At 70.8% G+C, this 53622-nt stretch carries 56 protein-coding genes and 1 pseudogene (2 of these 57 running past the window's edge); 30 read left to right on the top strand and 27 right to left on the bottom strand.

Annotated features, from left to right (window positions below; all coding sequences use genetic code 11):
• Nucleotides 1–684 carry the 5' portion of a sterol desaturase family protein gene (locus T8T98_RS16145; RefSeq protein WP_251104459.1) on the bottom strand. It extends 165 nt beyond the left edge of the window, so 684 of the gene's 849 nt are visible here — the first part of the coding sequence; it begins with the start codon at nucleotides 682–684; its stop codon lies beyond the left edge, outside the window.
• A 49-nt stretch (nucleotides 685–733) separates the two neighbouring features.
• Between T8T98_RS16145 and T8T98_RS16140 the strand changes: the two genes are divergently transcribed.
• Nucleotides 734–1417: a Crp/Fnr family transcriptional regulator gene (locus T8T98_RS16140; RefSeq protein WP_251104460.1), complete on the top strand. Its 684-nt coding sequence runs from the start codon at nucleotides 734–736 to the stop codon at nucleotides 1415–1417.
• Here T8T98_RS16140 and T8T98_RS16135 read toward each other — a convergent pair.
• On the bottom strand, nucleotides 1394–2053 hold the full coding sequence (locus tag T8T98_RS16135) for a YqaA family protein (RefSeq protein ID WP_251104461.1): 660 nt from the start codon (nucleotides 2051–2053) through the stop codon (nucleotides 1394–1396). The genes T8T98_RS16140 and T8T98_RS16135 overlap by 24 nt on opposite strands.
• A 228-nt stretch (nucleotides 2054–2281) precedes the next feature.
• Between T8T98_RS16135 and T8T98_RS16130 the strand changes: the two genes are divergently transcribed.
• The 21 genes from T8T98_RS16130 (at nucleotide 2282) to T8T98_RS16030 (ending at nucleotide 20231) form a co-directional block, all read left to right on the top strand.
• The gene (locus T8T98_RS16130; protein WP_251104462.1) at nucleotides 2282–2854 is read left to right on the top strand and encodes a hypothetical protein; all 573 of its coding nucleotides are present in this window, start codon (nucleotides 2282–2284) and stop codon (nucleotides 2852–2854) included.
• Nucleotides 2855–2948: 94 nt separating this feature from the next.
• Nucleotides 2949–4253: a DNA-packaging protein gene (locus T8T98_RS16125; protein WP_251106019.1), complete on the top strand. Its 1305-nt coding sequence runs from the start codon at nucleotides 2949–2951 to the stop codon at nucleotides 4251–4253.
• Between the two features lie 67 nt (nucleotides 4254–4320).
• A complete protein-coding gene (locus T8T98_RS16120; protein WP_251104463.1) occupies nucleotides 4321–4848 on the top strand; it encodes a hypothetical protein in 528 nt (175 codons plus the stop codon).
• Nucleotides 4849–4945: 97 nt separating this feature from the next.
• Nucleotides 4946–6082, top strand: a complete 1137-nt coding sequence (locus T8T98_RS16115) for a phage portal protein (RefSeq protein ID WP_251104464.1) — start codon at nucleotides 4946–4948, stop codon at nucleotides 6080–6082.
• 174 nt (nucleotides 6083–6256) lie between these two features.
• Complete coding sequence (locus T8T98_RS16110; RefSeq protein ID WP_251104465.1) at nucleotides 6257–6565, top strand: DUF6127 family protein; 309 nt, start codon at nucleotides 6257–6259, stop codon at nucleotides 6563–6565.
• Nucleotides 6562–6966, top strand: a complete 405-nt coding sequence (locus tag T8T98_RS16105) for an HK97 family phage prohead protease (protein ID WP_251104466.1) — start codon at nucleotides 6562–6564, stop codon at nucleotides 6964–6966. The genes T8T98_RS16110 and T8T98_RS16105 overlap by 4 nt, the downstream gene beginning before the upstream one ends.
• 441 nt (nucleotides 6967–7407) lie before the next feature.
• Complete coding sequence (locus T8T98_RS16100) at nucleotides 7408–8562, top strand: phage major capsid protein (RefSeq protein ID WP_251104467.1); 1155 nt, start codon at nucleotides 7408–7410, stop codon at nucleotides 8560–8562.
• A gap of 422 nt (nucleotides 8563–8984) precedes the next feature.
• Complete coding sequence (locus T8T98_RS16095; RefSeq protein ID WP_251104468.1) at nucleotides 8985–9536, top strand: head-tail connector protein; 552 nt, start codon at nucleotides 8985–8987, stop codon at nucleotides 9534–9536.
• Complete coding sequence (locus T8T98_RS16090; protein WP_251104469.1) at nucleotides 9533–9703, top strand: hypothetical protein; 171 nt, start codon at nucleotides 9533–9535, stop codon at nucleotides 9701–9703. Before T8T98_RS16095 ends, T8T98_RS16090 begins: the two co-directional genes overlap by 4 nt.
• 3 nt (nucleotides 9704–9706) lie before the next feature.
• Complete coding sequence (gene gp17 / locus T8T98_RS16085; protein WP_251104470.1) at nucleotides 9707–10108, top strand: tail completion protein gp17; 402 nt, start codon at nucleotides 9707–9709, stop codon at nucleotides 10106–10108.
• A gap of 26 nt (nucleotides 10109–10134) precedes the next feature.
• A complete protein-coding gene (locus T8T98_RS16080) occupies nucleotides 10135–10542 on the top strand; it encodes a phage major tail protein, TP901-1 family (protein ID WP_251104471.1) in 408 nt (135 codons plus the stop codon).
• Nucleotides 10539–10868 (top strand): gene transfer agent family protein, encoded by a 330-nt coding sequence (locus T8T98_RS16075; protein ID WP_251104472.1) that lies wholly within the window; start codon nucleotides 10539–10541, stop codon nucleotides 10866–10868. Before T8T98_RS16080 ends, T8T98_RS16075 begins: the two co-directional genes overlap by 4 nt.
• A complete protein-coding gene (locus T8T98_RS16070) occupies nucleotides 10865–11080 on the top strand; it encodes a phage tail assembly chaperone (protein WP_251104473.1) in 216 nt (71 codons plus the stop codon). The genes T8T98_RS16075 and T8T98_RS16070 overlap by 4 nt, the downstream gene beginning before the upstream one ends.
• Nucleotides 11067–11642, top strand: coding sequence for a tail tape measure protein (locus T8T98_RS16065; protein WP_251104474.1), 576 nt, complete (start codon nucleotides 11067–11069; stop codon nucleotides 11640–11642). Before T8T98_RS16070 ends, T8T98_RS16065 begins: the two co-directional genes overlap by 14 nt.
• A 378-nt stretch (nucleotides 11643–12020) precedes the next feature.
• Nucleotides 12021–14360, top strand: coding sequence for a DUF2460 domain-containing protein (locus T8T98_RS16060; RefSeq protein WP_251104475.1), 2340 nt, complete (start codon nucleotides 12021–12023; stop codon nucleotides 14358–14360).
• Complete coding sequence (locus tag T8T98_RS16055) at nucleotides 14357–15172, top strand: DUF2163 domain-containing protein (protein WP_251104476.1); 816 nt, start codon at nucleotides 14357–14359, stop codon at nucleotides 15170–15172. The genes T8T98_RS16060 and T8T98_RS16055 overlap by 4 nt, the downstream gene beginning before the upstream one ends.
• Entirely contained in the window at nucleotides 15169–15585 is a 417-nt protein-coding gene (locus T8T98_RS16050) for an NlpC/P60 family protein (protein ID WP_251104477.1), read from the top strand. The genes T8T98_RS16055 and T8T98_RS16050 overlap by 4 nt, the downstream gene beginning before the upstream one ends.
• A gap of 5 nt (nucleotides 15586–15590) precedes the next feature.
• Entirely contained in the window at nucleotides 15591–17789 is a 2199-nt protein-coding gene (locus T8T98_RS16045) for a GTA baseplate fiber-binding domain-containing protein (RefSeq protein ID WP_251104478.1), read from the top strand.
• Nucleotides 17790–17846: 57 nt separating this feature from the next.
• Entirely contained in the window at nucleotides 17847–18320 is a 474-nt protein-coding gene (locus T8T98_RS16040) for a DUF2793 domain-containing protein (RefSeq protein ID WP_251104479.1), read from the top strand.
• 194 nt (nucleotides 18321–18514) lie between these two features.
• The gene (locus tag T8T98_RS16035; protein WP_160733340.1) at nucleotides 18515–19600 is read left to right on the top strand and encodes an OmpA family protein; all 1086 of its coding nucleotides are present in this window, start codon (nucleotides 18515–18517) and stop codon (nucleotides 19598–19600) included.
• 91 nt (nucleotides 19601–19691) lie between these two features.
• A complete protein-coding gene (locus T8T98_RS16030) occupies nucleotides 19692–20231 on the top strand; it encodes a superoxide dismutase family protein (protein WP_251104480.1) in 540 nt (179 codons plus the stop codon).
• Between the two features lie 122 nt (nucleotides 20232–20353).
• On the opposite strand, the gene T8T98_RS16025 is transcribed toward T8T98_RS16030, so the two are convergent.
• From T8T98_RS16025 to T8T98_RS15995, 7 genes are all read right to left on the bottom strand, one after another.
• Complete coding sequence (locus T8T98_RS16025; RefSeq protein ID WP_251104481.1) at nucleotides 20354–21970, bottom strand: spinster family MFS transporter; 1617 nt, start codon at nucleotides 21968–21970, stop codon at nucleotides 20354–20356.
• Nucleotides 21951–22658, bottom strand: a complete 708-nt coding sequence (gene queC / locus T8T98_RS16020; RefSeq protein WP_160733343.1) for a 7-cyano-7-deazaguanine synthase QueC — start codon at nucleotides 22656–22658, stop codon at nucleotides 21951–21953. The genes T8T98_RS16025 and queC overlap by 20 nt, the downstream gene beginning before the upstream one ends.
• Before the next feature lie 71 nt (nucleotides 22659–22729).
• Nucleotides 22730–23167, bottom strand: coding sequence for a DUF3617 domain-containing protein (locus T8T98_RS16015; RefSeq protein ID WP_322295761.1), 438 nt, complete (start codon nucleotides 23165–23167; stop codon nucleotides 22730–22732).
• A gap of 45 nt (nucleotides 23168–23212) precedes the next feature.
• Entirely contained in the window at nucleotides 23213–24106 is an 894-nt protein-coding gene (hslO, locus tag T8T98_RS16010) for an Hsp33 family molecular chaperone HslO (RefSeq protein ID WP_251104483.1), read from the bottom strand.
• A 46-nt stretch (nucleotides 24107–24152) separates the two neighbouring features.
• A complete protein-coding gene (gene argF / locus T8T98_RS16005) occupies nucleotides 24153–25082 on the bottom strand; it encodes an ornithine carbamoyltransferase (protein ID WP_251104484.1) in 930 nt (309 codons plus the stop codon).
• On the bottom strand, nucleotides 25082–26272 hold the full coding sequence (locus T8T98_RS16000; RefSeq protein WP_251104485.1) for an aspartate aminotransferase family protein: 1191 nt from the start codon (nucleotides 26270–26272) through the stop codon (nucleotides 25082–25084). Before T8T98_RS16000 ends, argF begins: the two co-directional genes overlap by 1 nt.
• A gap of 121 nt (nucleotides 26273–26393) precedes the next feature.
• Nucleotides 26394–27131, bottom strand: a complete 738-nt coding sequence (locus T8T98_RS15995) for a cold-shock protein (protein ID WP_160733347.1) — start codon at nucleotides 27129–27131, stop codon at nucleotides 26394–26396.
• Between the two features lie 251 nt (nucleotides 27132–27382).
• Between T8T98_RS15995 and T8T98_RS15990 the strand changes: the two genes are divergently transcribed.
• Both T8T98_RS15990 and T8T98_RS15985 read left to right on the top strand, forming a co-directional pair.
• Complete coding sequence (locus tag T8T98_RS15990) at nucleotides 27383–28189, top strand: TerC family protein (protein WP_251104486.1); 807 nt, start codon at nucleotides 27383–27385, stop codon at nucleotides 28187–28189.
• On the top strand, nucleotides 28186–28626 hold the full coding sequence (locus T8T98_RS15985; protein WP_251104487.1) for a TIGR01244 family sulfur transferase: 441 nt from the start codon (nucleotides 28186–28188) through the stop codon (nucleotides 28624–28626). The genes T8T98_RS15990 and T8T98_RS15985 overlap by 4 nt, the downstream gene beginning before the upstream one ends.
• A gap of 100 nt (nucleotides 28627–28726) precedes the next feature.
• On the opposite strand, the gene T8T98_RS15980 is transcribed toward T8T98_RS15985, so the two are convergent.
• A complete protein-coding gene (locus T8T98_RS15980; RefSeq protein WP_251104488.1) occupies nucleotides 28727–30160 on the bottom strand; it encodes an amidohydrolase in 1434 nt (477 codons plus the stop codon).
• A gap of 96 nt (nucleotides 30161–30256) precedes the next feature.
• On the opposite strand from T8T98_RS15980, the gene T8T98_RS15975 reads away from it, so the two are divergent.
• The 3 genes from T8T98_RS15975 to T8T98_RS15965 are packed head-to-tail and all read left to right on the top strand — an operon-like array spanning nucleotide 30257 to nucleotide 33225.
• Nucleotides 30257–30655 carry a hypothetical protein gene (locus T8T98_RS15975; protein ID WP_251104489.1) on the top strand — a complete coding sequence of 133 codons (399 nt, stop codon included), beginning with the start codon at nucleotides 30257–30259 and terminating at the stop codon, nucleotides 30653–30655.
• Between the two features lie 9 nt (nucleotides 30656–30664).
• Nucleotides 30665–31612 carry a sterol desaturase family protein gene (locus T8T98_RS15970; RefSeq protein ID WP_251104490.1) on the top strand — a complete coding sequence of 316 codons (948 nt, stop codon included), beginning with the start codon at nucleotides 30665–30667 and terminating at the stop codon, nucleotides 31610–31612.
• Nucleotides 31613–31638: 26 nt separating this feature from the next.
• Nucleotides 31639–33225, top strand: a complete 1587-nt coding sequence (locus T8T98_RS15965) for a GMC family oxidoreductase (protein ID WP_251106020.1) — start codon at nucleotides 31639–31641, stop codon at nucleotides 33223–33225.
• A 162-nt stretch (nucleotides 33226–33387) separates the two neighbouring features.
• Here T8T98_RS15965 and T8T98_RS15960 read toward each other — a convergent pair whose 3' ends face one another.
• From T8T98_RS15960 to glpX, 15 genes and pseudogenes are all read right to left on the bottom strand, one after another.
• A complete protein-coding gene (locus T8T98_RS15960; RefSeq protein WP_160733352.1) occupies nucleotides 33388–34716 on the bottom strand; it encodes an ammonium transporter family protein in 1329 nt (442 codons plus the stop codon).
• A gap of 14 nt (nucleotides 34717–34730) precedes the next feature.
• On the bottom strand, nucleotides 34731–35069 hold the full coding sequence (locus T8T98_RS15955; protein ID WP_160733353.1) for a P-II family nitrogen regulator: 339 nt from the start codon (nucleotides 35067–35069) through the stop codon (nucleotides 34731–34733).
• 149 nt (nucleotides 35070–35218) lie between these two features.
• Nucleotides 35219–35920 (bottom strand): endonuclease/exonuclease/phosphatase family protein, encoded by a 702-nt coding sequence (locus tag T8T98_RS15950; protein ID WP_251104491.1) that lies wholly within the window; start codon nucleotides 35918–35920, stop codon nucleotides 35219–35221.
• A gap of 17 nt (nucleotides 35921–35937) precedes the next feature.
• On the bottom strand, nucleotides 35938–36528 hold the full coding sequence (locus T8T98_RS15945; protein WP_251104492.1) for a pyridoxamine 5'-phosphate oxidase family protein: 591 nt from the start codon (nucleotides 36526–36528) through the stop codon (nucleotides 35938–35940).
• Nucleotides 36529–36613: 85 nt separating this feature from the next.
• Nucleotides 36614–38134, bottom strand: a complete 1521-nt coding sequence (locus T8T98_RS15940; RefSeq protein WP_251104493.1) for a peptide chain release factor 3 — start codon at nucleotides 38132–38134, stop codon at nucleotides 36614–36616.
• A 98-nt stretch (nucleotides 38135–38232) separates the two neighbouring features.
• Nucleotides 38233–38977, bottom strand: a pseudogene (locus T8T98_RS15935) (SDR family NAD(P)-dependent oxidoreductase).
• Nucleotides 38974–41364, bottom strand: a complete 2391-nt coding sequence (pheT, locus tag T8T98_RS15930; protein WP_251104495.1) for a phenylalanine--tRNA ligase subunit beta — start codon at nucleotides 41362–41364, stop codon at nucleotides 38974–38976. Before pheT ends, T8T98_RS15935 begins: the two are co-directional and overlap by 4 nt.
• Nucleotides 41361–42461 carry a phenylalanine--tRNA ligase subunit alpha gene (pheS, locus tag T8T98_RS15925; RefSeq protein ID WP_160733359.1) on the bottom strand — a complete coding sequence of 367 codons (1101 nt, stop codon included), beginning with the start codon at nucleotides 42459–42461 and terminating at the stop codon, nucleotides 41361–41363. The genes pheT and pheS overlap by 4 nt, the downstream gene beginning before the upstream one ends.
• Nucleotides 42462–42520: 59 nt before the next feature.
• Nucleotides 42521–43378 carry a helix-turn-helix domain-containing protein gene (locus T8T98_RS15920; RefSeq protein WP_251104496.1) on the bottom strand — a complete coding sequence of 286 codons (858 nt, stop codon included), beginning with the start codon at nucleotides 43376–43378 and terminating at the stop codon, nucleotides 42521–42523.
• A gap of 200 nt (nucleotides 43379–43578) precedes the next feature.
• Complete coding sequence (gene rplT, locus T8T98_RS15915) at nucleotides 43579–43938, bottom strand: 50S ribosomal protein L20 (RefSeq protein ID WP_160733361.1); 360 nt, start codon at nucleotides 43936–43938, stop codon at nucleotides 43579–43581.
• Between the two features lie 29 nt (nucleotides 43939–43967).
• Nucleotides 43968–44171 carry a 50S ribosomal protein L35 gene (rpmI, locus tag T8T98_RS15910; RefSeq protein ID WP_160733362.1) on the bottom strand — a complete coding sequence of 68 codons (204 nt, stop codon included), beginning with the start codon at nucleotides 44169–44171 and terminating at the stop codon, nucleotides 43968–43970.
• A gap of 161 nt (nucleotides 44172–44332) precedes the next feature.
• A complete protein-coding gene (locus T8T98_RS15905; RefSeq protein ID WP_322295760.1) occupies nucleotides 44333–46351 on the bottom strand; it encodes a sulfatase-like hydrolase/transferase in 2019 nt (672 codons plus the stop codon).
• Between the two features lie 49 nt (nucleotides 46352–46400).
• The gene (hisN, locus tag T8T98_RS15900) at nucleotides 46401–47189 is read right to left on the bottom strand and encodes a histidinol-phosphatase (protein WP_251104498.1); all 789 of its coding nucleotides are present in this window, start codon (nucleotides 47187–47189) and stop codon (nucleotides 46401–46403) included.
• Between the two features lie 9 nt (nucleotides 47190–47198).
• Nucleotides 47199–48134: a ribose-phosphate pyrophosphokinase gene (locus T8T98_RS15895; RefSeq protein ID WP_160733365.1), complete on the bottom strand. Its 936-nt coding sequence runs from the start codon at nucleotides 48132–48134 to the stop codon at nucleotides 47199–47201.
• A gap of 133 nt (nucleotides 48135–48267) precedes the next feature.
• Nucleotides 48268–49251 carry a class II fructose-bisphosphatase gene (glpX, locus tag T8T98_RS15890; protein ID WP_160733366.1) on the bottom strand — a complete coding sequence of 328 codons (984 nt, stop codon included), beginning with the start codon at nucleotides 49249–49251 and terminating at the stop codon, nucleotides 48268–48270.
• A 56-nt stretch (nucleotides 49252–49307) separates the two neighbouring features.
• Between glpX and T8T98_RS15885 the strand changes: the two genes are divergently transcribed.
• A complete protein-coding gene (locus T8T98_RS15885) occupies nucleotides 49308–49844 on the top strand; it encodes a hypothetical protein (protein WP_251104499.1) in 537 nt (178 codons plus the stop codon).
• A 4-nt stretch (nucleotides 49845–49848) separates the two neighbouring features.
• Here the strand turns inward: T8T98_RS15885 and T8T98_RS15880 are convergent, their stop codons facing one another.
• Both T8T98_RS15880 and T8T98_RS15875 read right to left on the bottom strand, forming a co-directional pair.
• Entirely contained in the window at nucleotides 49849–51159 is a 1311-nt protein-coding gene (locus T8T98_RS15880) for a homoserine dehydrogenase (RefSeq protein WP_160733368.1), read from the bottom strand.
• Between the two features lie 89 nt (nucleotides 51160–51248).
• Nucleotides 51249–52112 (bottom strand): hypothetical protein, encoded by an 864-nt coding sequence (locus T8T98_RS15875; RefSeq protein WP_251104500.1) that lies wholly within the window; start codon nucleotides 52110–52112, stop codon nucleotides 51249–51251.
• Nucleotides 52113–52448: 336 nt separating this feature from the next.
• Here T8T98_RS15875 and T8T98_RS15870 point away from each other — a divergent pair, with 336 nt between their 5' ends.
• Both T8T98_RS15870 and T8T98_RS15865 read left to right on the top strand, forming a co-directional pair.
• A complete protein-coding gene (locus T8T98_RS15870; RefSeq protein ID WP_202389014.1) occupies nucleotides 52449–53120 on the top strand; it encodes an energy transducer TonB in 672 nt (223 codons plus the stop codon).
• A gap of 78 nt (nucleotides 53121–53198) precedes the next feature.
• Nucleotides 53199–53622, top strand: the 5' portion of a protein-coding gene (locus tag T8T98_RS15865) for a MotA/TolQ/ExbB proton channel family protein (protein WP_160733370.1). 371 nt of this gene lie beyond the right edge of the window; the window shows 424 of its 795 coding nt (coding positions 1–424); the start codon lies at nucleotides 53199–53201; its stop codon lies off the right edge, out of view.

Raw genomic sequence — 53622 nt, 5'->3', positions numbered from 1 at the left:
CACGTCCCACAGGAACAGCAGGTTGCCGTAGTTGCCCTTGTAATGGACCGCCGGGTCGCTCGCATGGCGCCCGTGGTGCGCGTGGTGCGTGGCGGGGGTCGAGATCGTGCGTTCCACCACCCACATGACCGGCGACAGCCAGCCGATCCGGTAGAGCGGCCGGTCCCAGGCAATGTCGCAATGGGCGCCGATGATCACCGCCATCTTGACCACCAGGTACCCGGCATAGACCCAGCCGAGGCCGAGGTAGAGCAGCACGCCGGAAAACCACAGCCCCGGCATCATCATGTAATAGAACACGTTGTTGCGATAGACGAGGCGCACCGACATGTAGCGCGCGTTGTGGTGCGCGCGGTGGAGATTGTAGAGCCAGGCGAAGCTGTGGCTCGCCCGGTGCCACCAGTACTGCGTCATGTCGTCGAGGACGAGGAACAGCAGCACCGCGGGCACGAGGTGGAGTCCGGCAAGCGCCCCCTGCCATTGCGGCGCGACGGCGGAAGCGAGGATGGCCGAAAGCGCGACGATCGCCGGCTGGGTCACCCCCAGCAGCATGACCGTGCTGGCCGCCTCGACGATTCCGTCGTCGCGCGTCTGCCCGGGCTTGGCCAGCAGGCCGGTGCGCCACAGTTCGAGCAGCGCGAAGCCGAGATAGATCGCGAGAACCGCGACGATCGGTGCTGACATTGTCCTCTCCTTTTCCCCGCCCCGGTCTAGCGCTAGAACGCCCGGTGAAATGTCGGAAACCGGACAATTGGTGCCGCTCAGCTCGGCCGGCACGGCGATGCTCTTCGCCGCCCTGCCGGCTGCCCTCGCCGCGCGGCTGCGCGATCGCGCCCCGGCGCGCCGCTTCGCCGAAGGCCAGGTGATCCAGCAGCGCGGCGAGACGGCGCGCGGTTTCTGGCTGATCGAGGAGGGGGCGGTCGCGGTCGGGCAATTCCTTGCCGACGGCGATTTCCGCCAGGTCGCGCTGCTGGGCCCGGGCGATTCCTACGGCGAGCTGGCCTGGCTCGCCGCGCGCCGCCGCGTCGTCGATGCCGTCGCCCGCGAGGCGGCGGTCCTGCGGCATATCGACGGGGCGCGGTTCGAACGCGCGCTGGCCGAAGACCCGGCCGCGATGCGCCGCCTGCTGGGCGCGATGGCCGGGCAATTGCAGGAAGTGCTCAACCTGATGGCCGGAATCCGCCGGGGCACGGCGACCGCGCGCGCGGCCGGGCTGCTCGCCAACTTGTGCGGTCCGGGCGCAGCCCCCCGCCGGCTGGCCGTGACCCAGCAGGAGATCGCGGACCTGCTGGGCGTCACCCGCTCGACCGCGCACCAGGCGCTGCGCGAACTGGACGAAGGCGGGCTGATCGGCCGGCGATACGGCGCGATCGAGGTGCCCGATCCGGACCGGTTACGCCGCTTCGCCGCCGGGTGAGGCCGGCGCCGCGATCGCCGCCGCCGCGCAGGTATCCGGCGCGCCGTCCTCTCCGCCCGAGAGCCAGGTTAGCGCGAGGAAGCCGCCGACGACGAGCACCGCGAAGACGGTGGTGACGGTGACCAGGTATTCGTCGATCACCCGCTTGATCGGCGCGCCGAACAGGCGGAACAGGATCCCCACGGTCATGAAGATCAGCGCGCGCCCGGCGATGCTGGCGAGGATGAACGGCACCAGCGCCATTTCGATGAAGCCGGCGGTGATCGTCAGCAGCTTGAACGGGACCGGGGTGCTCCCGGCGAGGAAGATCACTTCCCAGTCGCGCTCGCGCAAGTGGCAGGCGGCGACCGGGAACTCCTCCGCCAGCCCGATGGCCGAAAGCATCGCGGTGCCGACCGTGTCGTAGAGGAAATAGCCAATCGCGTAGCCGAACAGCCCGCCCAGAACCGAGGCGACGGTGCAGACCAGCGCGAAGCGGATCGCCTTCGCCGGTTCGGCCAGGCACATCAGGCCGAGCAGGGGGTGGGGCGGGATCGGGAAGAAACTCGATTCGATGAAGCTGATCAGCGCCAGCCACCCCTCCGCATGGGGATGCGCGGCCTTGGCCATCGTCCAGTCGTAGAGTTTGCGCAGCATCGCCGCGCCCTATGCCAGCGGTGCGGGGCAGGCAAGCGCCGGCGCGCGGGCCCAGGTATCGGGCGGCGCGCCTTCATAACCTATTTGGCACTTTTATCTTGACATCGCGACGCTCATTGGTTAGAGAACACGAACATCGCGATAGTGCGATTCGCCGGGACCGCCCGCGCGGCGTCCCCCCCCCCTTTCTCTTCCCACCCCCTCTCCACCAAGACACGGAGCCGAATCATGACCAAGGCGAAATCCTCGCCTGCCCGCGGCCGCGCGCCGGCGGGCAAGGCATGGCGCAAGCCCTTCCTGGCGGAACTGGCGCGCACGTCCAACGTCGCCGCATCCGCCCGGGCGGCGGGGATCGAGCCGGGCGCGGCCTATGGCGCGCGGCGCGGCGACCCGGCTTTCGCCCACCAGTGGTTCGAGGCGCTGTGCGAAGGCTACGACAACCTCGAGCTCGACCTGCTGCGCCGCCTGCGCGAAGGCGAGCTGGCCGGCGCGACGACCCCGGCCGGCAAGGCGCGGCGCAAGTACGACAATGCCACCGCGCTGCGCCTGCTCGCCGCGCACCGCGCCAGCGTCCAGCGCCAGCGGGGCCGCAACGACTATGCTTACGAGGACGAAGTGCTCGCCTCGATCGATGCCAAGCTGGAACGGATGCGCCAGCGGCGGATCGCCATGCGCGCCGCCCCCGAATCTGGCCCCGAATCCGGCCCCGAATCCGGCCCCGGCCCGGCCCCCGGCTCCGGCTCCGGCCCGAACGGGGACGACGACGAAGCCGGCGGCGGGGACGCGGACGATGGCCGCTGATCGGCCGGTCGATCCGCCGCACGACCCGCCCGACGACCCGCCCGACGACCCGCTTGACGCGCAGCTCGACCGCAAGCTGGCCGAGCTGCTGCGGATGGAGGAAGACGAACGGCAGAAGGAACTCGCCCGGCTCGCGCCCCACGAGCGCGCCGAGCTGCGCCACCACTGGACCTTGTGGGCCCGGCGCGACCAGTTGCCGCCCCCGGGCGACTGGTCCGCCTGGCTGATCTGCGCCGGGCGCGGTTTCGGCAAGACGCGGGCGGGCGCCGAATGGGTGCGCGAGATCGCCAAGCGCGATCCGCGCGCCCGGATCGCGCTGGTCGGCGCGAGCCTGGCCGAAGTGCGCGCGGTCATGGTCGAGGGCGAAAGCGGCATTCTCGCCTGCTCGCCGCCGCACCGCTGCCCTGCCTACGAGCCTTCGCTGCGCCGCCTCACCTGGCCCAACGGGGCGCTGGCCACGCTCTATTCGGCGGGCGAGCCGGAAAGCCTGCGCGGCCCGCAGCACAGCCATGCCTGGTGCGACGAGATCGCCAAGTGGGACATGGCGGGCGAGCGCGCGACGCGGGCGTGGGACAACCTCGCCCTCGGCCTGCGGCTGGGCGAAAGCCCGCGCGCGCTGGCGACCACGACGCCGCGACCGGTGCCGCTCCTCCTGCGCCTGCTGGCGGCGGAGGACACGGGCGAGGTCGCGGTGACGCGCGGGACCACGTTCGACAACCGGCCCAACCTGCCCGGCCGGTTCGTGGCCGCGATCGAGCGCCAGTTCGGCGGGACCAGCTTCGCCCGGCAGGAACTGGGCGGCGAGCTGCTGGCCGAAGTCGAGGGCGCGTTGTGGAGCCGCGCGCTGCTCGAAGTCTGCCGCCTGGCGCAGGATGCCGCCCCGCCCGGCGATCCGGTGCGCGTGGTCGTGGGGGTCGATCCCCCGGCCGGCACGCGCGGCGATGCCTGCGGGATCGTGGTCGCCGCGCTGATGCCTTGCGGCGGCGCGCGCGTCCTCGCCGATGCCTCGATCGAGCGCGCCAGCCCGGAAAGCTGGGCCCGCGCGGTCGCCGAGGCGGCACGGGCCTGGCAGGCGGACCGGGTCGTGGCCGAGGCGAACCAGGGCGGCGCGATGGTCGCCAGCGTGCTGCGCGCCGCGCGGCGCGACCTGCCGGTGCGGCTGGTCCACGCCCGCCGCGGCAAGGTGGCCCGCGCCGAACCGGTCGCCGCGCTCTACGAAGCGGGCCGGGTTCGCCACGCGGCGCTGTTCCCCGCGCTGGAAGACCAGCTGTGCGGGCTGATGTCGGGCGGCCGCTACCACGGCCCCGGCCGCAGCCCCGACCGCGCCGACGCGCTCGTCTGGGCGCTGACCGAACTGATGCTGGGCCCCGCCCCGCGCCCGCGGATCTCGGTGATCTGAGAGGGCGATGGACAGCGTCGGACCGATGCCCGTAAGCAGGCAGGAAGAGGAAGGGAGACACGATCCGATGATGAAGCGCACTCTCGTCGCCGCGGCCGCGGCGCTGTGGCTGGCCGCCCCGGGAACGGCGATGGCCCAGGACCTGGCATTCGATTGCGACGTCGAGGCGGGCCGGTTCTCCTCGATCACGTTCGACACGGCCCGGCCGCTCCGCATCAGCGGGACGATAGAGCCGGTCGAAATGCGATCGGGAGACACGCTTCCGGTGGCGGGCGTGCGACTGGCGCGGACCGACGGGAGCCACAGCTTCGGCTTTCAGCTGATCGCGCCGTCGCCCAGGTCGCCGAGGCTCGACGTCTTCTTCAACGACCGCGGCGCGCAGCAGCCCCGCCGCGAGCTGCCGCCCGTGAGCGCCGAAGGACCGATCCCCTTCGCCCTGTCGATCGCGGCCGACGGCACCGGCGAGCTGCAGGTTGCCGAGACCGTCCACCGGTTCGAAAGCCGGCCTTTCGCGCCGGCCCAGGTCATGGTGTTCTGCTCCACCGGTCAGTTCAAGTTCGCCGGGCTGGCGTGGGAAGCCCCGCCCAGCCCCTAGCCGCGGGGCCCGTCCGCCCCCCTTCGCAAGAGCCGGTCATCGACCCTCCCCGCCGTCCGCGACGGGGAGGGTTTTTCATTGCCCGAAAGGAAACCCCATGTCCTTCCTCGCCACCATCGCTTCCGCCTTCAAGGGCGGGGGCGGGGCTCGCGTGCCGCTGGCGCGCGGGTTCGTTTCGCCCTGGGCGCTCGCGGTCGAAAGCGCGGGCGCGCCGCCTTACGAATATGGCCGCAGCGTGCGCCGGGCCTACCTCGACAACCCGGTCGCCCAGCGCAGCGTGCGGCTCGTCGCCGAGGGGGTCGGCAGCGCGCCGATCCAGCCGAGCGACCCGGCGCTGGAGGCGCTGGTCGGCGCGACGGGCGCCGGGCAGGCGCTGATCGAGACGGTCGCCGCGCACCTGCTGCTGCACGGCAATGCCTATGTCCAGGTGATGAAGGACGCCGCCGGCCAGCCGGTCGAGCTGTTCGCCCTGCGGCCCGAGCGGGTTTCGGTCGTGGCGGCGGACGACGGCTGGCCCGCCGCCTATGCCTACAAGCTGGCCGACCGGACGCTGACGATCGCGCCCGAGGACGAGGACGGCTGGCCCAACATCGTCCACTTGCGCGCCTTCCACCCCGCCGACGACCATTACGGCGCCGGCGCGCTGGCCGCGGCGGAGCAGGCGGTGGCGATCCACAACGCCGCCTCCGCCTGGAACCGCGCGCTGCTGGAGAACGCGGCCCGCCCCTCGGGCGCGCTGGTGTTCGAGGGGGCCGACGGTGCGCCCCTGACCGGCGAACAGTTCGAACGGCTCAAGGCCGAACTCGCCGCCGGCTTCCAGGGCCAGGCCAATGCCGGGCGGCCGATGCTGCTCGAAGGCGGGCTGAAATGGCAGGCCATGGCCCATTCGCCGGCGGACATGGACTTCGCCACCCTGAAAGCCGCCGCCGCGCGCGACATCGCGCTCGCTTTCGGCGTGCCGCCGATGCTGCTCGGCCTGCCGGGCGACAACACCTATGCCAATTACCGCGAGGCGAACCGCGCGCTCTGGCGGCTGACCCTGCTGCCGCTGGCGGGCAAGATCCTCGCCGGGCTGGGCCAGGGGCTGGAGCCGTGGTTCCCGCAGGCCAGGCTGGCGGTCGATCTCGACCGCGTGCCCGCACTGGCCGAAGACCGCGAGAAGCTCTGGGCGCAGGTCAACGCCGCCGATTTCCTCTCCGCCGAAGAGAAACGCGCGCTGCTGGGGCTGGCGTGATTGAAGAGAGGGTCCTCCCTATCGTCTTGCGATGGGGAGGGGGACCGCGAGACGCGAAGCGGCTCGTGGTGGAGGGGCCTTGCGCGACATCGCCCCTCCGACCGACGCCTGCGGCGTCGCCCACCTCCCCAACGCAAGTCGTTGGGGAGGACTAGCGACAAGGATACCAATCCCATGGACAGGACCGACATGATCGCCCGGCTGATGGCCGAGGCGAAGGACGGCGGCTGCGAGCTGGTGACGCTGCGCGCGATCGTCGAGGAAGCCACCGATCTCGGCGCGGACCGCGCGCTCCAGCGCACCGGCCTCGCCGATCCCGACGCGCGCGAGGACCTGGCCGAACTGCGCGAGCTGCTCCAGGCTTGGCGCGATGCCAAGGCCAGCGCCTGGCGCGCGGCGATCGCCTGGCTGGTGCGCGGCGCGCTGGCGCTGCTCGTGATCGGGATTGCCGTGCGGCTGGGCCTCGCCGGGGCGCTGCGATGACCCGGCTGGCCGGCTACGCCGCGCTGTTCGGCCGGGCCGACGCCGCGCGCGACACGATACGCCCCGGCGCCTTCGCCCGCACCCTGGCCGAGCGCCGGACGGCATCGCTCGGGCCCCTGCCGCTCTACTGGCAGCACCGGCCCGACCGACGGATCGGCTGGATCGAGCAGGCGCGCGAGGATGCGCGCGGCCTGCGCGTGATCGCCGCGCTCGACAATCCCGCCGGGCGCGCCGCCGCCCTGCTGCGCCGCCGCGCGATAAGCGGCCTCAGCTTCGGCTATCGCGCGCGCCGGTTTCACCGCGAGGCCACGGGCCGCGTGCTGGAGGATGTGGAGCTGTTCGAAGTCAGCCTCGTCACCCACCCGCTGCAGCACGGCGCGCGGGTGTTTCTTGTTGTTTAACCTCAGGCGCCGGCGGCCGCGTACGCGGCCTTGGCTATCCTCGCTCCCTTCGGTCGCTGCGGGCGCGCGGTCGCGCTTGCGGTCGGCTGGTCGCCGACCGAACCGTTCCCGGCCGACACCGTGTCGCGAGGGCTGTGGGAAGTTTTTGTTGGCGCCTCAGGCGCCAGCGGCCGCGTCCGCGGCCTTGGCTATCCTCGCTCCCTTCGGTCGCTGCGGGCGCGCGGTCGCGCTTGCGGTCGGCTGGTCGCCGACCGGGGGCGAGCCTCAGGCGCCTGAGACCGGTCCGCCGCCGATAGTCCGCATCGCCAGTAATCCCGCGAGTCCCCGCGCAGGCGGGGACCTCGGGCCGCCAACGTTTCGCCCGATGGCCTGAGACCCCCGCCTTCGCGAAGGGCTCGCACGCCTGCCCCGACAACCACCCCCAAGAAAGGTGAATTACCTATGGATACCCCCGTTACCCCCACCGCCGCCGCGACTGCCGCCGACCCGCTGGAGGAAAGCTTCGACCTGCTCGCGCGGCAGGAGAAGACCGAGGGCGAGGTCGCCGCGCTGCGCAGCGACGTGGACGAGGTGAAGGCCCGCGTGGACCGGATCGGCAGGGCGGCCGCGCGCCCGGCGCTCGCCCCCGCCGCCGCCAGCCCCGAGGTCAAGGGCTTCGTCGAGGGTTATCTGCGGCGCGGCAGCACGGCGGAAGTCAAGTCGCTTTCCACCGGGGTGCCCGCCGACGGCGGCTATGCCGTCCCGCGCGAGATCGACGCCGCCATTGCGCGCGAGCTGACCGCAATCAGCCCGATCCGCGCGATCGCCCAGGTCGTGCAGACCGGCAGCAGCGGCTATCGCAAGCTCGTCAGCACCGGCGGCACCGCCTCGGGCTGGGTCAGCGAGACGGCCGCCCGGCCCGAAACCGATACCCCGCAATTCGCCGAGATCGCCCCGCCGACCGGCGAGCTCTACGCCAACCCGGCGGCGAGCCAGGCGATGCTCGACGATGCGGCCTTCGATGTCGAAAGCTGGCTGGCGAGCGAGATCGGGCAGGAATTCGCCCGCGCCGAAGGGGCCGCCTTCGTCAACGGCACCGGCACCGACCAGCCGCAGGGGTTCCTCGCCGCGCCGTCCGCCACCGCCGGCGACAGCGCGCGCGCCTTCGGCACGCTGCAATATATCGGCAGCGGCGATGCCGCCGGGCTGGGCAGCGAGCCCGAGCTGACGCTGATCGTGCTCGTCCACACGCTCAAGGCCGGGTACCGCCAGGGCGCGAGCTTCGTGATGAACTCGGCAACGCTGGCCGAAGTGCGCAAGCTCAAGACCGCCGACGGCGCATTCCTGTGGCAGCCGGGGATGGTCGAGGGGCAGCCCGATCGCCTGCTCGGCTACCCGGTGGTGGAGGCGGAGGACATGCCCGATATCGGCGCGGGCGCCTGCCCGATCGCCTTCGGCAACTTCCGCGCCGGATACCTGATCGCCGAACGCTCCGCCACGCAGATCCTGCGCGACCCCTTCACCAACAAGCCTTTCGTCCACTTCTACGCCACCAGGCGCGTGGGCGGCCAGGTGCTCGATTCGAACGCGATCAAGCTGCTGAAGATCGAGGGGTAGGGGGAGGGAGTCTTTGGTTCCGCGCCCGCATCCGCGGGCGCGATATCCTCGCTCCCTTCGGTCGCTGCGGGCGGCCGGTCGGCCTTGCGGTCCGCTGGTCGCGGACCGGACCGATCGGCGGGCGCGATATCCTCGCTCCCTTCGGTCGCTGCGGGCGGCCGTGCAGGTGGCCTTCGGCCAGCTGCGTCTTCGACTACGCTTCCGGCCTTGCGGTCCGCTGTTCGCGGACCGGACTTTTCCAGGCACTCGTGGCCGGGAAAGGGCCTCTTCAGGCACTTCCGGTTGGAAAGGTCCGGGGCTGCGCAAGCAGCCCCGCAAGCGCGACCGCGCGCCCGGAGCGCTCTGCGCGGAGGAAAGCCAAGGGGCCGGATGGCCCCGCCGGCGCTTGAGGCTCAACAATAACAAAGAAAGGACACCCGCACATGCAGCGGACCATATTGACGCCGCCCGATTTCACGGGCGGCGCGCTGGCCGACGTCAAGCAGTGGCTGGCGATCACCGGCCCCGCGCAGGACGGCACGCTCGCCCGGCTGGTCGGCGCGGCGGCCCAGGCGTGCGAGGCCTTTACCGGCACGCTGCCGCTGGAGGCGACGTGCGAGGACGTGCTGCCCGCCAGCCGCGAATGGCAGGTTCTGGCCGCGCGGCCGGTCAACGCGATCCCGGCGGTCGAGGGCATTCCGGCCGAAGGGCCGCGCTTTGCCCTTTCCGCCGAAGCCCATGCGATCGCGCTCGACCCCGACGGGTCGGGCCGGGTGCGGGTGATGCAGCCCGGCGCGGCCGGCCGGGTCGCGGTCCGCTACGCCGCCGGATATGCGAGCGACTGGGCCGCCCTGCCCGAGACGCTGCGCCACGGCATCGTGCGCCTCGCGGCCGAGCTGTTCCGCGCCCGCGACGGCGAGGCACCGCCCGGCCGCATCCTGCCCGCGGCGGTGGCCGCGCTGTGGCACCCCTGGCGCCGCACGCGGCTGGCATGATCGCCGCCCGCCTGCGCCAGCCGCGCGGGGCGTTTGCCGCCGCCCTGGCGCGCAAGGCCGCCCGCCTCGCCCGCGCACGCGCCGAAACGCTGCTGCGCGCCCGGCGCGATGCGGCCTCCCGCTGGCGCGAGCCGCGCCTGCTCTGGCCCCTGTTCGCAAAGGATTGAACGATGGAACATGCCCTGCGCGCCGCGCTGATCGACTGGCTGCGCGCCGCCCCCGCCCCGCTGGATGCGCTCAACATGGTGGCGGAGGAAGCGCCGCTGCGCGCCTCGCCGCCCTGGCTCGGCATTGCCGCGAGCGCGAGCGCCGACTGGAGCACCAAGGACCGCGCCGGGCGCGAGATTCGCCTTGCGCTGGAACTGCACACGCGCGGCGACGATGCCGCCGCCGACGGCGCGCTGGTCGCCGCGATCGACCGCAGGGTGGAGGACCTGCCGCCGGTCCAGGCCGCGGCCACGCCCCCGTTCATCGTCGTGTCCACCCGTTTCCTGCGCGCGCGGGCCGAGCGCCGCGCCGACAACCGCCGCAGCGTGCTGACCGAATACCGGTTCCGCTGCCTCGCGACCTGATCCCTTCCCGCAACAGGAGCTTGCCCATGTCCGCCCAGAAAGGTTCCGCCTTCCTCCTCAAGCTCGGCGACGGCGGCGATCCGCCGGCCTTCACCACCGTCGCCGGGCTGCGCACGACGCAGATGTCGGTCAACGGCGATACGGTCGTCGTCACCCACAAGCAGAGCGGCGGCTGGCGCGAGCTGCTGTCGGGGGCGGGCACGCGCTCGGTCTCGGTCGCGGCGAGCGGGATCTTCCTCGCCAGCGAGGCGGAAGCCGCGATCCGCGCCCATGCCCTGGCCGGGACGATCGGCGATTACGAGCTGTCGTTCGAGGATGGCGAGCGGATGCGCGGGCGCTTCCTCGTCCAGCGGCTCGACTATGCCGGCGATTTCAACGGCGAGCGGACTTACACGATGCAGCTCGAAAGCTCCGGCCCCGTGGTGCCGGCATGAGCGGCCCCGACCGGCCCGCCCCGGCCAATCCGCACCGCGGCGAGGCGGTGCTGCCCGTCGCCGGCCGGCCGCGCCTGCTGCGCCCGACCTTCGCCGCGCTGGTCGCCGCGGAGGAGGACCTCGGCCCGCTCTTCGCGCTGGTCGAGCGGGCGGGCGAGGGCCGGCTCGGCCTGGCCGAGATGGCGACGCTGTTCTGGCACTGCATGGCCGACCGCGAGGGGCTGACGCGCGAGGCGGTCGGCCAGGCGGTGATCGCGGCCGGGCTTGCCGCCTGCACCGCGCCGCTGCGCGCGCTGCTGGGCCAGGTCCTGAAGGGATCGCCGTGACCGCCGCCGCCGATGCCGCGCCGCGTTTCGCCCCCGCGGCGCTCGCGCTGGCCGGGCTGGCGGCGCGCGCGCTGGGCTGGCGGCCCGACGATTTCTGGCACGCGACCCCGGCGGAGCTGGCGACCAGCCTGGCCGATCCGGCCGCTGCCCCCGCCGGCCCGACCCGGGCGGAGATCGAACGCATGATGGAGCGCGACGATGGACGAGATTGACGAGCTGCTGGTCGAAGTCCGCGCCGGGACGCAGGGCTTCGCGCAGGATATCGCGCAGATGCGCACGAACCTCGATACCACGCTGGTCGACGGCTTTCGCGATGCGGGCGCCGTGCTCGAACGCGGGCTGCTGTCGGCCGTGCGCCGGGGCGCCCTGGGGTTCGAGGACCTGAAGCGGACCGCGCTCGCCGCGCTCGACCAGATCGCCGCCCGCTCGCTGCGGCTCGGCCTCGATTCGCTGCTCGGCGGCGGGCCGGGCGGAGGGGTCGGGGGGCTCGGCGCCGTGCTGGGCGGGCTGGCAGGGGCGCTGTTCGGCCTGCCCGGCCGCGCCACCGGCGGCCCCGTCTCGCCCGGGCGCCCCTACATGGTGGGCGAGCGCGGACCGGAGATGTTCGTCCCCACCAGCGCCGGCCGGGTCGAGGCCTCGCCCGCCTCCTCCCCGCCGCGCGAGGTGCGCGTCGCGATCGGCATAACCGCCCCCCGCGGCACCCCCGCCCCCGTCGCCCTCCAGCGCTCCAGCCGTCAGGTTGCAAGTGCGGTGCGGCGGGCTTTGATCGGGTGAGATTTTTGGGCGTCGGAGGGAGTTTTTTGTTGGGGCCTCAGGCGCCGGCGGCCGCATCCGCGGCCTTGGCTATCCTCGCTCCCTACGGTCGCTGCGGGCGGCCGTGCAGGTGGCCTTCGGCCAGCGGCGTCTTCGACTACGCTTCCGGCCTTGCGGTCCGCTGGTCGCGGACCGGATCTTTCCAGGCATCCGTGACCGGGGCGGGGCCTCTTCAGGCACTCGTGGCCAGGAAAGGTCCGGGGCTGCGACCAGCAGCCCCGCAAGCGCGACCGCGCGCCCGGAGCGCTTTGCGCGGAGGATAGCCAAGGCCGCGGACGCGGCCGCCGGCGCCTGAGGCCCCAAAAAAATCTGAGGCCCAACAAAAAAGGACACAAAACAATGCCCTATTGGCTTGCGCGCGAGCGGCGGGGGCAGGAGGCCGACTGGATCCAGCGGTTCGATCCGCGTTTCTGGACGGTCGATTTCCCGCGCCCGATGATGGCCTGCGTGGTCGCGACCGCGCCCGATGCCCTGCGCGTCGATTGCGAGTTCCTGCACCAGGGCCAGCTCGCCGGGTTGATCTGGGCGAGCGAGGATCGGCTCGATCACCCGCTGCTCGCCTATGAAACGCGGCGCGACTATTCGCACACCGTCCTGCGCTTCCGCTGGCGTTCGGGCGGGATCGTCGCGCTCGACCGGGCCAACGGGCCGACCCTCACGATCGAGGGGCGCGACGCGGCGGGGCAGGCGCGCAGCTGGTACGTGCGGCTGTGGAACTATGCCAGCGGCAGCCCCACCGACGCGCGGATCGAGCTGCCCTTCTCCGCCCTGGGCAGCGGCTGGTCGCTGCCGGGCACCCCGGTCCACCCCGCGGACATCGACCGCATGTTCATCTCGCTGGTCCCCGAAGGCTACGTCCCCGGCAGCACGGCGCCGCTCGCCGCGCGGGCCGAAGGGTTTGTCGAAATGAGCGAGATCGCGTGCCACGGCGACCACGCGAGCCTGGCGATCGGCGATGTCATGCTGCCGCCGCACGGGGAACGGATCGCGACCGCTTACGACGATGCCTACAACCAGGAACCGACCCGGCTGCTGCGCAATATCCGCGGGCTCGGCTACCGCGACCGCATCCTGCACTATCTGGGCATGAGCCATTTCCCCCGGCTGGAGGCGGAAGGGGATGCGATGCCGGTCGCGCGGCCGGCGGCGATCTGCACCCCGGCGCGGCGCTGGCACGAGCGGTTCTATACCGCGGCGGGGGCCGCCGGATACGCGGTGATCAATTCGCTGTCCTACGAGCTGCTGGCCGATCACTGCCCGGCCGAATGGCAACAGCGCGCGCACGACGGCAGCGCGGCGCGCACGGGGTGGGACCCGCCCTCCGCCCTGCTGTCCCCGGCCAATGGGGAGGCGATGGCCTGGCTGCAATCGGCCGCGGTCCAGTTCACCGCGCTGCAGCAGGCCGCGGGCCTGCCGGTCCTGTTCCAGGTGGGCGAGCCGTGGTGGTGGGTCGTCCCGCACAGCGGCGCGCCCTGCCTCTACGACGATGCCGCGATCGCGGCCTTCGGCGGCGCGCCGCCGGCGATCGCCGACATGCGCGCCCCGCTGGACGGCGCGCAGACCGCCCTGCTCGACGATGCCGGCGCGCTGCTGGCGCAATCGACCGCGGCGCTGGGCCAGGCGGTGCGCGATGCGGCGGGCGGCGCGGCCGGTGGCGGCGCGGAGATCCTGCTGCTCGCCTTCACCCCGACGATCCTCGATCCCGCCATGCCCGAACTGAAACGGGCCAACCTGCCGGCGGGCTGGGCCTGGCCGGCTTTCGACCGGCTCCAGCTGGAAGACTACGACTGGCTGACCGCGGGGTTCGACGCACGCTGCCGGGCGGCGATCGCCGAAGTCGATGCGCGGCTCGGCTACCCGGTCGAGCGGCAGGATTACCTCTCCGGCTTCGTGCTCGATCCCGCCGATGCCGACGCGTTCTGGCCCCGGATCGACGCCGCGCTCGACCGGGCCGCCGGGCGCGGGGTGGGCGAACGCTATGTCTGGGCGCTGCCGCAGGTCGCGCGCGATGGATACACGCGGCTCGCGCCGCCGAAGGAGGACGACGACGTGCAGGCTTTCGACGACGTGGAATATCCGCTCGCGCTGGGGCGCGACGCGGCGGCCAGCCCCGAGTTCGCGACCTCGGTCGCGGTCACCGCCTCGGGCCACGAGCGGCGCAACACGCTGTGGGCCGATGCCCGGCTGCGGTTCGATGTCGGGCCCGGCATCCGCTCCGAAGAGGAGCTGGGCACGCTGATCGCCTTCTTCCGCGCCCGGCGCGGGGCGGCACGCGGATTTCGCCTGCGCGATCCCTTCGATCACAGCTCCAGCGGGATGACCGGCCCGCCCGGCCCGCTCGACCAGCTTCTCGGCACCGGCGACGGCGCGCGCGACACGTTCGCGCTGGTCAAGGCCTATGGCGACGGGACGGAGCCGCAGCTGCGGCCGATCACCCGCCCGCGCGCAGGCACGGTGCGCGTGTCGGTGGACGGGGCCGAGAGCTTCGCCTGGACGCTGTTGCCCGGTGGCCGCGTGCAGTTCGTCGAGGCCCCGCCCCCGGGGGCCGAGATCCGCGCCGGGTTCGCGTTCGACGTGCCGGTGCGGTTCGAGCAGGACCGGCTCGACGTGGCCGGGGCGAACTTCGCCGCAGGCGAGGCGCCTTCCGTTCCGCTGATCGAAATCCGCGAGGCGGCATGAGCCGGGCGTTCCTTTCGCGCGAGCTGGACACGGTCGCGACCTTCTGGCGGATCTTCCGCCGCGACGGGGTCGCGCTCGGCTTCGTGACCCACGATCGCGACTTGCGTTTCGACGGGCTGTTTCACCGCGCCGCGCCGGGCATCGTGCCCCATGCCCTGCGCCGCACCGCGGGCCTCGCCGACGACGAGGCCGAAGTGCGCGGGGCGCTGACCCACGACGGGATCGCCGCGGCGGACCTGGCCGCGGGCCGGTTCGACGGGGCGCGGGTGGAAATCGGCGCGGTCTGCTGGGAAAGCCTGGAGGCCGCCGTGCTCTACGGCGGAACGATCGGGCAGGTGAGCGAGAGGGCGGGGGCTTTCGCGGCCGAACTGCGATCGGCCAAGGCCGCGCTCGAACGCGATTTCGTCCCCCGCACCGGGCCGACCTGCCGGGCCCGGTTCTGCGGGCCGGGATGCGGCTTGCCCGCCGCGCGCTTCACGCACGAGACAGTGCTGGAAGCGATCGATGCGGAGGCCGGCACCGCCCGGTTCGCCGCGCCCGATCCGGCGCTGATGCCCGGCGGGCAGGTCCGCTGGATCGACGGGCCGCTGTGCGGGCTGGCCATGTGCGTGCTCGCGGCGTCGGACGGCGCACTGGTGCTCGACCGGCCGCTCGACCCCGCGCCGGCGCCGGGCACGCGGGTGCTCCTGCGCGAGGGGTGCGACGGACGGCTGGCGACATGCGCCGCGCGTTTCGGCAACGCGGCCAATTTCCGGGGCGAGCCGTTCCTGCCCGGGCTCGACCTCCTCGCGCGCTACCCTGCCGCGCCATGACGCGCGATCCCGGCCCGGCCGTGGCCCGCGCGGCGCGGGCGCTGGTCGGCACGCCGTTCCGCCTCCACGGGCGCGACCCGCGTTCGGGCCTCGACTGCATCGGGCTCGTCGCCGCGGCGCTGGAAAGTGCCGGCCTGCCGGCCGATCCGCCCGCGGGTTACGGCCTGCGCAATACCGATCCGGGCGATCCCGACGCGATCGCCCGGCGCAGCGCGCTCCACCCGGCCAGCGGCCCGCCCCGCCCCGGCGACGTCGTGATCGTCCGACCCGGTCCCGGGCAGCTGCACCTGCTCGTCTGCGCCGGGGCGGACGGCTTCATCCATGCCCACGCCGGGTTGCGCCGGGTCGTGGCAATGCCCGGGCCGCTGCCCTGGCCGGTGCTCGGCCGCTGGCGGCCCGGCGGAAAGGACTGACTGCAATGGCCACTCTCGTACTCGGCACGATCGGCACGCTCGTCGGCGGGCCCCTCGGCGGCGCGCTCGGCACGATCGTCGGGCGCGGGATCGACGGCGCGGTGATCGGCACGGGCCGGCGCGAAGGCCCGCGGCTGAAAGACCTGGCGGTGACCACCTCCAGCTATGGCCAGCCGCTGCCGCGCCATTTCGGGCGAATGCGCGTGGCCGGCAGCGTGATCTGGGCGACCGACCTGGTCGAGAACCGCGAGACCGGGGGCGGCGGCAAGGGGCGGCCGAAGACCACGACCTACAGCTATTCCAGCTCGTTCGCGGTCGCGCTGTCGAGCCGGCCGATCGCCGGGCTCGGGCGCATCTGGGCCGATGGCAAGCTGCTGCGCGGGGCGGCCGGCGATCTCAAGGTCGGCGGCGCGCTGCGCGTCTATCGCGGCCACGGCGACCAGGCCCCCGACCCGCTGATCGCCGCCGACGCCGGGGGCGCCTGCCCTGCCTTTCGCGGCTGCGCCTATGCCGTGTTCGAGGATCTCGAGCTGGCCGATTTCGGCAATCGCATCCCCGCGCTGACGTTCGAAGTCCTCGCCGACGCGGGCGGGTTCGCGCTGTCCGACCTGGTCGGGCCGCTCGTGCCCGGCGCGCGGGGCGAGGTCGCGCTGGCCGGGCTGGAAGGGTTCTCTTACGAAGGCGGCCCGCTGCGCGAGAGTCTGGCGACGATCGACCGGCTCTTCCCCCTCGCCGCCGATACGGCAGGCGGCGGGATCGCGCTGGCCGGCGCCTACCCGCCGGCGGCAACGGCGATCGACCTGCCCGAGCCGGTGCTCGCCCCCGGCCGCGACGGGGCCGAGGCATGGGAAGGCCCGCGGTTCGAGCGCGAGGCCGGCCCTCTGCCCGCCCCGTCGGCGCTGCGGTATTACGACGTCGCGCGCGATTACCAGCCCGGCCTGCAGCGCGCGGCGAGTGCCGGCGGCGACAACGAGGATGGACGCGCGATCGAGTTTCCCGGCGCGCTGGCGCCGGATCGCGCGCGCACGCTCGCCGGGGCGGCCGCGGTGCGCGCCCGGGCCCGCGGCACGCGGCTATCGCTGCGGATCGCCGAGCTGGACCCGGCGCTCGGCCCCGGCAAGCTCGCCCGCGTGCCCGGCGTTGAGGGGCTGTGGCTGGTCGAAAGCTGGGAGTGGGACGAACACGGCATTGCGCTGGACCTGCGGCGGCACGCGCTCGCCGCGGCGGCCGAGGCCGACCTGCCCGGCGATGCCGGCCGGCCCGCGCTACCCCGCGACGGCGCCACCCCGCCGACGCTGCTGCGCGCGTTCGAACTGCCGTGGGACGGGCGCGGCGATCCGGCCCGGCCGCCCGCGTTCGCCGCCGCGTCGGCCGCCGATGCCGGCTGGCGCGGGGCGAGCCTCTACCTCGAAGACGGGGGCGTGCTGGAAGAGATCGGGCCGAGCGGGCAGGCGCGCAGCATCGGCGGCACCCTTGCCGGCGCGCTCGGCGCTTCGCCCGCGCGGCTGCTCGAACGCCAGGCCTCGATCGCGCTCGATCTCCACGCGCCCGACATGGTCCTCGCCTCCGCCGGCGCGGAGGCGCTGGCGGCCGGGGCCAACCGGCTGCTGGTCGGCCGCGAAGTGCTGCAATATGCCCGCGCGGTACAGGAAGGCGCGCGGCGCTGGCGGCTCGAAGGGCTGCTGCGCGGGCGGGGCGGGACCGAAGCGGCCGCTGGGGCCGGCCATCCCGCCGGGACCGCGGTGACGCTGATCGACGCCGCGCTGCTGCCGATCGGCGACCGGCTGACCCCCGGCACGCCCGCGCCGCGCGTCGCCGCGATCGGGCAGGCCGACGACGCGCCGGTCATCGCCCCGATCGAGGGGCACGGCGAAGGCTTGCGGCCACTGGCCCCGGTCCACCCGAGGGCACGCCTGCTGCCGTCGGGCGCGCTCGCGCTCGGCTGGACCCGCCGGGCGCGCGGGGCCTGGCAATGGCTGCCCGAAGTCGATGCCCCGCTGGTCGAGCAGGCCGAGCTCTACCGGCTCGGCGCCGGCCCGCCCGAGGCGCCGCTGCGCACCTGGGACATTGCCGAGCCGCATTTCACGATCGCGCCGGCGGACCGCGCCGCGCTGGCCGCCGACATGCCCGGCGCGCCGGTCTGGGTCCGCCAGGTCGGCAGTTTCGCGGCCTCCGACCCGCTCGTCCTCGCCACGCTCGACTAGGCCGTTTCCGCACCGACCACCCGGTCCCCCCCTCCCGAAAAACCAAGGAGCCATCCCATGCCGGACACACTCGCCTTCGCCTCGGGCACGGCCCGCTTCGCCCTGCCGCATCTCTTCCCCGCGCAGGCGCAGAAGGAATTCGTCGTCAACGAATCGCTCGCGCGGATCGATGCCCTGCTCCACTGCGCGGTCGAAGGCGTGGCGGCCGAGCCGCCCGGCGAGCCGGCCGAGGGGGAATGCTGGATCGTCGCCGACACCCCCTCCGGCGCGTGGGCGGGCCGCGGCGGAGAGCTTGCCGCCTGGCAGGCGGGCGCCTGGCTGTTCGTCGCGCCGCGCGCGGGGATGCGCGTCTTCGACCGGGCCGGCGGCCACTTCCGCCTCTATCGCGACGGCGCGCCCCAGGGCTGGCAGGCGATCGATGCCGTCGCCGCACCCGCGGGCGGGGCGACGGTCGATAGCGAGGCGCGCGAGGCGATCGGTAACCTGATCGCAACGCTTGCCGCTGCAGGAGTTCTGCCGCCTGCCGAGTGAGGAACCCAATCGCGACTGGCGCGTTCGGGCGGGACAGGAGGGTCGTTTTCGATCAAGATTTCGGTCACAACAACCTAAAGCGAGGCATTCTTGCAACAGTTTGGGATGATTGGCCGCTTGCCTCCCTCTTGGGGAAAAGTTAGAAAACCCGCCACTCGGTGGCTTCAATTTCGCTAAAAAAGGGGAATTACATAATGCGGAAACTCGTCATAGGAATGGCGATGGCCTCTACGGCCCTTGCATCGCCTGCCCTCGCACGTGACGGCCAGTGGTACATCGAAGGCCAGGGCGGCCCGATGATCGTCGAAGATCTCGACTTCGACATCGTCGACGCCGATGGCGACGTGGTCGACACCGCGGGTGCCGATACCGACACCGGTTACGATTTCGGTGGCGTCGTCGGTTACGACTTCGGTGCCTTCCGCCTCGAAGCGGATGCCAGCTACCGTCAGGCTTCGATCGACCGCGTGACCGCGGCCGGCGAACAGTACGAGGCCGGTGGCGACGCCAGCGCCCTCTCGTTCATGCTGAACGGCCTGCTCGACTTCGGTGAAGACGACGGCCTGCAGGGCTTCGTCGGCGGTGGTGCCGGTGTCGCGCGCACCAGCATCGACGCCACGATCGGCGGCCCCGACATCCTCGACGATTCGGACACCGGCTTCGCATGGCAGGCTCTCGCCGGCGTGCGTGCGCCGCTGACCGACAGCATCGACGTCGGCCTGCGTTATCGCTTCTTCAACGCCCCCGACGTGACGCTGATCGACGCCGATGGCGGCGAACTGGAAACGCGTTTCCGCTCGCACTCGATCCTCGGCACGCTGACGTTCAACTTCGGTGGCGCCCCGGCCGCGCCGGCTGTGGTTCCGCCGCCGCCCCCGCCGCCGCCGCCGCCCCCGCCGCCCCCGCCGCCGCCGCCGCCGGCTCCGGTGTGCAACAAGGGCCCGTACATCGTGTTCTTCGAATGGGACAAGTCGGACATCACGCCCGAAGCTGCCACCATTCTCGACAACGCGGTTTCGGCCTACACGAACTGCGGCACGGCCTCGGTCATGCTCGCCGGTCACACCGACCGTTCGGGTTCGGCAGCCTACAACATGGGCCTGGCGGAACGTCGCAACGACTCGGTTCGCGAATACCTGACGGGCCGCGGTGTCCCGGGTGCGCGGATCTCCAGCGAAGCGTTCGGCGAAACGCAGCCGCGGGTCCCGACCGCGGACGGCGTGCGCGAACTCCAGAACCGCCGGGTGGAAATCACCTACGGTCCGGGTTCGGGCATGTAAGTTTCGCGAAAGCGAAGAACTCGGAAAGGGGCCGGAGCAATCCGGCCCCTTTTTCGTTAGAGGGCATGAATCACCGCAAGAGGAGATCGCTATGACCCGCACCGCCACCTTCACCAGCATCGCCGCCCTCGCCGCCTCGGCCGCGCTTGCCGGCTGCGTCTCGCCGACCGCGCCCGCGGCCGAAACCCTGGGTGTCGCCCAGCTCGCGAAGGCCGACGGCACGCCGGCGGGGCTGGCGCAGATCGTGGCCGTCGGCGATCAGCTGTCGATCAACGTCACGGCCAGCGGGATCGAGCCCGGCGCGCACGGTTTCCACCTGCACACGACGGGGGCCTGCCGCGCGCCCGATTTCACCTCGGCCGGCGGTCACCTGAACCCGACCGACAACGAACACGGCATGGAAAACCCCGATGGCAGCCATTTCGGCGACCTGCCGAACCTGCAGGTCGGCGCCGGGGGCACCGCATCGGCCTCCTTCGACCTCGGCCACGGGCGCGAGCGCGCGCTGGAATGGCTGTTCGACGCCGATGGCACGGCAGTGGTGATCCACGCAGGGGCGGACGACTATCGCACCAACCCGTCGGGCAATGCCGGGCCCCGCGTCGCCTGCGGCGTGCTCGAACGCGCCTGATCGGCGCGCCCGCCGCGCGGGCCGCCGCCACCGAACCGCCCGATGAAACGCAGCCGGGATGCGCCTATCGCGCGGTCCCGGCCGCTGCCGTCTGCTCGCCTCCTAAGACGCGGGATCGCGGATCAGGGAATCGGCTCCCCCGCCGCGCGCGCGCGCTCGACGACCGATGAAGCCGCAGCAGGCACCAGCTTGAGCGCCGCGATCAGCAGGACGAAGCCGATCGGCACGACGACCAGCGTCGACATGATCCCGAAGGAGAGGTCGTCGCCATTGGTGGCCGAGACGTAGCCGGCCATGAACGGCCCGATCCCCAGGCCGACAAGCGTGGTCGAGAGGAAGAACGTCGCCGTCGCCAGCCCCCGCATCCGCGGCAGGACGAGCGCCTGGCTGGTCGCTGCCGCTGCACCGAGGGCCGAGGCCGAAGTGAGCTGCGCGAGGAAGCTGGCGACGTAGAACAGCGGCAGGCTCGGCGTGTTGTAGGCGACCACCAGCGGCGGCACCGACGCCAGCAGGCCGAACAGGACCACCCAGATCCGCCCGGTCTGGAACCGTTCGAGCAGGTAGTCGGCCAGGCGCCCGCCCAGGATCACGCCGAGGAACCCGGCCACGGCCGACGGCGCGCCGAGGAACCAGCCGAGATCGCTCTTGTCCGCGCCCAGCGCCCGCTCGGCATAGGGCGCGCCCCAGTACGAGGCGGAATAGGCGATGAAGGCGACCGTGCCGTAGCCCAGCACGATCGTGAGAAAGGCCGGCGATCCCCACGTAAGCCGGAAAGTCGGCAAGTCGCGCGACTTGAGCGAGATCGCCCAGCTGAACACCGCGTAATAGCCGACGCCGAGGAACAGCCACTGGTCGGAAATTCCGGGCACGAGCGACGAGGTCGCCGGCACGGCGCGCGAGAGCAGGACCGCCGCGACCGCGAAGAACGCGGCGCCCGCCAGGTTGATGGCCAGCGCCGGCAGGCCGCGCAGCGCCGCGCCGATCACCGTGAAGGGCGGGATGACCTGGAGCAGCTCGTTGACGAAGCCGCGGAACGGATGCGGGTCTTCGGGCGTCGGCAGCCCGTCGATCGCGCCGCGCACCGGCTCGCGCAAGGTCAGGACCCACAGCGCCAGCAGGAGGCCGGGGATGCCGACGGCGAGGAAGGCCGCCTGCCAGCCGGCGAGGCCGAGCGGGCCGCCGTCGGGGTAGGCGGCGTTCCAGTTCTCCACCACCAGGCCGCCGATCAGCAGCGAGACGCCGCCGCCGATGTAGAGGCCCGAGGAATAGATCGCGAGGGCAGTCGCGCGCAACCGCGCCGGGAACCAGTCCGAAATCAGCGAATAGGCGGCCGGGCTGGCCGTCGCCTCGCCCACGCCGACGCCGATGCGCGCGACGGTGAGGGTCGCCGCGTTGCGCGCGAAGCCCGAGAGCGCCGTCATCGCCGACCACAGCGCCAGCCCCAGGCTCATCAGCCGGATCCGTTTCCAGCTGTCGGCCAGGCGGCCGAGCGGAATGCCGAACAGGGCATAGAAGACGGCAAAGGCAGTGCCGTAGAGGAAGCCGAGGTAATCGTCCTCCACCCCCAGGTCGAGCTTGATGTCGTTGGCGAGGATCGAGAGGATCTGCCGGTCGATGAAGTTGAGGACGTAGACGACCACCAGCACGCCCAGCGCGTACCAGCTGTAGGCCGGCACCTTGTCGTTGTCGGGAACGGCGCCCGACTGCGTCTGCGGTGCCTCAGCCTGTGGTTCGCTCATACGTTATCCCGTCCTCTATCCCCGCTTCTGCAAAACCCTTCTGCCGCAATCGGCAGCTGTCGCAAACCCCGCAGGCGAGCCCGGCGGGCGTGGGCGCGTAGCACGACCAGCTGATGCCGGTATCGAGCCCCAGCCGCGCGGCCTCGGCGGCGATCCGGGCCTTGGTCATGAACTGCAGCGGGGCGCGGATCGTCAGCGCGCTCCCCTCCGCCCCGGCCTTCGTGCCGATCCGGGCCATCCGTTCGAACGCGGCGATGAATTCCGGCCGGCAATCGGGATAGCCCGAGTAATCGAGCGCGTTGACGCCGATGAAGATCTGCTCGGCCCCGACCGTTTCGGCCCAGGCGAGGGTGAGCGAGAGGAAAACGATATTGCGCGCCGGCACGTAAGTGACCGGAATGCCCTCTTCCACGCCGCCGGTGGGCACGGGGATGTCGTCGGTCAGCGCCGAACCACCGAACACGGTCAGGTCCAGCGGCAGGATCACGTGCCGTTCGCATCCGAGCGCGTCGGCGACCTTTCGCGCGGCATCCAGTTCCACCCGGTGACGCTGCCCGTAATCGATCGTCAGCGCGTAGAGGCTGCGCCCCTCTTCGCGCGCGATGCCCCCGGCGACCATTGAATCGAGCCCCCCCGAAAGGAGGACGACGGCGCGGTTGCCGGCGGTCTGGCCCGGTGGCGATCCCATTGCGCCGGGCTAGGCAGAAATCGCCGCGGTGGCAATCACAACCATGGCCCCTCGCCCGCCGGCAGCAGCCGTCAGCGGCAGGCGCCGACCCGGCGCGCCTCGGCCGTGAACTGGAACGGGAGCCCGCGCACCATCCCCTGGCTCTGGATCTGGGCCAGCGTCGCGCTTTCGCGGCGGATGCTGGTGCGGCCATAGTTGCTGCCGCGGCAGGTATACTGGACCGTCACTTCGCTCGCGCCGTCCTCGACAACGTAGTGCGAGCAGTCGCCGCGCGGATGGCGCAGCTGGATCAGGTCGCGCCCGTGCCGCACGCAGACGCGCTGCCGTGCACCGTCTTCGCGCATGCGCAATTCCCATTCGCCGCTGTCGAGCCGGTCGAGCATGGCGAGACCGGGCGTCTGCGCCGCGGCCGGGAACAGCGTGCATCCGGCGCCGAGCAGCGCGGCAGTGGCCAGAGCCCTGGGGGCCATTTTCAATCCTCCCGACAGTTCGCGAAGCAGACTATTCATAAACCGCGCCTCCCGACAAGGCGTTGCACAGACGCGACAGGCCGTTCACGCCTCGATTTCGAACACTTTCGAGCAGAACGCGCAATCGACCAGGATTTTCCCGTTCGCATCGCGCATGTCGGCGCGGTCTTCCTCGGGAAAGCGCCCAAGGACCTGCCGGTAATGGTCGGCCGAGCAGCGGCAACCGCGCAAGACGTCGGGGCCGGGCTGGATCCTGACCTCGCTTTCCTCGTGAAACAGGCGCCAGACCAGCGCCTCCAGCGACAGGCCGGGATCGACCAGCTCCTCGTGCCGGGTGCTCCCCGCCATCACCGCGACGTGTTCCCATTCGGGGTGGTCCATGCGCACGTGCAGCCGCTCGCGCCCCTCCTCGCCGTCGGCCAGGTGCTGGATCAGCAGGCCGCCCGCGACGCAGCCGTCGTGCCCGGCGCGCGCAGCGACGCGGATCAGCGTCGGCACCTGTTCGGACTGCGCGAAATAGCTTTCGCAGGCCTCGGCCAGCGATTCGCCTTCCAGCGGCACGACCCCCTGGTAGCGGCCGCGCCCGCCGCTCATGTCGAAGGTGATGGCAAGGTAGCCTTCGCCGAACAGCGCCTCGAGCGACGGATTGGCGCCGAGCCGGGCGAGCCGCTCGCGGTCGAAATCGACGTAGCCGCGCAGTGCGCCGTCGCGATAGTCGCAGACCAGCAGGCGCACGACGCCCCCTTCGGTCTGGGCCTGCATCGTCAGCTGGCCGCTCTCGTCCTTGAGCAGGCCCCCGGTCAGCGTCGCGAGCACCAGCGCCTCGGCCAGGAGGTGGGTGATCGCGGGGGGATAGTCGTGCGCAGCGAGGATCGCGTCCACCGTGCGATCGAGCCGCACCGCCTTGCCGCGTGCGTCGCGCCCCGGGATGGTGAAGCCCAGCAGCTTGTCGGTATATGTCTCGGTCGCTTGCGTCATGGCCGCAATATGGGGCCTGCGCCGGGGAAAGTAAGGCGCGCGCCCGTCAGAGCCGGCCGAAGCACCAGAGCAGGACCGATTTCTGCGCGTGGATGCGGTTCTCGGCCTCGTCGAACACGACCGACTGCGGCCCTTCGAACACGCTCTCGCTCACCTCGTCGCCGACATGGGCGGGCAGGCAGTGCAGGAAGCGCGCGTCGTCCTTCGCGCGGGCCATCAGGGCCTCGTTCACCTGGAACGGCGCCATGGCCGCCAGCTTTTCCGCCGCGTGGTCCTGCCCCATCGACACCCAGGTATCGGTGACGACGACATCGGCGCCATCCGCCGCCGCCGCGGCATCGCCGGTCAGCAAGACCTGCGCCCCGCCCGCGCGCGCCAGCTCGACGAACTCGCTCTCCGGCTCGTAGCCCGGCGGAGTCGCGACGCGCACGTTGAAGCGGAACAGCCCGGCCGCCTCCAGCAGCGAGTGCAGCACGTTGTTGCCGTCGCCGAACCACGCGAGTTCGAGACCGGGCAGCGGCTTGCCATGTTCGATCACCGTCAGCAGGTCGGCCACCGTCTGGCACGGGTGCGAGCGATCGGTCAGCCCGTTGATGACCGGCACGCTGGCATGACGGGCCATCTCCTCCGCCTTGGCGTGGTCGTCGGTCCGCAGCATGATCGCATCGCACATGCGGCTGAGCACGCGCGCGGTATCGGCGATCGATTCGCCGCGCCCGAGCTGGCTCGATGCCGAATCGAGCACCAGGGCCGAACCGCCCAGCTGGCGCATGGCGATATCGAAGCTGACGCGCGTGCGGGTGGAATTCTTCTCGAACACCATGGCGAGGACATGGCCGGCCAGCGGCGCATCGGCATCGGCCCGGCCGCGCGGCCAGTCGGCCCGGGCCGCCTTGCGCCGCTGGGCATCGTCGATCATCGCCGCGAGGGCATCGGCCCCCGCATCGCACAAGTCGAGGAAATGCCGCACCGCCATCACCCGGCCTCGGGGACCTGGTAATCCGCCGCGCCGGCCGAAAGTTTCTCGAAGAACTCGTCGATCTCGGCATCGCCGATCACCAGCGGCGGCAGGACGCGCAGCGTGTTGTCGCCCGCGGCGACGGTCAGCAGCCGGTGCTTGTCGCGCAAGTGGACGAAGAACGGGCGGCTTTCGACCTTCATCCGGATGCCGAGCATCAGGCCGGTCCCGCGGACCAGCTCGAACAGCTCGGGATAGTTGCCGATGAACTGTTCGAGCCGCGAGCGGATCCGCTCGCCCTTCTCGGTCACTTCGGCGAGGAACTCGTCGTTCGCGACCGCGTCCATTACCGCCATGCCGGCGGCCATGGCCAGCGGGTTGCCGCCATATGTGGAACCGTGGGTGCCGAACGTCATGCCGCGCGCGGCCTTCTCGGTCGCGAGGCAGGCGCCGAGCGGGAAGCCCCCGCCGATCCCCTTCGCCGTGGCGAGGATGTCGGGATCGATGCCGTAGTGTTCGTGCGCGTAGAGCTTGCCCGTGCGGGCCACGCCCGACTGCACTTCGTCGAGGACCAGCATCAGGTCGTGCTCGTCCGCCAGGCGGCGCAGCCCGGTCATGAATTCCTGCGAGGCGGGACGGATGCCGCCCTCGCCCTGGATCGGCTCGACCAGGAATCCGGCCGTGGCCGGGCCGATCGCCGCCTCTGCGCCGGCGAGGTCGTCGAACTCGACGTAGCGGAAGCCGCCGAGGAGCGGGGCGAACCCCTTGTGCATCTTTTCCTGGTTGGAGGCGCTGATCGTGGCCATCGTCCGGCCGTGGAAGGCGTTGGTGAAGGTGATCAGCTCGTGCCGGTCCTCGTTCCCGCCGGCCTGGTGATAGGCGCGCGCGGTCTTGATCGCGCACTCGACCGCCTCGGCCCCCGAATTGGTGAAGAAGACGGTATCGGCGAACGTCTTGTCCACCAGCCGCTGCGCCAGGGCCTCGCCCTGGGGGCTGCCGTAGAGGTTCGACACGTGCATCAGCGTCGCCGCCTGGCGCTGGATCGCGCCGATCAGCCCTTCGTGGCTGTGGCCGAGGAGATTGACCGCGATGCCGCTCGCGAAATCGAGATAGCGGGTGCCGTCCTCGTCGATCAGGTGGCAGTGGTCGCCGCGCACGGGGCGCACTCCGCAGCGCGGATAGACAGGCATGAGCGGCGTGATCGACATCGGCGGTTCCTTCGCGATTCGGCAGTTGGGAAACGACAAATGGCGGCCCCGCAGAGCCGCCATTCGCACCGTTTAGGTTCTTGCATTCGCCCGGTCAAACGCCGGGCGGAAAGCTGGCAGGTCAGCCCTGAACGGGCACCAGGTTGACCGCCGAGTACTTGCCTCGTCGATCGACCTCGAGATCGAATTCGTACCGTTCGCCCTCGTTGATGGCGGACAGGCCCGAGCGTTCGACCGCGCTGATGTGCACGAAGGCATCGGGCTGGCCATCGTCGCGCACGAGGAAGCCGAAGCCCTTCATCGAGTTGAAGAACTTGACCGTGCCGGTGGCCTTTTCGCCGGTCAGCTCGCGCTGAGGCGCGCCACCGCGATCGCCGCCGCGCGCCTGCACGGGAACCACGTCGCCCACGATCTGCAGGTCCTGCGCCGAAATCTTCCCGCCGCGATCGACGAGGTTGAATTCGAGCTCCTGCCCTTCGCCCAACCCCTGGAGGCCGGCACGCTCGACCGCGCTGATGTGCACGAACACGTCCTCGCCGCCGCTTTCCTGCTGGATGAAGCCGAAGCCCTTCTGGCTGTTGAAGAACTTTACCGTGCCCTTGCCGGTGCCGACGACTTGCGCGGGCATGCGGTTGAAACCGCCCCCGCCGCCACCGCCGCCGCGCGGACCGCCCCGGTCGCCGCCGAAGCGATCGCCGCCACCGCCGAAACGGTCACCGCCACCGAACCGGTCGCCGCCGCCGAAACCACCCTGGCCGAAATCTCCGGGAGGTCCACCACCGAAGGGATCGAAACCGTCTTCACCGAAACCATCGCGCTTGTCGCGTCCGCGACCCCGGCGGCCTCTATCATAACCCATAACCAACAACGTACCTTCGCACCGCCCCTAGCAATTCCATGCCTCGCGGGCGGGCGGGTCCCTGCGAGGTCATGTGGTGTCCGAACCGCGCAGATCCCGCCGGTATCCCCACCTGTCAGAAGCCGATCATAGCGCAGAAAGCGATCCTGCGCGAACGATTTAACGGCTCGCCCCTCGATGAAGCAAAATTGTGACATTTTCGCATTGCCGAGCGGCTTGCACGCCACCCGGGCTTGAGGCATCAGCCGGGCATGGACATCGTCGCACTTCTCTCCGACCCCGCCGCCTGGGCAGCCCTGCTGACGCTCATCGCGCTCGAGGTCGTGCTGGGCGTGGACAACCTGATCTTCATCGCGATCCTTTCGAACAAGCTGCCCGAACACCAGCAGCAGCGGGCGCGCCGGATCGGGCTGACGCTGGCGCTCGTCATGCGAATCGGCCTGCTGATGCTGATCGGCTGGATCGTGACCCTGCAGACGCCGCTGTTCGACCTGGGCCTGCAGGGCGCGCCCAATGCCTATGGCGAGCCGAGCTTCGAAACCGCCTTCTCCGGCCGCGACCTGATCCTGCTGGTCGGCGGGCTGTTCCTGCTGTGGAAGGCGACCAAGGAAATCCACCACTCGATGGAGCCGGAGGACAATTCGGGCGACCTGCTGGACAAGACGCCCGGCGTGGCCGACGCGGCCAAGGCCACTTTCGGCACGGTCATCGCGCAGATCGTGGCGATCGACATCGTGTTCTCGGTCGATTCGATCCTCACCGCGGTGGGGATGACGGACGAGATCCCGATCATGGTCACCGCCGTCGTCATCACCGTCGCGGTGATGATGGTCGCCGCCGACCCGCTGGCCCGCTTCATCGAGAAGAACCCGACGCTGGTCATGCTGGCCCTGGCCTTCCTGGTCATGATCGGCCTCGTCCTGATCGCCGACGGCTTCGGCTTCCACGTTCCCAAGGGCTACATCTACGCGGCCATGGGCTTCTCGGTCGGGGTGGAGATCCTCAACATGATCCAGCGCAAGCGCCGCACCGCTGCGCCGAAGGGAGATGCCGGATGACCGGTTTCCGCCGCCTGAGCGAGACAGTCTTCGCCAGCCCCCAGATCACCCCGGACGACATCGCCGCGGCGCGCGAGGCCGGGGTCACGCTGGTCATCAACAACCGCCCCGACGGGGAGGCCGAAGACCAGCCCCCCGGCGCCCGGATAGAGGCCGCCGCGCGCGAGGCGGGGATGGATTACCGCGCGATCCCCGTCGGCGGGGCCGGCTTCGGAGAACCGCAGGTGGAAGCGATGGCAGAGGCGCTGGAAAGCGCCCAAGGGGCGGTTCTCGCCTATTGCCGGTCGGGCACGCGCTCCACTCTGCTATGGTCGCTCGCCCAGGCACGCGCCGGCCGCGACCCGGAAGAGATTGCGGCCGCCGCGCAGGCCGCGGGATACGACGTGGCCCCGGTGCGCCCGGCGATCGACATGCTCGCGGCGCGCGCCAGGGGCTGACCCGGCCGGACGCCCGCCCCATCGCGTTCAGGCCCGGCCCGCTTTCAGGTCCGGCTCACTCTTAGGCCCCGCCCGCTTGCCGGCCGGGCCTGCGCCGGCGTTACTTGCGGTAATCGAGCGGCGGGTCGCGGTCGCCCAGCAGGGAGCGATATTCGTATCCTTCGCCGCGGGCCGCGGTGAACTCGGCCCGCGCGCGTTCGCGCAGGTCGGGGTTGGTGAACAGCTCGATCGCGGCAAGCGTCATCGCCTTGGCCGCCACTTGCGCGCCCTTGAAACCGATCGTCGTCCCGCTGGCCGCTGCCGATTGCCACGAATGGGCCGCGGTGCCCGGCACCCAGGTCGCCGTGCGCACGCCCACGGTCGGGGTCGCCCACGACACGTCGCCCACGTCGGTCGAGCCATAGCCGAGCGAAGTCTCGTAAGGCTGGATCTCGCTGGCGACCGCCAGCGGCCGGGCCGCCTCGCCCAGGCTGGCGGCCAGTTCCTCCGCCCAGGCGCGTTCCTGCGGCGTATATTCGATCCCGCCGACCTGGCGCAGCTTGGCGTCCATCATCCGGGCCAGCGACTGGTTGACCAGCAGCGGGTTGTTGCCGTGGATCACCTCCCACTCGACCCGGGTTCCGGTGCCCATTGCCGCCCCTTCGGCCGCGGCCTCGAGCCGTTCCCACATCGCCTCCACCTCGGCCGGGTCGGAATGGCGGACGTAATAGAACACTTCGGCGAAATCGGGGATCACGTTGGGCGCGGTGCCGCCTTCGGTGATGACGTAGTGGATGCGCGCGTCCATCGTCGTGTGTTCGCGCATCATGTTGACCATCATGTTCATCGCCTCGACCCCGTCGAGCGCGGAGCGGCCCTGCTCCGGCGCGCCCGCGGCATGGGCGGAGCGGCCGTGGAAGCGGAACTTGGCCGAACGGTTGGCGAGGCTGGTGTTGGCCGCGGCGCTGTTCTCGTCGCCGGCGTGCCAGTGGATCGCGAAATCGGCATCGTCGAACAGGCCGGCGCGGGTCATGTAGACTTTGCCCGATCCGCCTTCCTCCGCCGGCGTGCCGTAGAAACGGACGCGCCCCGGGGTGCCCGTCGCGTCCAGCCACTGCGCGATCGCGATCGCCGCGGTCAGCGAGCCGGCCCCGAACAGGTTGTGCCCGCAGGCGTGGCCGGCGTGGAGCCCGGCGACCGGCTCGCGGGTCGGCGCGTCGGACTGGCTGATCCCGGGCAGGGCGTCGAATTCGCCGAGGATCGCGATCACCGGGCCGCCGCTGCCGTATTCGGCGACGAACGCGGTCGGGATATCGGCCACGCCCGCGGTGACGGTGAAGCCGTTAGCGGCCAGCTCCGCCTGGAGCAGCTCGCTCGACCGGGTTTCCTGATAGCCGACTTCCGCCCATTCCCACAGCTGGCGCGCAACCCGCGCGGTGCGATCGTACTGGGCATCGACCGCGCCGACGGCATCGAACTGTTCGGCCAGGGCCGGCCGGGGGGCCGACAGCACCAGGGCCCCGGCAAGGGCGGTCAGAAGGGCGGCTTTCTTCATCTGTCTCTCCTCGTTGCCGCAAGCTCTAGGTTCGAAGCGCAAGGCTGGCAACGCCCTCGCTCGACAGGCCGGCGGACAGGTGGCAAACCCGCGCGGATGGAGATCGACGTCCTGCTGCAACTGGGGGCCTCTGCGCTGGCGATCCCGGCGCTCGCGGCGCTCGCGCACAGGCTGGGCCTCGGGGGCGAGCCGCGCATTCGCGACGCGGCCCATGCCCGCGCGCTGGCCGAAGAGGCGATCGACGGCTTCGACGCGCAGGACATCGCCCTCGACCGCGCCGGGCAGGCGGCACTCGTGCGCGGGGGCGACGGGCGGGTCCTGCTGCTGCGCCGCCACGGCGCGCGCTTTGCGGGGCGGCTGGTGACCGGGCACGGCGACGTCCGGCTCGATCGCGACCTGCTGTTCGTGGCAACGGCGGATCGGCGCTTCGGCAGCGTCGCGCTCGACCTCGGCCCCGCGGCGCCGCGCTGGGCCGCCAGCCTCAGGAGGCTTTGAGCCGTCGCGATGCTCGATTTTTCTCCCGTCGATTACGCGATCCCGGCCTTTGTCGCGCTGGTCCTGGTGGAAATGCTCTGGGCGCGCCGGCACCGGCCCGATGCCTACGAAGCGCGCGACACGCTGACCAGTCTCGCGCTCGGCCTCGGCAGCACGGTCGCGGGCGTGCTGTTCGGCGGGGCCGCGCTGATGGCGTTCTTCGCGGCCTACGAATACCGGCTGCTCGATATCGGCTGGGCCTGGTGGGCCTGGGCGCTGTGCTTCGTGCTCGACGACCTCGCCTATTACTGGGTCCACCGCACGGGCCACCGCGTGCGCTGGTTCTGGGCCAGCCACGTCAATCACCATTCCAGCCAGCACTACAACCTCAGCACCGCCCTGCGGCAGACCTGGACCGGGGCCTTCACGCTGGGCTTCGCGTTCAAGCTGCCGCTCGTCCTGCTCGGGTTCCATCCCGGCATGATCGCGATCTGCGCGGGCTTCAACCTCGTCTATCAGTTCTGGATCCATACCGAGGCGGTCGGACGCATGCCCCGCTGGTTCGAGGCGGTGATGAACACCCCGAGCCATCACCGCGTGCACCACGCCACCAACCCGCGCTATCTCGACCGCAACTATGCCGGGGTCTTCATCGTCTGGGACAAGCTCTTCGGCACGTTCGAGCCTGAGCACGCCGGCGAACCGATCCGATACGGCATCGTGCGCCAGCTCGGCTCGTTCAACCTGCTGTGGGCGGCGTTCCACGAATGGGCGGCAATGCTCGACGACATCCGGCGCGCGCCCTGGCGGCACAAGCTTTCCTATCTCCTGCGCGCCCCGGGCTGGTCGCACGACGCAAGCCGCGAGACGAGCGACGAGATGCGCGCCCGGTGGCGCGCGCGGAAGGAGCGCGCGCTATCGGGCGAGCAAAAGGTATCAAACGAAAACCCGATTGCAGTCGAGGGCGAGGCTGCCTAACCCTGTCTCCCGGGAGAGGAGAGGGTATCATGGAATTCGATGTCATCGTGATCGGTGGCGGCAGCGCGGGCAGCGCGGTCGCCGGGCGGCTCGCGGCCGAGGGCACGCGCAGGGTCTGCCTGCTGGAGGCCGGGGGGACCAACGACAATTTCCTGGTCAAGACGCCGGGGATGATGCCCTTCCTGCCCAAGGCGGCGAACTACCGCTACGACACCGTGCCCCAGAAGGGGCTGAACGGGCGCACCGGCTACCAGCCGCGCGGCCGCGGCCTGGGCGGATCGAGCGCGATCAACGCCATGCTCTATATCCGCGGCCACCGGTGGGACTACGACAACTGGGCCGCGCTGGGTTGCACCGGCTGGGCTTACGACGATGTCCTGCCCTTTTTCCGGCGGGCGGAGAACAACGCGCGCGGGGCGAGCGATTTTCACGGCGACGACGGGCCGCTGCATGTCTCGGACCAGAAGTGGCCCAACCCCGGCAGCCTGGCCTTCATCGAAAGCGCCGCCGCGCTGCAATTGCCGCGCAACGACGATTTCAACGGCGCGAGACAGGAAGGCTTCGGCCTCTACCAGGTGACCCAGAAGGGGGGCGAGCGCTGGTCCGCCGCGCGCGCCTATGTCGAGCCGCTGCGCGAACGGGAAAACCTCGCGATCCTGACCGGCACGCTGGTCGAACGGCTGGTGATCGATCAGGGGCGGGTCACCGGGGTCGCCATCCGCCGCGGATCGCGCCGCGAAACGCTGCACGCGCGGGGCGGGGTCGTGCTGTCCGCCGGTGCCTTCAACAGCCCGCAGGTGCTGATGCTGTCGGGGATCGGCCCGGGCGATCACTTGCGCGACCGGGGCATTGCCGTGGCGCTCGACCGGCCGGCAGTGGGCAGCGACCTGCAGGACCACATCGACTACGTATCGAGCTGGGAGACCGAGAACCGCGACTTCATCGGCGACAGCCTGGCCGGCACCTGGCGCATGGTGAAGGCGATCGTCGAACATCGACGGCACCGGACGGGGGCGATGACAACGCCCTATGCCGAGGCCGGCGGATTCTGGCGGGTCATGCCCGATGCGCCCGCCCCCGACGTGCAGTGGCACTTCGTGCCCGCCATGCTCGAGGACCACGGGCGGACCAAGGTGAAGGGCCACGGTTTCTCGCTCCACGCCTGCGTCCTGCGGCCCGAGAGCCGGGGCACGGTGCGGCTCGCGTCCCCCGATGCCGCCGACGCGCCGCTGATCGATCCCAACTTCCTCGACAACGAGGCCGATATTGCCACGCTGCGCGCGGGCGTACGCCTGTCGCACCGCATCGTCGATACGCCGCCGATGCGCGACTATCGCCCGAAAGACCGCTACCCGGTCGATCTCGACGACGACGCGGCGCTGGACGACCTTATCCGCAACCGCGCCGACACCGTCTATCACCCGGTCGGCACCTGCCGCATGGGCGCCGACGACGACGCCGTGGTCGATCCGACGCTGAAGGCGAAAGGGATCGAGGGCCTGTGGGTCGCCGATGCATCGGTCATGCCGCGCCTCGTCAGCGGCAACACCAATGCCCCCAGCATAATGATCGGCGAACGCTGCGCCGACTTCGTCCGCGCGGCCCTCGCCTAGCCGCCCGGCGCCATCCCCGCCCGGCGCCGCCCCACCCCACGAACAAAAAATGGGCCGGAGCGGCTGGCCCCGGCCCATAAAGGCGGTGTTCGCAGGAGGAACACGGGAAGGCGGGGGCGCCGCTGGAGAGGAGAGAAGGCGGCGCCCCCGCCGAACTGGTGATCAGGTCGCCCGGGCGAATTCCGGGTAGGCCTCGATGCCCGTCTCACCAAGGTCGAGACCTGCCATCTCTTCCTCTGCACTCGGGCGCACGCCGATGATCGCCTTGAGGGCGAACCAGACGATGGCCGAGGTCGCGCAGACGAACAGGCCGGTTGCGACCACGCCGGTGATCTGCGCCACGAAGGGCACTTCGGTGTTGGTCAGCGGCACGGCGAGCGTGCCCCAGATACCGGCGATCAGGTGGACCGGGATGGCGCCGACGACGTCGTCGATCTTCAGCTTGTCGAGGATCGGGACGAAGATCACCGGCAGCGCGCCGCCGATCCCGCCGATGACGATCGCCATGCCGACATTGGGCGTCAGCGGTTCGGCGGTGATCGCGACGAGGCCGGCCAGCGCGCCGTTGAGCGCCATCGTCGTGTCCGCCTTGCCATAGCGCAGCTGGGTGAAGATGATTGCCACCACGACGCCGGCCGCGGCCGCCATGTTGGTGTTGACGAAGATCTTCGACACGTCGGACACGTCGCCCACGGTGCCCATCGCGAGCTGCGATGCGCCGTTGAAACCGAACCAGCCGAGCCACAGGATGAAGGTGCCCAGCGTGGCGAGCGGAATGCTCGAACCCGGGAACACGGTCATGCCCTTGTCGGTGTAGCGGCCGAGACGCGGGCCGATGATCAGCGCGCCCATCAGCGCGGCCCAGCCACCGGTGGAGTGAACCAGGGTCGAACCGGCGAAGTCGGAGAAGCCCATCGCGTCGAGCCAGCCGGCGCCCCATTCCCAGCTCACGATAACCGGATAGATGAAGCCGGTCAGCAGCGTGACGAAGATGAAGAACGGCACGATCTTGATGCGTTCGGCCACGGTGCCCGACACGATCGAGGCGGTCGTGGCGCAGAAGACCATCTGGAAGAACCAGTCCGACGCGACCGAATAGCCGGTGCCCGTGTCGGCTTCACCCACGCCCTGCATCCCGTAAGGGAAATCGGCGATACCGAAGAAGCCGCCTTCGAAGCCCGGATAGGCGATCGAATAGCCGATCACCCAGAACATCAGGCCGGCGATCGAATAGAGGCCGATGTTCTTCAGGCACTGGACCGAGACGTTCTTCGAACGCACGAGCCCGGCCTCGAGCATGGCGAAGCCGGCGGCCATCCACATGACGAGGAAACCGCCGATCAGGAACAGCAGCGTGTTGAAGATATAGGCCGTGCCGCCCGATACCGCCTCGACGGCCTCGGGAACGGCGGCCTCCTGCGCCAGGGCAGGTGCGGACGCGAGCACCCCGGCCAGGGCCAGGGGCGCGGAATAGAGAAGTTTGCTGGTCATTTGCGATAGCCCCCTCAAAGCGCGGTGTCGCCGGTTTCGCCGGTGCGAATGCGCGTGGCGCTGGCAAGGTCGACGACGAAGATCTTGCCGTCGCCGATTGCCTCGGTGCTGGCGGTTTGCTGGATGGTCTCGACCACTTGCGGCGCCAGGTCGTCGCTGGCGGCAATCTCCAGCTTCACCTTGGGCAGCATGTTGGTCGAATACTCGGCGCCCCGGTAGATCTCGGTCTGCCCCTTCTGCCGGCCGAAGCCCTTGACTTCGGTAACGGTCATTCCGGCCACGCCGACGCCCGCCAGTGCCTCGCGCACTTCGTCGAGCTTGAACGGTTTGATGATGGCGATGATGAACTTCATCGATCCCCCCTGGTTGGTCGCCGGAACCCCCCGGCCCGCCAGAGTGTGCAAGGCGCGTGCCAGACACGAAATTTCGTGTCTTTCCAGCCGCCGGCCGCGCAAGGGACGCGCTTCCAGGCGCATGGAAGTGCCTACGTAATAGGCAGCGATTATTTGTTAGGCATATCCAGCCGCGCCCAGACCGGGAGGTGGTCCGAAGCCTGCGCCGCGAGGGCGCTGTGGTGAACCCGGGCTTCTTCGGCCTGCCAGTGCTCGGTCGTCACGATCCGGTCGAACCGGGCGACGGGGCGCCGGCTGGGGAAGCTGCGCCCCGGGTCGAGAACCCGCCAGCCGCCGGCGAATTCGCGCATCGCGCCGGTCCGCGTGCCCCACTGGTTGAAATCGCCCATCAGCACGGTCGGGCAGGCGGGCTCGCACTGGCGGTGATGGTCGAGGATCGCCTTGACCTGGTCGCGCCGCCGCAGGCCCGAGAGGTCGAGATGGGTACCGATCACCCGCACCCGCATGCCGTGGCAGTCGAGATCGGCCCGCACCGCGCCGCGCGGCTCCAGCGTGGGCAGGTCGAGCGGCTCGGCATCGAGCACGTCGAACCCGCGCCGCACGAGAATGGCATTGCCGTGCCAGCCGAGGCTGCGCGGACGGCGGGCGAGCGCGACCGGCTTCCACGGCGTGTCGTCCAGCGCCGCGCGCGCGATCACGCTCGCGCGGTCGCCGATCCGCCGGTCCACTTCCTGCAGGGCGATGATGTCGGCATCGATCTCGCGCAGGACGGCGATGATCCGGTCGGGATCGCGCCGCCGGTCGAGCCCGACCGCCTTGTGGATGTTGTAGCTCGCGAAAGTCAGCTGCACGCGGGGAAGAACGCCTGTCAGGCCGGTCCGGTGCCCGGCTCCCCGGCGATATAGCGATCGGTCGGGCGCGCCGGCAGCCCGTCGATGCTGCGCGTGCGCCGGCCGGCCTTCTCGGCCCAGGTCTGCGGGTCCGCCTGGGCGTGATACTTCACCAGCGTCGCCCGTTCCTTCTCGAACTCCATCAGCGGCACGCCCCAGCCGCAGCTCGTCTGCACGCTTTCCACCGCGATGTCGAAGATCTGGCGCGTCCCGGGCAGGAGCGTGAAGTGGCCCGCCAGCGCATCCCAGTCGGGATCGGCCGGCAGGACCGGCCGCCCCCGGCCGTAGATCCGCAGGATCAGCGCCGGCTGCTCGAAATTGCAGAACATCACCGTGATGCGCCCGCCCTCGCCGTCGTCGTCGGCCAGGAGGTGGGCATTGGTCTCGTTCCCCGACCCGCCGAGATCGAGGTAGGCCACCCGTTCCGGCGAGAGGACGCGGAACGAATCGAGCCCCTTGGGGCTGAGGTTGATCCGCGCCCCTTCGGCGGCGGTGGCGACGAAGAACACCGGCTGCTTCGCGATCATCGCGATGTGCGCTTCGGTGAGCGTTTCGGTGAAGTCGGCCATGGAAGGCGGTCTACCGCAGCTTCCCCGTCCCGTCACCCCTGGCCGCGCGCGGGCCCGGCGCCGAAGCCGGGCGATCGCGGGCGGCCTAGCGTTCCTTGGTCGCGGAAAACTTCAGGTCCGGGTTGCGTTCCTGCTGGTAGTTCACGTCCCAGGCGCTCTTGGCCATGAACACCAGGTCGCCGTCGCGGTCGCGCGCCAGGTTGGCGCGGTTGAAACTCTCGAACTCGTCCATCGCCCGGCCATCGCCGGAAAGCCAGCGCGCCGTGGCGAAGGGCGAAGGTTCCAGCACCGCCTCGACCTTGTATTCCGCGGCCAGCCGCGAAACGAGCACGTCGAGCTGGAGCTGGCCGACGACGCCGATGATCCACTGGCCGCCGATCTCGGGGTAGAAGACCTGGATCACGCCCTCTTCGCTCAGGTCGTCGAGCGCCTTCCTCAATTGTTTCGTCTTGGTCGGATCGCGCAGGACCACCCGGCGCAGGATCTCGGGCGCGAAGTTGGGCAGGCCGGTGAAGCGGACCTGGTTCTTCTCGCTCAGCGTGTCGCCCACGCGCAGCGTGCCGTGGTTGGGGATGCCGATGATGTCGCCGGCCAGCGCGGTATCGGCCAGCTCGCGGTCCTGGGCCATGAACAGGATCGGCGAATGGATCGCGATCGGCTTGCCCAGCCCGCTGGGCGTCAGCTTCATCCCGCGTTTGAACGTGCCCGACACCTGGCGCATGAAGGCGATCCGGTCGCGGTGGTTCGGGTCCATGTTGGCCTGGACCTTGAAGATGAAGCCGGTCACCTCGTCGCGGGACGGGGCGATCTCCTCGTCCCCGGCCGGCTGCGGCCGCGGCGGCGGGGCCCAGCGGGCGATCGCCGCGATCAGTTCCTCGACCCCGAAGTTCTTCAGCGCCGAACCGAAGAAAACCGGCGTCAGGTCGCCTTCGCGATAGGCCTCGAGGTCGAACTCGGGATAGCCGACTTGCGCCAGCTCGATCTCCTCCGCCAGGTCCGCGGGCAGGTCGCCGGGCGCCTCGCGCTTGCCGCGATACTCGCGGCTTTCCCCTTCGGGCCGGGCCACCGTTCCGCTCGCGAAGTCGAGCACGCCGGTGAACAGCCCGCCCATGCCCAGCGGCGCGCTCTGCGGCGAAACGTCGAGCGCGAGGGCATCGGCCACTTCGTCGAGCGTCTCGAAGATCGAACGGCCTTCGCGGTCCACCTTGTTGACGAAGGTGATGATCGGCACCGACCGCAGGCGGCAGACTTCGAACAGCTTGCGCGTCTGCGGCTCGATCCCCTTGGCCGCGTCGATCACCATGATCGCCGAATCGACCGCGGTCAGCGTGCGATAGGTATCCTCGGAAAAGTCCTCGTGCCCCGGGGTGTCGAGCAGGTTGAAGGTGATGCCGTCCTTCTCGAACGTCATCACGCTGGAGGTGACCGAGATGCCGCGCTGCTGCTCGATCTTCATCCAGTCGGAACGCGCGCGCCGGGCCGCGCCGCGCGCCTTGACCTCGCCGGCGAGATGGATCGCCCCGCCTTGCAGCAGGAGCTTTTCGGTCAGCGTGGTCTTGCCCGCGTCGGGGTGGGAGATGATCGCGAACGTGCGGCGATTGGACATGGCCGGCGCGCCTAGCCGCAGCGCGCGGTTTCGTCCACCGAAGATGCGCCAAGGGGCCGGCGGCCCGGCCCTCGCCCCCCGCGCCCGGTCTCCACGCGTCAGTCCCCGCGCGCGACCTGGAACCCGGCGTAGCTCTGGCTGACGGGCATCAGCTCCAGCGCGTTGATGTTGAGATGCGGCGGCCGCGCCGCCACCCAGCAGACCGTTTCGGCGATGTCGTCGGCCGTCATCGGCTCGGCCCCGCCGTAAAGGCGATCGTGCGCGTCCCTGTTGCCGCCGGTCCGCACCAGGGTGAACTCGGTTTCGACCATGCCCGGCTCGATCGAGGTCACCCGCACGCCGGTGCCGTGCAGGTCGCTGCGCAGGCCGAGCGTGAACTGGCGCACGAAGGCCTTGGTGCCGCCATAGACGTTGCCGCCGACATAGGGATACGTCGCCGCGACCGAGGCGATGTTGATCACCGCGCCCCGCCGCTCGACCAGCGCGGGAAGCAGCTTGTGCGTCAGCGAAACCAGCGCGGTCACGTTGGTCTCGATCATCGTCTTCCAGTCGTCGAGGCGCGCCTCCTGCGCCGGCGCGGTGCCCAGGGCCAGCCCGGCGTTGCAGGTCGATTCCGGCAAAATCCCCGGGCAGGTCGCCGAGCGCGGCGTCGCGCGCGGCCTCGTCGCGCACGTCGAACACCGCGGCATGGACCTTGTCCGCGCCGAGATCGGCCACCAGCGCCTCCAACCGCTCGGCGCGCCGCCCGGTCGCGATGCAGCGCCAGCCGGCGGCGACCAGCCGGCGCACACAGGCTTCCCCGATGCCGGCGGTCGCGCCGGTTACCAGTGCCGTTCCGCTCATGCTCTCAGCTCCGCTCCCAGCTTGCCGGCCGCCGCGACGACCTTGTCCGAAATGGCCTTGATCTCGGCGTCGGTGAAGCTTTTCTCGCCCGGCTGCAGGACGACTTCGACCGCCACCGACTTGTGCCCGGGTTCGACCCCCTGGCCGGTGAAGACGTCGAACACGCGCGCGTCCACGATCGCCGCCTTGTCCGCCCCGCGAACCGCGCGCACCAGGTCGCCCGCGGCCAGCTCGGCCGGGACGAGGAAGGCGAAATCGCGCATGACCGCCTGCAGCGCGGGCGGGGCATAGGCGGGCCGGGCGAACCCGGCGGCCGACTTGCGCGCCGGAATGGCATCGAGGAACAGCTCCGCCGCGACGACCGGCCCGTCGATGTCGAACGCCTTCAGCGTGTTCGGGTGGAGCGTGCCGAAGCGCGCGAGCACGTTCTTCGGCCCGAGCCGCAGCGTGGCCGACTGGCCGGGATGGAACTGCGGCCCCGCCTCGCCCATCACCATCAGGTTGCCGACGGGCGCGCCCGCTGCCTCGAGAAGGGCCAGCGCCTCGGCCTTGGCGTCGTAGGCGTCGAAGCCTTGCGCCTTGCCGCCGGCCCAGCCGCGGGCCCGCTTCTCGCCCGCGAGGACGAGGCCGAGCGTCGGCTTCTCGTCGCTGGCACCGTCCGGCCCGCGGAAATAGCGGCGGCCGATCTCGAACAGGCGACTGCCGGCAGCGCCGCGATCGGCATTGCGCCGGGCCGCCGCCAGCAGCCCGGGCAGGAGCGAGGGGCGCATGGCCTTCATGTCCTCGCTGATCGGGTTTTCCAGCACCCACAGGTCATGCCCGTCGGCGAAATGGCCGGCTTCGGCCATGGGCAGGAATGACCAGGTGACCGCTTCGTTCAGCCCGCGCGCGGCCGCGCTGCGGCGAACCTTGCGCTCGAGCTGCTGGAGCGGGGTCGCCGTGGGCCGCGCGACGCCTTCCGCGCGCGGCAGGGGCATGCTTTCGATCTTGTCGAGGCCGTGGATCCGCACGACTTCCTCGACCAGGTCGGCCGGCCCCTCGATGTCGTGCCGGCGGGCGGGACAGGCGACCTGCCAGTCGTCGCCGGCCGCGAAATCGAGTGCACCGAGGATGCGCCGCTGTTCGTCCGCCGCGATCTCGACCCCGCCCAGGCGCCGGGTGAGGCCGGGGTCGAACGCGACCGTGCGGGCCGTGTCGGGCGGTGAGCCGGCGCGCACGACCTCGCTCGCCGTGCCGCCGCAAGTCTCGACGATGAGCGCGGTGAGGAGCGCCAGCCCCTCGTCGAGGAACGCCGGATCGACCCCGCGTTCGAACCGCGTCCGCGCATCGCTGGCAAGGCCGAGCTTGCGGCCGGTAACGCCGATATGCTCGGGATCGAAATAGGCGATCTCGAGCACGATGTCGCGCGTCTCGGCCGTGACGCCCGAATGTTCCCCGCCCATGATCCCGGCAATGTCGTGCACGCCGGCATCGTCGGCGATCACGGTCATCGTGGGATCGAGGGTATAAGTCTTCTCGTTCAGGGCCAGGACCTTTTCCCCGTCGCGCGCGCGACGGGCGACGAGCGGTCCGGCCAGCTTGGCCAGATCGTAGGCATGGGCCGGCCGGCCATAGGCGAACATCAGGTAATTGGTCGCATCGACGATCGCGCTGATCGGCCGCTGGCCTGCGGAAAGCAGGCGGCGCTGCATCCATTCGGGCGATGCGCCGTTGGCGACGCCCCGGATCACCCGGCCATACCAGGCCGGGCAGCCATCGGCATCCTCGATCCGGACCTCGACCGGGCACGCGCCCTCGCCCGTCACCGGCGCGAGGGCCGGCAGGCGGAACGTGCCGATCCCCGCCGCGGCCAGGTCGCGGGCGATCCCCATCACGCCCATGCAATCGGGCCGGTTGGGCGTGATCGCCACGTCGAGCACCGGGCTCGCGCCGTGATAGGCGGCGAAATCGGCCCCGACCGGGGCATCTTCGGGCAGCTCGATGATGCCGCCGTGCTCGTCGCCCAGCTCCAGCTCGCGCACCGAACACATCATCCCGTTCGATTCGATGCCGCGGATCGCGCTCTTGCGCAGCCGCATCCCGTTGGCGGGCACGATTGCCCCCGGCAGGCCGAGCACGCCCTTCATGCCGGCGCGCGCATTGGGCGCCCCGCACACGATCTGCATCGGCTCGCCCTCGCCGGTCGAGACGGACAGGACCTGGAGCTTGTCCGCATCCGGGTGGGGCGCGGCCTCGAGCACTTCGGCGACGCGAAAGCCGGCGAGCGTTTCGGCCGGGTCCTCGATCCCTTCGACCTCGTGCCCGATCGCGTTCAGCGCGGCGGCGACCTGCGCCACCGAGGCATCGGTTTCGAGGAAATCGTGCAGCCATTCGAGAGAGAACTTCATGCCCGTGCCCCCACGCCGCCGGACAGGGTCGGCTGATCGAACGGCGAGAAGCCGTAGTGCGCCAGCCAGCGCCGGTCGCCATCGAAGAAGGCGCGCAAGTCGTCCATCCCGTATTTGAGCATCGCGAGGCGATCGACCCCGACGCCGAAGGCGAAGCCCTGCCATTCGGCCGGGTCGAGCCCGGCGAATTCGATCACCCGGGCATTGACCATGCCGCTGCCCAGCAGTTCCATCCAGCCATGGCCCGGGGCATCGCCGTCACCGCCCAGCACGCGGCGGCCCTTCACGTCCTGCCACCCGACGTCGACCTCCACCGAAGGTTCGGTGAAGGGGAAATAGCTCGGGCGCAGGCGCAGGACGATGTCGTCGCGTTCGAAGAAGGCCTTGAGGAAAGTCTCCAGCGTCCACTTGAGGTGGCCGAGGTGGATGTCGCGGTCGATCACCAGCCCTTCGATCTGGTGGAACATCGGGGTGTGGGTCGCGTCGCTGTCGCTGCGATAGACCCGGCCCGGTGCGATGATGCGGATCGGCGCGCCTTCTTCCTTCATCGAGCGGATCTGGACCGGCGAGGTATGGGTGCGCAGCAGCATGCGGTTGCCCGCGGCATCGCGGTCGGGGAAATAGAACGTGTCGTGCATCGCGCGCGCCGGGTGGGTTTCGGCCATGTTGAGCGCGGTGAAATTGTGCCAGTCGTCCTCGATCTCCGGCCCGGTGGCGACCGAGAAGCCGAGATCGGCGAAAATCTCCGCCAGTTCGTCCATCACCTGGCTGACCGGGTGGACCGAGCCGGCCGGCGTGTCCGGTGCGGGCAGCGTCAGGTCGAGCGTCTCGGACGCCAGCCGCCGTTCGAGCGCGGCGGCCTCGAGCGCCTGCTTGCGCGCGGCAATGGCATCGGCGACTTCGCCGCGCGCCGCCTGGATCGCGGGCGCGCGTTCCTGCCGTTCCTCGGGCGTCATCGCGCCCAGCGTCTTGAGCAGCTGGCTGATCCAGCCCTGCTTGCCCAGCGCCTCGACGCGCAGGGCCTCGACCGCGTCGGCGGTGTCGGCGGCGTCGATCGCGGCGAGCGCTTGCTCCTTGCGGGTCTGCAGTTCGTTCATGGCACCGGCCCGCTAGCGCAAATCGCCGGCGAGGCAAAGCGCATGTGGCGCGCCGCCCCTCAGGCGGCGGATGGCCGGTCGAGCGTCTGCACCGCACTGCCGTAAAGCCGGTGCCGTTCGCGCACGAAACTGGCCATCACCGGGTGGCCCATCGCGGCATATTCGCTCGGCGCCATGCCCAGGAAGCGGTGGCAGTCGCGCACGAAGTGCGACTGGTCGTAGTACCCGCGATCGATCGAACCGCTCCAGCCCGCCTGCGGGTCGAGCATGTAGTTGGCGAGGCTGCGCATGAAGCGTTGCCGCCGCAGCAGGAGCTTGGGCGGAAAGCCGAAGGCGCGCCGGGCCAGCCGCTCGAGCGTGCGGGTCGTCAGCCCGGCCCGCTCAGCCATGTCGGCGACATCGCCGACGTCCTCTTCCAGGAGCATCGCGTGGATCGCGGCAATGCGCGGGTCCTCATCGCCGTGGCGGTGCGCCTCGTGGCGGAAGAACTGCACCAGCCGCGCATATTCCGCCGCTTCCCGCCCGGGGTCCGCCGCGAGATCGTCGGCCAGCGGAACGAACGCGGCGAAAGGCGGGGCCTGGCGCCCGTCGAACACGCGGTTGGCCGCCCGGTGCGCCGGCTCGCCGACGAACGTCGCCCAGCCCAGCGGCAGCAGGCCGATGCCCCAGAGCCGCGTCGTCCCGACGGTGAAGTCCAGCGGCCCGCTGCTCGGCCCGGTGGCGACGAAATCGGCCCCGGCGACCCGGTCGCCCGCGACCGACCGGCTGACCGGGAAATCGCCGGCGAAGAACCGCAGGTTGGCCCATTCCGGCTGCAGCGCATCGGCCACGCGCGCGCCCTCGGGCACGACGATCTCGACGCGATAGAACGTCGTGAAGAACCGTGCCAGGTCGGCCGGCGGTGCGTGGAACCGCACCGCAATCTCGCATTGCGCCGAAGCCACGACGAAAATGTCCCGTGTGATTTCCCCCGCGCGCGAGGATACCCCAGCCGGGCCGCCTTGGCAAAGGCGGATCGCGGGCGGAGGGCAGCGGACGCGGAGCGGACAGGAAAAGGGCGCGGAAAGCGTCGTGCTTCCCGCGCCCCTTCAGGCCCTGTCGTGCAGGTTCGCGCGGCTCAGGCGGGCAGCGCCTTCTTGGCCTGCGCGATGATCGCCTTGAACGCGCCGCCTTCGTTCATCGCGAGGTCGGCCATGACCTTGCGATCCAGCTCGATGCCGGCGAGCTTGGCGCCGTGCATGAACTGCGAATAGGTCAGGCCCTCGGCGCGGACGGCGGCATTGATGCGCTGGATCCACAGGGCGCGGAAATTCCGCTTCTTAACCTTGCGGTCGCGGTAGGCGTATTGCCCGGCCTTCTCGACCGCCTGGCGGGCGATACGGATCGTGTTCTTGCGGCGGCCGCGATAGCCCTTGGCCTGGTCGAGGATCCGCTTGTGCTTCTGGCGCGTGGTGACGCCGCGTTTGATGCGAGGCATGTGCTAGTACTCCTGAAAGTCGAACGGGCTCAGTCGAGGCCGTAGGGCGCCCACTTCTTCACCGTCTTGGTGTCCGCTTCGGACAGGACGGTGGTGCCGCGGTTCTGGCGGATGTACTTGGCATTGTGGCTGATCAGGCGGTGGCGCTTGCCCGCGACACCATGCTTGACCTTGCCGGTGGCGGTGAGCTTGAAGCGCTTCTTCACGCCGCTCTTGGTCTTCAGCTTGGGCATTTTCGTCTCCTGTTTCAGAAACACGTCCAGCCAGCCCTGGCAGCCCTTTCGGCCAGACCGGCAGATATCTGCGTGTCGGTGAAGCGCGCGCCATTAGTGGCAATCGCGCCGGAAGGCAAGCGATTCGCGCGCGGAGGGGGGCGGCAGAGCCGCGCGCGCTCTCAGTCCGCGGCCTGCGCGCGATGGCTGCGCCAGCGTTCCGATCCCCAGCGCGCGATCAGTGCATCGACGCGGGCCCGCGCGGCCGGGCGCAGGCCGTCGTGCGGGGCGCATTCCCCCCGTTCGACGAGGCACGCCTCGCCGGTGTCGACCCGCAGGCTGGTCAGTTCGTCGCCTTCGCCGGCCAGCCCAATCGCGGTCGGCGCCGACAGCGGCCCGATGTGGAGGAAAGGCGCGGCCACCGGCGCCGGCGGCGCCTCGCCGCGGATCGCCGCGGCCAGGATCGCGCGATAGTCCGCCAGGCCGATCGGGCCGCGCGGCAGAACGCCCGGCCGGTTGGCGACCGCGACCGTGCCGAACTGGCGGTGGTTGATCACGTGGCCGTGGCCGAGGAATCCATCCTCGAACAGGTCTTCCCCGTGGTCGCCGGTCACGATCAGGATCGTGTCCTCCCACGCTCCCTTCGCCTTCAGCCGCGCGATCACTTCGCCCAGCCACGCGTCGGCATGGGCGACCGCGTTCCAGTACGTCGCCTGGACATCGGCCGCCCGGTCGGCCCCGATGGCACCGCGCGCGATCGGTTCTTCGACCAGGCGCGGGGCCACGTCACCGTGGTGATAGGGGAAATGCGCGGTCTGGAAATTGAAATAGACGAAATGCGGCGCGGCGTCCCAGTCCTGCGCCCCCAGGGTCCGGTCGAACGCCGCGAGCAGGTGGCTTTCGTCGACCAGCAGGCTGCCCTTGGCCGCGAAATCGAACGCGCGCTTTTCCCGCAGATCCTCGGCATCGACATAGACATCGGTGGCCTCGCGCATGCCCACCGTTTCGGAGATGTCGCCGAAATCCTCCGGCTGGCCGGAGAACACGCCGATGCGATAGCCGCTGGCCTTGAGGTCGCGGAACAGCGACGGCGCGCCGGGCGGCGGCACGAGCTGCCCGGTGAACATCGATTTCAGGCTCTCGGTGGTGAAGCCGACGTGGCTGTATGCGGGCTGTGCCACGCTGCCGGCGGCGGCCAGCGCCTCGAGGTTGGGCGCAGCGGGCTTGCCGTCGACCCGCTTGCCCAGCACGTCGCCGCGCATCGATTCCATGACGACGACGACGACATGGGGCCGGTCCCCGGCGAACGCTTGCGGGCCGAGCGGCGCGGCGAGGGGGACGAGCGCGAGGTCGCCGCCGTAGCCGTCCTCGTCGATCCCGTTGCCCGGAATGTCGAGCGCGAGCGGATGGCGCGCGGCATCGAAAGGCGCCCCGTCGCGCTGGACCGCGAACAGGCCGTAGCCGTCGCTGTCGAAATCGGTCGCCCCGTCCAGCGCGGCGGCCAGGCCCGACCAGGCGAGCGTGCGCCCGAGCCCGAAGGCCGCGTCGGACCGGATCGCGAAGATGGCCTGCGCGGCCACCAGGAAGGCGCAGGCGAGCGCGACCAGCGTGACCGCGCGCGGCCGCTGCGGCGGCGCCACGCCGGCCGGCAGGGCCCGCAGGGCGATGCGCCAGACGATCCACGCCGCCAGGCCCAGCGCGGCCAGCCCGGCCAGCGCGATCCCGATCTCGCTCGCCGCGAACAGCAGGGCGTCGGCCAGGCTGCCCCCGCCGAGCTTGCTGAGGAGGGAGAAGTTCACCGTGTCGCTGAAATAGGAATGAAGCTGGTACTGCGCCGCGAGCAGGAGGCAGAACCCCGCGCCGTTGACGAGCGCGAAGACATAGGCCGCCGCCCAGCCCGGCCGCCCGCGCGCGAGGCGCAGCGCGAGGAGCCAGCCGGCCATGGCCACGAGCGCTTGGGCGAGCGCGTAGCCCACGGCGAACTGGAACAGCTCGGCCGGGGTATCGACCGCGCGCGATTGCCCGAAACCGCCGCTGAACAGGCCATACTTGCGATCGGCCAGCGCCAGCTCGATCGCCGAAACCACCACCATGACCGCGAGCGGCATCCAGGCGAGCAGGCGCACGGGCAGCCCGCGCATTTTCGCGCGCGCAAGCGTGCCATCGATCCCGTGCCGTTCCGCCGCCGTTGCCATCGCCATCCCGCCCTCCGGACTGGCAGCGACCTAGCGCGGCAGGGTTATCATTGTGCTAACCGTGATCGTGCCCGGCCATGGCCTCGATCACGTCTTCGAGCCGGGCGGGGTCGCCCAGCGCGATCACCTCGCCCCCCGAATCGGCATTGAGCGGTTCGCCCTGCCAGTCGCACATCGTGCCCCCGGCCCCCTCGACCACCGGGATGAGCGCGGCGAAATCGTGGAGCTTGAGGCCGGCCTCGCACACGATGTCCATGTGCCCGGATGCGACCAGGCCGTAACTGTAGCAATCGCCGCCATAGACGATCTTGCGCTCGGCCACCTTGCCCGCCAGGCCCATGAAGCCATCGACCTGCTCGCCGGAGAAACAATGCGGACTGGTCGTTCCCAGCACGGCATTGGACAGGTCCGGACAGGGCGCGGTGCGCGCGGGCTGCCCGTTGAAGGTCGTCCCCGCGCCGACCAGAGCCGCCCAGCGTTCGCGCAGGATCGGCTGGTCGATCAGGCCGATGACCGGCCAGCCGCCTTCCATCAGCGCGATCAGCGTGCCGAAGATCGGCCGCCCGGCGATGAAGCTGGTCGTGCCGTCGATCGGGTCGAGCACCCACTGGCGCCCCGCGCCGGGGTTCCGGTTGCCGTATTCTTCCCCGATGATCCCGTCGTCAGGCCGCTCGCTTTCGATGATCGCGCGCATGGCCGCCTCGGCCGCGCGATCGGCCTCGGTCACGAATGTCGCATCGGACTTGCGCTCTTCCGCCCAGTCGCCGCGGAACAGCGGGCGGATCGCCTCGCCGGCAGCGTCCGCCAGCCGGTTGGCAAGGGCAAGGTCGGCAGCACTCGGCATCGCGGCCGCTCAGTCGAACAGGCTGGAGACGGAGCTTTCGTCGGCGATCCGGCGCACCGCCTCGCCGATCAGCGGCGCGATGGTGAGGATGCGGATCTTCTCGCTGTCCTGCGCGGCATCGGTCGGGCGGATGCTGTCGGTGATGACCAGTTCGGTCAGCATCGAACCGTCGACCCGCGCGACCGCCCCACCCGACAGCACGCCGTGGGTGATATAGGCCGCGACCGAACTGGCGCCCTGGTCCAGCAGCGCCTGCGCCGCGTTGCACAGCGTCCCGCCCGAATCGACGATGTCGTCGATCAGGATGCAGTGCCGCCCCTTGACCTGGCCGATGATGTTCATGACCTCGCTCTCGCCCGGGCGATCGCGGCGCTTGTCGACGATCGCCAGCGGCGCGTTGTCGAGCCGCTTGGCGAGCGCGCGGGCGCGCACGACGCCGCCCACGTCGGGGGAAACGACCATCAGGTCCCGGTCGCCGTAGCGGGCCTGGATATCGGCCGCCATCACCGGCGCCGCATAGAGGTTGTCGGTGGGGATATCGAAGAAGCCCTGGATCTGCCCGGCGTGGAGATCGACCGCGAGCACGCGGTCCGCCCCGGCCTGGGTGATCAGGTTGGCGACCAGCTTGGCCGAGATCGGCGTGCGCGGCCCCGGCTTCCGGTCCTGCCGGGCATAGCCGAAATAGGGCACGACGGCGGTGATCCGCTTGGCCGATGCGCGCTTGAGCGCGTCGATGCAGATCAGCAGTTCCATCAGGTTGTCGTTGGCCGGGAAGCTGGTCGGCTGGATCAGGAAAACGTCTTCGCCGCGCACGTTCTCGTGGATTTCGACGAAGACTTCCTCGTCGGCGAATCGGCGCACGCTGGCATCGGTCAGCGGCAGTTCGAGATAGGCCGCGATCGCGCGTGCGAGCGGCAGGTTCGAATTGCCGGACATGATCTTCATGGAAAGGGGTGCCCTTCGGTTGCTGAGGCGGGAATCGGCTCCGCCCCGCTTAGCCCGGCGTCACGCGATTGCAACAGGCGGGGCCCGGCAGGCGGGCACCGGCGGGCAGAAATCCCCGGGCAGGCCGGGCAGGTCAGCCCAGGCGATGTTCGCCCCGGATCCAGCGCACCGTGCCGCTGCTGGCGCGCATGACCACGCTTTCGGTCGTCATCGTGCCGCCGCGCAGCCGCTTGACCCCGTCGAGCAGCGAACCCGAGGTGACGCCGGTCGCGGCGAAGATGCAATCGCCCCTCGCCAGGTCTTCCAGCTTGTAGATCCGGTCGAGATCCTCGATCCCCCACTTGCGCGCGCGCGCCTTCTCGTCCTCGTTGCGGAAGACCAGGCGGCCGTTGAACTGCCCCCCGACGCAACGCAGCGCGGCGGCGGCGAGGACGCCTTCGGGCGCGCCGCCCTGCCCCATGTACATGTCGATCGTGGTTTCCGGATCGGTCGTCGCGATCACCCCGGCCACGTCGCCGTCGCCGATCAGGACCACGCCGCAGCCGAGCGAGCGAAGCTCCGCGATCAGGTCCGCGTGGCGCGGCCGGTCGAGCACGCAGACGATGATGTCGCCCGGCTCGACGCCCTTCGCCTCGGCCACGGCGCGCACGTTGTCGCTCGGGCTGCGGGCGAGGTCGATGATCCCCTCGGGATAGCCGGGGCCGACCGCCAGCTTGTCCATGTAGGTATCGGGCGCGTTGAGCAGGCACCCTTCCTCCGCCGCGGCGAGAACGGCCAGCGCGTTGGGGCCGGCCTTGGCGGTGATGGTCGTCCCCTCGAGCGGGTCGAGCGCGATATCGATTCGCGGGCCCTTGCCCGGCGCGCCGCCGACTTTCTCGCCGATGTAGAGCATCGGCGCCTCGTCGCGCTCCCCCTCGCCGATCACGACCGTGCCGTCGATATAGAGCTGGTCGAAGGCCTTGCGCATGGCCTCCACCGCGGCCGCATCGGCGGCCTTCTCGTCGCCGCGGCCGATCAGCTTGCTGGCCGCGACGGCGGCCGCCTCGGTCACGCGGACCAGTTCGAGCACGAGGACGCGATCGAGCTGCGAGCCGGTGGCAGGATTTTCGGTGTTCATGCTGGATTCAGTCCCCCGGGAGTGCTTGGCAGGGCGCTTAGCCAGCGGGAGCGGGAATGTCGAGAATACAGCTGTCTTTCGCGCTGGCCCTCGTCGCGGGGGCGGCACCGCTGGCCGCCCAGGAGGCGGAGCCCGACCAACTCGACGAGGCGTTCGAGGCGGTCCGCGAGATTTACGGGCCGCCGCCGCCTTCGCCCCCGCAGCCCGATTGCGAGCAGCCCGAAGGCAACGAGATCGTCGTCTGCGCGCGGCTGGAGGAACAGTCGCAGTTCCGCATCCGGTCGGACGAGGAGGCCGAGGACGAATATGCCGCGGCGACGATGAACAAGGGCAACCCGCCCGCGCCCGACGTCTCCGGGCCGGGTATCTTCCAGGGGCCGGCGACGGTCTCCGGGCTCTGCGTGATCCCGCCCTGCCCCCCGCCGCCGGCGCTCATGGTCGATTTCGACGAACTGCCCGAGACCCCGCCCGGCTCCGATGCCGATCGCGCCGCGCGCGGACTGGCACCGCGCGGTTACGACGGGGAATTCACGCCCGCGCCGCCGGGGGAAGGCGAAACCGCCGACGACGCGCCGCCGGCGAGGCCGGACTGACCGCTCAGCCTTCGAGGATCTGCATCGACAGCGGCGGGGCGGTCAGGCTGTCCGAACCGCGCAGGAGCTCGAGCGCGCGCTCGACATTGCGCTGCGGCCCCTCGTGCGCGACCATCGCGACCAGGACTTCGCCGCCTTCTTCCTGCCGCCCCTGCTGGATCAGGCTCTCGATCGAAACGCCCGCATCGCGCATCGCGGCGGTCATCTCGGCGAGGACGCCCGGCCGGTCGGCGACGGTAAAGCGCAAGTAGGTCCGCCCCGTGCGGTGCCCGGCCTCGGCCCGGGCCATCGGCGTCATCTGGGCCGAGGGGATCGAAAACGGCGCCCCGATCTCCCCACGCGCGATGTCGATCAGGTCGGCCACGACCGCGCTCGCGGTGGGCCCGGCCCCGGCGCCGGCGCCCTGGAACAGCAGGCGGCCGGAAAAATTGCCTTCCGCCACGACCGCGTTGGTCGGGCCGGTCACGTGGGCCAGCGGGTGGCCCTTGGGCACGAGGCACGGCTTCACCCGCTGCAACAGGGCCGGTGCGCCGTCTTCGCCGCCCTCCAGGTCGGCCATCCCGATCAGCCGCACGACGTAGCCGAGCGTGTCGGCGCGGGCGATGTCCTCCGCCCGGATCGCGGCGATCCCCTCGCACGAGACGCCGGCGAAGTCGACCCGTGCGCCGAAGCCGATGGCGGCCAGGATCGCCAGCTTGTGCGCGGCGTCGGTCCCCTCGATGTCGAAGGCCGGATCGGCCTCGGCATAGCCCTGGCGCTGCGCCTCGGCGAGGGTTTCGCCGAAGTCCGCCCCGCTCGCTTCCATCGTCGAGAGGATGTAGTTCGAGGTGCCGTTGAGAATGCCGTAGATGCGCTCGATCGCGTTGGCCGCCGCGCCTTCGCGCAGCGCCTTCACGACCGGGATACCGCCGGCCACAGCGGCTTCGAACTTCAGCGCGAGCCCGGCATTCTCCGCCGTCTCGGCAAGGGCCTGGCCGTGATGGGCGATCATCGCCTTGTTGGCCGTGACCAGCGCCTTGCCCGCCCCCAGCGCGCCGCGCGCCAGGGTGAGCGCGGGGCCGTCCGCACCGCCGACGAGTTCGACCACGACATCGACGTCGTCGCGCGCGGCCATTTCGGTCATGTCGTCGTGCCAGTCGAACCGCGCCAGGTCGACGCCGCGATCCTTGTCGCGGTCGCGCGCGCTGACGGCGACGACCTGCAGTTCGCGCCCGGCGCGGGCGCGCAGCAGGGCGGCGTTGGTATCGAGCAGGCGAATGACGCCCGCCCCGACGGTGCCGAGCCCGGCTAGGGCGATTCGCAGCGGCTCAGCCATCGGAGCGGGGGGTGCGTTTGGCAGGTTTCATGCCCGCGCCCCTAGCCCGCCGCGGCGCCGCTTGGGAGCCAGATTCGCTTGGGGCGGCGCTAGTTGCGGTTGCGGGGGCAGGCGCCAATGCTCTGCCGGACGAAGGCGAAATCTTCCGCCGCCTGCGCGCGCGATCGCGCGTCCTGCGCGATGTTCGCCTCGGCCGGCAGCTCGCGCGGGAGGAAGCAGGCGATGCGATACCAGGCGAGCGTGTCGCGCGCCGGCGGGCGGGCGGCCTGGTCGACGATCTCGGTCCAGGAAACGCCCCACACCGGCGCCATGTTGGGGCGGCGCACGACGGTGATCGAGACCGGCCCCTGGCCATTGGTGTTGAGGAACATCTGCGTTTCCGATTCGCCGGCGAGGTTGCCCGGCATCGACAGGACATCGCGCACCCCGGTGACCGAGGGCGGGGCGTCGGGCGCCGAGAGCTCGGCCAGGATCGGGCGCAGGCGGGCCTCGAGCGGCTCGCTCCACAGCAGCTGCGCGCCGGGGGCGACCAGCTGGATCTCGCCCGGGCGGCCCCCGGGGCGGGCGAAGAGGATCACCTCCTCCCGCTTCAGCCGGGGCGGATCGCCGTCTTCATCGAGCGGGACATCGACGAGGTAGCGGATCGATTCGCCGATCGGCGCATTGCCCGCGATCAGCGCGGTCGTGCGCGCCTCGACATAGAGGCGCCCGTAACCCGGTCGCACGTTCGGCGCGCGTTCCGGCTTGAGGAGCGCCTGGCGGCGGACCTCGGCGCGGATCACCAGGTCGGCCGGGTCGGCCAGGTCGGCGAGGTCGGCGTAAGTCGGCCCGCCGCCTTTAGCGGGAACCGCGGCCGGCTGCGCCGCGGCGCCTGCCGGGGCAGGCGCGCCGGCAAGGGAAAGCCCGGCTGCCAGCGCGAGGGTGAACGTCTTCGGGGATCGGGTATGGGTCATTTCTAATCCAATCGTGACATCGGATCGCAACTTCGTGAACCGATTCGTGCCTCGGACGTTCCAAGACTTGCCGGCGTGAATCCGGGGTTAACCGGAAAAGCGTTTGCGCGCTCCGGGTATCGCAGCTAATGGTCGCGCCAGCCCGAGGTAATGACACGATAAAACGCCTTGGGCGGGCCCATGCTGGCCAAGCGGCGCTGGGTCCGATTTGGCCTACGCGTCGCCGTAGCGCCGGCAGGGTGGACAATTGGGATTGCCCTCTGGCAAGGGATTTGCTTGTCGTGAGGAGAGTCGCCGGGTCTGCCCCGGCGTGAGACGATGGAGTGACGCGACTGAATGGCCTACGCTGACCAACAGATGAGCGGGAACCGGATTGTCGCCCTGATTATTGTGGCGATCATCCATGTTCTGGTCGGGTATGCGCTGATTACCGGTCTCGCCTACGAGGCGGTGACCCAGGTGGTCGAGCGTGTGACGACGGTCGATATCGACGAACCGCCGCCCCCCGAACCGGAAGACGAACCGCCCCCACCGCCCGAGCCCGATACGGCCCCGCCGCCGCCTGTGGCTCCTCCGCCGCCAATCAGCATCGCGCCGGCTCCGCCGCCGATCCGCACGCAGCCGACGATTCCGCCGCCTGCACCGCCGGTCCTGCGCGTGCCGCCGCCGGCCCCGCCCGCACCGCCGCCCCCGCCGCCCCCGCCGCGGGTGCAGCCGAAGGCCGCGGAGCCGCGGAACAACCCGGGCAGCTGGGTGACGAACTCCGACTATCGCAGCAGCTGGATCAACCGCGAGTACAGCGGCACGGCCTCGTTCACCGTTCGCGTGGGCACCAATGGCCGGGTCGAATCCTGCTCGGTTACCGGAGGCACCGCGCCGCAGGAGCTGAAGGACGCGACATGCCGCCTGATCGAACGGCGTGCCCGCTTCCGCCCGGCGACCGACGGCAACGGCGACGAAGTGGCCGGCTCGTACTCGAGCACCGTCCGCTGGCAGATACCGGACTAACGATATCCCGTGTCGCGCGCCGGGCGCGCGACACGGTAACTCCTTCCCAATTCGCTTCTTTCTGAGAGGACTTTCGCAATGCTTATCGAACTTCTTGCCGCGGCGGGTGAAGCTGCTCCGCAGAACTCCTTCGGCTTCTGGGAAGCCATGAACCAGGGCGGCCTGATCGCCTGGTCGATCTTCGGCGTGCTCGTGATCATGTCGGTCGGCTCGTTCTACATCCTGATCACCAAGCTTCTCGAACAGCAGAAGATCTTCAACCAGTACAAGAACGTGCGCACGCAGTTCTGGAAAGCCGGCTCGCTGCGCGAAGGCGCGACCAAGCTCGACAAGAACAGCGCCTGGCGCCAGCTGGTCGACGACGGCCTCGCCGCCGAGGAAGCCCACACGAAGATGACCGACAGCCTCGAGGCGCACGACTGGCTGCACGGCTCGCTCGCCCGTTCGGAAGCGACCATCAACGCCAAGCTCGCCGGCGGCCTGCCGTTCCTCGCGACCGTCG

Origin of the sequence: Pelagerythrobacter marinus, from assembly GCF_034375205.1 — a bacterium.
GTDB classification, from domain to species: Bacteria; Pseudomonadota; Alphaproteobacteria; order Sphingomonadales; family Sphingomonadaceae; genus Pelagerythrobacter; species Pelagerythrobacter marinus.
This window is presented reverse-complemented; position numbering and strand designations above follow the sequence as displayed.

Excerpts from the sequence above, each read along its gene's own strand:
- T8T98_RS16125 (WP_251106019.1), top strand. The coding sequence starts at position 2,949 with ATGGAGGAAGACGAACGGCAGAAGGAACTCGCCCGGCTCGCGCCCCAC.
- T8T98_RS16140 (WP_251104460.1), top strand. The coding sequence starts at position 734 with ATGTCGGAAACCGGACAATTGGTGCCGCTCAGCTCGGCCGGCACGGCG.
- T8T98_RS16130 (WP_251104462.1), top strand. The coding sequence starts at position 2,282 with ATGACCAAGGCGAAATCCTCGCCTGCCCGCGGCCGCGCGCCGGCGGGC.
- T8T98_RS16035 (WP_160733340.1), top strand. The coding sequence starts at position 18,515 with ATGCGGAAACTCGTCATAGGAATGGCGATGGCCTCTACGGCCCTTGCA.
- T8T98_RS15945 (WP_251104492.1), bottom strand. The coding sequence starts at position 36,528 with ATGGCCGACTTCACCGAAACGCTCACCGAAGCGCACATCGCGATGATC.
- rplT (WP_160733361.1), bottom strand. The coding sequence starts at position 43,938 with ATGCCTCGCATCAAACGCGGCGTCACCACGCGCCAGAAGCACAAGCGG.
- T8T98_RS15960 (WP_160733352.1), bottom strand. The coding sequence starts at position 34,716 with ATGACCAGCAAACTTCTCTATTCCGCGCCCCTGGCCCTGGCCGGGGTG.
- rpmI (WP_160733362.1), bottom strand. The coding sequence starts at position 44,171 with ATGCCCAAGCTGAAGACCAAGAGCGGCGTGAAGAAGCGCTTCAAGCTC.
- T8T98_RS16040 (WP_251104479.1), top strand. The coding sequence starts at position 17,847 with ATGCCGGACACACTCGCCTTCGCCTCGGGCACGGCCCGCTTCGCCCTG.
- T8T98_RS15940 (WP_251104493.1), bottom strand. The coding sequence starts at position 38,134 with ATGTCCAATCGCCGCACGTTCGCGATCATCTCCCACCCCGACGCGGGC.
- T8T98_RS16030 (WP_251104480.1), top strand. The coding sequence starts at position 19,692 with ATGACCCGCACCGCCACCTTCACCAGCATCGCCGCCCTCGCCGCCTCG.
- gp17 (WP_251104470.1), top strand. The coding sequence starts at position 9,707 with ATGGAACATGCCCTGCGCGCCGCGCTGATCGACTGGCTGCGCGCCGCC.
- T8T98_RS16025 (WP_251104481.1), bottom strand. The coding sequence starts at position 21,970 with ATGAGCGAACCACAGGCTGAGGCACCGCAGACGCAGTCGGGCGCCGTT.
- T8T98_RS16100 (WP_251104467.1), top strand. The coding sequence starts at position 7,408 with ATGGATACCCCCGTTACCCCCACCGCCGCCGCGACTGCCGCCGACCCG.
- T8T98_RS16115 (WP_251104464.1), top strand. The coding sequence starts at position 4,946 with ATGTCCTTCCTCGCCACCATCGCTTCCGCCTTCAAGGGCGGGGGCGGG.
- T8T98_RS15880 (WP_160733368.1), bottom strand. The coding sequence starts at position 51,159 with ATGGCTGAGCCGCTGCGAATCGCCCTAGCCGGGCTCGGCACCGTCGGG.
- T8T98_RS15995 (WP_160733347.1), bottom strand. The coding sequence starts at position 27,131 with ATGGGTTATGATAGAGGCCGCCGGGGTCGCGGACGCGACAAGCGCGAT.
- T8T98_RS15885 (WP_251104499.1), top strand. The coding sequence starts at position 49,308 with ATGTCGAGAATACAGCTGTCTTTCGCGCTGGCCCTCGTCGCGGGGGCG.
- T8T98_RS16080 (WP_251104471.1), top strand. The coding sequence starts at position 10,135 with ATGTCCGCCCAGAAAGGTTCCGCCTTCCTCCTCAAGCTCGGCGACGGC.
- T8T98_RS16060 (WP_251104475.1), top strand. The coding sequence starts at position 12,021 with ATGCCCTATTGGCTTGCGCGCGAGCGGCGGGGGCAGGAGGCCGACTGG.
- T8T98_RS16055 (WP_251104476.1), top strand. The coding sequence starts at position 14,357 with ATGAGCCGGGCGTTCCTTTCGCGCGAGCTGGACACGGTCGCGACCTTC.
- T8T98_RS15990 (WP_251104486.1), top strand. The coding sequence starts at position 27,383 with ATGGACATCGTCGCACTTCTCTCCGACCCCGCCGCCTGGGCAGCCCTG.
- queC (WP_160733343.1), bottom strand. The coding sequence starts at position 22,658 with ATGGGATCGCCACCGGGCCAGACCGCCGGCAACCGCGCCGTCGTCCTC.
- pheS (WP_160733359.1), bottom strand. The coding sequence starts at position 42,461 with ATGAACGAACTGCAGACCCGCAAGGAGCAAGCGCTCGCCGCGATCGAC.
- T8T98_RS16050 (WP_251104477.1), top strand. The coding sequence starts at position 15,169 with ATGACGCGCGATCCCGGCCCGGCCGTGGCCCGCGCGGCGCGGGCGCTG.
- T8T98_RS16075 (WP_251104472.1), top strand. The coding sequence starts at position 10,539 with ATGAGCGGCCCCGACCGGCCCGCCCCGGCCAATCCGCACCGCGGCGAG.
- T8T98_RS16120 (WP_251104463.1), top strand. The coding sequence starts at position 4,321 with ATGATGAAGCGCACTCTCGTCGCCGCGGCCGCGGCGCTGTGGCTGGCC.
- glpX (WP_160733366.1), bottom strand. The coding sequence starts at position 49,251 with ATGAACACCGAAAATCCTGCCACCGGCTCGCAGCTCGATCGCGTCCTC.
- T8T98_RS16110 (WP_251104465.1), top strand. The coding sequence starts at position 6,257 with ATGGACAGGACCGACATGATCGCCCGGCTGATGGCCGAGGCGAAGGAC.
- T8T98_RS16135 (WP_251104461.1), bottom strand. The coding sequence starts at position 2,053 with ATGCTGCGCAAACTCTACGACTGGACGATGGCCAAGGCCGCGCATCCC.
- T8T98_RS15870 (WP_202389014.1), top strand. The coding sequence starts at position 52,449 with ATGGCCTACGCTGACCAACAGATGAGCGGGAACCGGATTGTCGCCCTG.
- T8T98_RS16090 (WP_251104469.1), top strand. The coding sequence starts at position 9,533 with ATGATCGCCGCCCGCCTGCGCCAGCCGCGCGGGGCGTTTGCCGCCGCC.
- hisN (WP_251104498.1), bottom strand. The coding sequence starts at position 47,189 with ATGCCGAGTGCTGCCGACCTTGCCCTTGCCAACCGGCTGGCGGACGCT.
- T8T98_RS15905 (WP_322295760.1), bottom strand. The coding sequence starts at position 46,351 with ATGGCGATGGCAACGGCGGCGGAACGGCACGGGATCGATGGCACGCTT.
- hslO (WP_251104483.1), bottom strand. The coding sequence starts at position 24,106 with ATGACGCAAGCGACCGAGACATATACCGACAAGCTGCTGGGCTTCACC.
- T8T98_RS16000 (WP_251104485.1), bottom strand. The coding sequence starts at position 26,272 with ATGTCGATCACGCCGCTCATGCCTGTCTATCCGCGCTGCGGAGTGCGC.
- T8T98_RS16045 (WP_251104478.1), top strand. The coding sequence starts at position 15,591 with ATGGCCACTCTCGTACTCGGCACGATCGGCACGCTCGTCGGCGGGCCC.
- T8T98_RS16065 (WP_251104474.1), top strand. The coding sequence starts at position 11,067 with ATGGACGAGATTGACGAGCTGCTGGTCGAAGTCCGCGCCGGGACGCAG.
- T8T98_RS15955 (WP_160733353.1), bottom strand. The coding sequence starts at position 35,069 with ATGAAGTTCATCATCGCCATCATCAAACCGTTCAAGCTCGACGAAGTG.
- T8T98_RS15980 (WP_251104488.1), bottom strand. The coding sequence starts at position 30,160 with ATGAAGAAAGCCGCCCTTCTGACCGCCCTTGCCGGGGCCCTGGTGCTG.
- T8T98_RS16015 (WP_322295761.1), bottom strand. The coding sequence starts at position 23,167 with ATGAATAGTCTGCTTCGCGAACTGTCGGGAGGATTGAAAATGGCCCCC.
- T8T98_RS15970 (WP_251104490.1), top strand. The coding sequence starts at position 30,665 with ATGCTCGATTTTTCTCCCGTCGATTACGCGATCCCGGCCTTTGTCGCG.
- T8T98_RS16095 (WP_251104468.1), top strand. The coding sequence starts at position 8,985 with ATGCAGCGGACCATATTGACGCCGCCCGATTTCACGGGCGGCGCGCTG.
- pheT (WP_251104495.1), bottom strand. The coding sequence starts at position 41,364 with ATGAAGTTCTCTCTCGAATGGCTGCACGATTTCCTCGAAACCGATGCC.
- T8T98_RS15985 (WP_251104487.1), top strand. The coding sequence starts at position 28,186 with ATGACCGGTTTCCGCCGCCTGAGCGAGACAGTCTTCGCCAGCCCCCAG.
- T8T98_RS16105 (WP_251104466.1), top strand. The coding sequence starts at position 6,562 with ATGACCCGGCTGGCCGGCTACGCCGCGCTGTTCGGCCGGGCCGACGCC.
- T8T98_RS15875 (WP_251104500.1), bottom strand. The coding sequence starts at position 52,112 with ATGACCCATACCCGATCCCCGAAGACGTTCACCCTCGCGCTGGCAGCC.
- argF (WP_251104484.1), bottom strand. The coding sequence starts at position 25,082 with ATGGCGGTGCGGCATTTCCTCGACTTGTGCGATGCGGGGGCCGATGCC.
- T8T98_RS15975 (WP_251104489.1), top strand. The coding sequence starts at position 30,257 with ATGGAGATCGACGTCCTGCTGCAACTGGGGGCCTCTGCGCTGGCGATC.
- T8T98_RS15895 (WP_160733365.1), bottom strand. The coding sequence starts at position 48,134 with ATGAAGATCATGTCCGGCAATTCGAACCTGCCGCTCGCACGCGCGATC.